52 protein-coding genes (2 of these 52 running past the window's edge) are annotated in these 56,591 nt (G+C 66.8%); 34 read left to right on the forward strand and 18 right to left on the reverse strand.

The genetic code is table 11. The annotated features are described in order from the left end of the window. The 11 genes from siaB to AXYL_RS02940 form a co-directional block, all read left to right on the forward strand. Positions 1–309 carry the 3' portion of a biofilm regulation protein kinase SiaB gene (gene siaB / locus AXYL_RS02890; protein ID WP_013391334.1) on the forward strand. It extends 231 nt beyond the left edge of the window, so only the last 309 of its 540 coding nucleotides appear in the window; its start codon lies beyond the left edge, outside the window; it ends in the stop codon at positions 307–309. A 37-nt stretch (positions 310–346) separates the two neighbouring features. Continuing rightward, positions 347–724 carry a biofilm regulation phosphoprotein SiaC gene (gene siaC / locus AXYL_RS02895; RefSeq protein ID WP_013391335.1) on the forward strand — a complete coding sequence of 126 codons (378 nt, stop codon included), beginning with the start codon at positions 347–349 and terminating at the stop codon, positions 722–724. Next, on the forward strand, positions 721–1,518 hold the full coding sequence (siaD, locus tag AXYL_RS02900) for a biofilm regulation diguanylate cyclase SiaD (protein WP_013391336.1): 798 nt from the start codon (positions 721–723) through the stop codon (positions 1,516–1,518). The genes siaC and siaD overlap by 4 nt, the downstream gene beginning before the upstream one ends. Before the next feature lie 39 nt (positions 1,519–1,557). Further along, complete coding sequence (locus tag AXYL_RS02905; RefSeq protein WP_013391337.1) at positions 1,558–4,134, forward strand: EAL domain-containing protein; 2,577 nt, start codon at positions 1,558–1,560, stop codon at positions 4,132–4,134. 1,250 nt (positions 4,135–5,384) lie between these two features. Next, positions 5,385–7,736 (forward strand): bifunctional salicylyl-CoA 5-hydroxylase/oxidoreductase, encoded by a 2,352-nt coding sequence (locus tag AXYL_RS02910; RefSeq protein WP_013391338.1) that lies wholly within the window; start codon positions 5,385–5,387, stop codon positions 7,734–7,736. Next, positions 7,733–8,524, forward strand: a complete 792-nt coding sequence (locus tag AXYL_RS02915; protein WP_013391339.1) for an SDR family NAD(P)-dependent oxidoreductase — start codon at positions 7,733–7,735, stop codon at positions 8,522–8,524. Before AXYL_RS02910 ends, AXYL_RS02915 begins: the two co-directional genes overlap by 4 nt. Before the next feature lie 44 nt (positions 8,525–8,568). Next, the gene (locus tag AXYL_RS02920; protein ID WP_013391340.1) at positions 8,569–9,426 is read left to right on the forward strand and encodes an enoyl-CoA hydratase family protein; all 858 of its coding nucleotides are present in this window, start codon (positions 8,569–8,571) and stop codon (positions 9,424–9,426) included. 2 nt (positions 9,427–9,428) lie between these two features. Further along, entirely contained in the window at positions 9,429–10,598 is a 1,170-nt protein-coding gene (locus AXYL_RS02925) for an acyl-CoA dehydrogenase family protein (RefSeq protein WP_013391341.1), read from the forward strand. Between the two features lie 62 nt (positions 10,599–10,660). After that, positions 10,661–12,301 carry an AMP-binding protein gene (locus tag AXYL_RS02930; protein WP_013391342.1) on the forward strand — a complete coding sequence of 547 codons (1,641 nt, stop codon included), beginning with the start codon at positions 10,661–10,663 and terminating at the stop codon, positions 12,299–12,301. Between the two features lie 20 nt (positions 12,302–12,321). Continuing rightward, positions 12,322–12,747, forward strand: a complete 426-nt coding sequence (locus AXYL_RS02935; RefSeq protein WP_013391343.1) for an acyl-CoA thioesterase — start codon at positions 12,322–12,324, stop codon at positions 12,745–12,747. Between the two features lie 42 nt (positions 12,748–12,789). Beyond that, entirely contained in the window at positions 12,790–13,194 is a 405-nt protein-coding gene (locus AXYL_RS02940; RefSeq protein ID WP_013391344.1) for a RidA family protein, read from the forward strand. A gap of 501 nt (positions 13,195–13,695) precedes the next feature. Here AXYL_RS02940 and AXYL_RS02945 read toward each other — a convergent pair. Further along, positions 13,696–14,682 (reverse strand): AraC family transcriptional regulator, encoded by a 987-nt coding sequence (locus AXYL_RS02945; protein WP_013391345.1) that lies wholly within the window; start codon positions 14,680–14,682, stop codon positions 13,696–13,698. 280 nt (positions 14,683–14,962) lie between these two features. Here AXYL_RS02945 and AXYL_RS02950 point away from each other — a divergent pair, with 280 nt between their 5' ends. The 6 genes from AXYL_RS02950 to AXYL_RS02975 are packed head-to-tail and all read left to right on the forward strand — an operon-like array spanning position 14,963 to position 20,722. Continuing rightward, positions 14,963–16,141: an ABC transporter substrate-binding protein gene (locus AXYL_RS02950; RefSeq protein ID WP_013391346.1), complete on the forward strand. Its 1,179-nt coding sequence runs from the start codon at positions 14,963–14,965 to the stop codon at positions 16,139–16,141. Positions 16,142–16,169: 28 nt separating this feature from the next. Further along, on the forward strand, positions 16,170–17,414 hold the full coding sequence (locus tag AXYL_RS02955) for a dienelactone hydrolase family protein (protein ID WP_013391347.1): 1,245 nt from the start codon (positions 16,170–16,172) through the stop codon (positions 17,412–17,414). Positions 17,415–17,423: 9 nt separating this feature from the next. Next, positions 17,424–18,770: an aromatic ring-hydroxylating dioxygenase subunit alpha gene (locus AXYL_RS02960; RefSeq protein ID WP_013391348.1), complete on the forward strand. Its 1,347-nt coding sequence runs from the start codon at positions 17,424–17,426 to the stop codon at positions 18,768–18,770. Next, on the forward strand, positions 18,761–19,294 hold the full coding sequence (locus AXYL_RS02965) for an aromatic-ring-hydroxylating dioxygenase subunit beta (protein ID WP_013391349.1): 534 nt from the start codon (positions 18,761–18,763) through the stop codon (positions 19,292–19,294). The genes AXYL_RS02960 and AXYL_RS02965 overlap by 10 nt, the downstream gene beginning before the upstream one ends. Continuing rightward, positions 19,291–19,902 carry a cysteine hydrolase family protein gene (locus tag AXYL_RS02970; RefSeq protein WP_013391350.1) on the forward strand — a complete coding sequence of 204 codons (612 nt, stop codon included), beginning with the start codon at positions 19,291–19,293 and terminating at the stop codon, positions 19,900–19,902. The genes AXYL_RS02965 and AXYL_RS02970 overlap by 4 nt, the downstream gene beginning before the upstream one ends. Before the next feature lie 13 nt (positions 19,903–19,915). Next, positions 19,916–20,722 (forward strand): SDR family oxidoreductase, encoded by an 807-nt coding sequence (locus AXYL_RS02975; RefSeq protein WP_013391351.1) that lies wholly within the window; start codon positions 19,916–19,918, stop codon positions 20,720–20,722. A gap of 18 nt (positions 20,723–20,740) precedes the next feature. On the opposite strand, the gene AXYL_RS02980 is transcribed toward AXYL_RS02975, so the two are convergent. Next, on the reverse strand, positions 20,741–22,498 hold the full coding sequence (locus AXYL_RS02980; RefSeq protein ID WP_013391352.1) for a DUF342 domain-containing protein: 1,758 nt from the start codon (positions 22,496–22,498) through the stop codon (positions 20,741–20,743). A gap of 259 nt (positions 22,499–22,757) precedes the next feature. Between AXYL_RS02980 and AXYL_RS02985 the strand changes: the two genes are divergently transcribed. Then, a complete protein-coding gene (locus AXYL_RS02985; protein ID WP_013391353.1) occupies positions 22,758–23,510 on the forward strand; it encodes a lytic transglycosylase domain-containing protein in 753 nt (250 codons plus the stop codon). 33 nt (positions 23,511–23,543) lie between these two features. Here AXYL_RS02985 and hemL read toward each other — a convergent pair whose 3' ends face one another. Genes hemL through AXYL_RS03000 form a run of 3 tightly spaced genes read right to left on the reverse strand, consistent with a single transcriptional unit; the run spans position 23,544 to position 26,298 of the window. Next, entirely contained in the window at positions 23,544–24,821 is a 1,278-nt protein-coding gene (gene hemL / locus AXYL_RS02990; protein ID WP_013391354.1) for a glutamate-1-semialdehyde 2,1-aminomutase, read from the reverse strand. Positions 24,822–24,826: 5 nt separating this feature from the next. Then, entirely contained in the window at positions 24,827–25,492 is a 666-nt protein-coding gene (gene thiE, locus AXYL_RS02995) for a thiamine phosphate synthase (RefSeq protein WP_013391355.1), read from the reverse strand. Further along, positions 25,489–26,298: a bifunctional hydroxymethylpyrimidine kinase/phosphomethylpyrimidine kinase gene (locus tag AXYL_RS03000; protein ID WP_413772865.1), complete on the reverse strand. Its 810-nt coding sequence runs from the start codon at positions 26,296–26,298 to the stop codon at positions 25,489–25,491. Before AXYL_RS03000 ends, thiE begins: the two co-directional genes overlap by 4 nt. A gap of 155 nt (positions 26,299–26,453) precedes the next feature. Here AXYL_RS03000 and AXYL_RS03005 point away from each other — a divergent pair, with 155 nt between their 5' ends. The 6 genes from AXYL_RS03005 (at position 26,454) to AXYL_RS03030 (ending at position 30,714) form a co-directional block, all read left to right on the forward strand. Beyond that, a complete protein-coding gene (locus AXYL_RS03005) occupies positions 26,454–26,618 on the forward strand; it encodes a rubredoxin (RefSeq protein ID WP_003814980.1) in 165 nt (54 codons plus the stop codon). Positions 26,619–26,770: 152 nt separating this feature from the next. After that, positions 26,771–27,358, forward strand: a complete 588-nt coding sequence (locus AXYL_RS03010) for a YqgE/AlgH family protein (protein WP_013391357.1) — start codon at positions 26,771–26,773, stop codon at positions 27,356–27,358. Further along, the gene (ruvX, locus tag AXYL_RS03015; protein ID WP_013391358.1) at positions 27,351–27,752 is read left to right on the forward strand and encodes a Holliday junction resolvase RuvX; all 402 of its coding nucleotides are present in this window, start codon (positions 27,351–27,353) and stop codon (positions 27,750–27,752) included. Before AXYL_RS03010 ends, ruvX begins: the two co-directional genes overlap by 8 nt. A 21-nt stretch (positions 27,753–27,773) precedes the next feature. Next, entirely contained in the window at positions 27,774–28,691 is a 918-nt protein-coding gene (locus AXYL_RS03020) for an aspartate carbamoyltransferase (protein WP_013391359.1), read from the forward strand. After that, positions 28,688–29,977: a dihydroorotase gene (locus AXYL_RS03025; RefSeq protein ID WP_013391360.1), complete on the forward strand. Its 1,290-nt coding sequence runs from the start codon at positions 28,688–28,690 to the stop codon at positions 29,975–29,977. Before AXYL_RS03020 ends, AXYL_RS03025 begins: the two co-directional genes overlap by 4 nt. Next, positions 29,974–30,714, forward strand: a complete 741-nt coding sequence (locus AXYL_RS03030; RefSeq protein ID WP_013391361.1) for a lysophospholipid acyltransferase family protein — start codon at positions 29,974–29,976, stop codon at positions 30,712–30,714. Before AXYL_RS03025 ends, AXYL_RS03030 begins: the two co-directional genes overlap by 4 nt. Positions 30,715–31,374: 660 nt before the next feature. On the opposite strand, the gene AXYL_RS03035 is transcribed toward AXYL_RS03030, so the two are convergent. The 13 genes from AXYL_RS03035 to mpl all read right to left on the reverse strand — a co-directional run bounded on the left by AXYL_RS03035 (position 31,375) and on the right by mpl (position 48,307). Beyond that, positions 31,375–32,208: a symmetrical bis(5'-nucleosyl)-tetraphosphatase gene (locus AXYL_RS03035; RefSeq protein WP_013391362.1), complete on the reverse strand. Its 834-nt coding sequence runs from the start codon at positions 32,206–32,208 to the stop codon at positions 31,375–31,377. Next, positions 32,205–33,383: an LPS export ABC transporter permease LptG gene (gene lptG / locus AXYL_RS03040; RefSeq protein WP_013391363.1), complete on the reverse strand. Its 1,179-nt coding sequence runs from the start codon at positions 33,381–33,383 to the stop codon at positions 32,205–32,207. The genes AXYL_RS03035 and lptG overlap by 4 nt, the downstream gene beginning before the upstream one ends. Before the next feature lie 79 nt (positions 33,384–33,462). Beyond that, on the reverse strand, positions 33,463–34,185 hold the full coding sequence (mtgA, locus tag AXYL_RS03045; RefSeq protein ID WP_013391364.1) for a monofunctional biosynthetic peptidoglycan transglycosylase: 723 nt from the start codon (positions 34,183–34,185) through the stop codon (positions 33,463–33,465). 5 nt (positions 34,186–34,190) lie between these two features. Beyond that, complete coding sequence (aroE, locus tag AXYL_RS03050) at positions 34,191–35,054, reverse strand: shikimate dehydrogenase (RefSeq protein ID WP_013391365.1); 864 nt, start codon at positions 35,052–35,054, stop codon at positions 34,191–34,193. After that, on the reverse strand, positions 35,051–35,950 hold the full coding sequence (locus AXYL_RS03055) for a TonB family protein (protein ID WP_013391366.1): 900 nt from the start codon (positions 35,948–35,950) through the stop codon (positions 35,051–35,053). The genes aroE and AXYL_RS03055 overlap by 4 nt, the downstream gene beginning before the upstream one ends. Positions 35,951–36,079: 129 nt before the next feature. Continuing rightward, on the reverse strand, positions 36,080–37,168 hold the full coding sequence (locus tag AXYL_RS03060) for an ABC transporter ATP-binding protein (protein ID WP_013391367.1): 1,089 nt from the start codon (positions 37,166–37,168) through the stop codon (positions 36,080–36,082). Then, positions 37,161–38,933, reverse strand: a complete 1,773-nt coding sequence (locus AXYL_RS03065) for an ABC transporter permease (protein ID WP_013391368.1) — start codon at positions 38,931–38,933, stop codon at positions 37,161–37,163. Before AXYL_RS03065 ends, AXYL_RS03060 begins: the two co-directional genes overlap by 8 nt. Positions 38,934–39,082: 149 nt before the next feature. Beyond that, positions 39,083–40,180 (reverse strand): ABC transporter substrate-binding protein, encoded by a 1,098-nt coding sequence (locus AXYL_RS03070; RefSeq protein WP_013391369.1) that lies wholly within the window; start codon positions 40,178–40,180, stop codon positions 39,083–39,085. Between the two features lie 152 nt (positions 40,181–40,332). Then, positions 40,333–42,819: an extracellular solute-binding protein gene (locus AXYL_RS03075; protein WP_013391370.1), complete on the reverse strand. Its 2,487-nt coding sequence runs from the start codon at positions 42,817–42,819 to the stop codon at positions 40,333–40,335. Continuing rightward, positions 42,806–43,477 carry a response regulator transcription factor gene (locus AXYL_RS03080; RefSeq protein ID WP_013391371.1) on the reverse strand — a complete coding sequence of 224 codons (672 nt, stop codon included), beginning with the start codon at positions 43,475–43,477 and terminating at the stop codon, positions 42,806–42,808. The genes AXYL_RS03075 and AXYL_RS03080 overlap by 14 nt, the downstream gene beginning before the upstream one ends. Before the next feature lie 849 nt (positions 43,478–44,326). Then, the gene (locus AXYL_RS03085) at positions 44,327–46,231 is read right to left on the reverse strand and encodes a ribonuclease catalytic domain-containing protein (RefSeq protein ID WP_013391372.1); all 1,905 of its coding nucleotides are present in this window, start codon (positions 46,229–46,231) and stop codon (positions 44,327–44,329) included. Positions 46,232–46,304: 73 nt separating this feature from the next. Beyond that, positions 46,305–46,907 (reverse strand): YqiA/YcfP family alpha/beta fold hydrolase, encoded by a 603-nt coding sequence (locus AXYL_RS03090; RefSeq protein WP_013391373.1) that lies wholly within the window; start codon positions 46,905–46,907, stop codon positions 46,305–46,307. Positions 46,908–46,936: 29 nt separating this feature from the next. Next, on the reverse strand, positions 46,937–48,307 hold the full coding sequence (gene mpl, locus AXYL_RS03095) for a UDP-N-acetylmuramate:L-alanyl-gamma-D-glutamyl-meso-diaminopimelate ligase (RefSeq protein WP_013391374.1): 1,371 nt from the start codon (positions 48,305–48,307) through the stop codon (positions 46,937–46,939). 92 nt (positions 48,308–48,399) lie between these two features. On the opposite strand from mpl, the gene AXYL_RS03100 reads away from it, so the two are divergent. The 10 genes from AXYL_RS03100 to AXYL_RS03145 form a co-directional block, all read left to right on the forward strand. Next, a complete protein-coding gene (locus AXYL_RS03100) occupies positions 48,400–48,933 on the forward strand; it encodes a TlpA family protein disulfide reductase (RefSeq protein ID WP_013391375.1) in 534 nt (177 codons plus the stop codon). Between the two features lie 89 nt (positions 48,934–49,022). Next, complete coding sequence (aroQ, locus tag AXYL_RS03105) at positions 49,023–49,457, forward strand: type II 3-dehydroquinate dehydratase (RefSeq protein WP_013391376.1); 435 nt, start codon at positions 49,023–49,025, stop codon at positions 49,455–49,457. 87 nt (positions 49,458–49,544) lie between these two features. Continuing rightward, positions 49,545–50,000 (forward strand): acetyl-CoA carboxylase biotin carboxyl carrier protein, encoded by a 456-nt coding sequence (gene accB / locus AXYL_RS03110; protein WP_013391377.1) that lies wholly within the window; start codon positions 49,545–49,547, stop codon positions 49,998–50,000. Positions 50,001–50,009: 9 nt separating this feature from the next. After that, entirely contained in the window at positions 50,010–51,356 is a 1,347-nt protein-coding gene (accC, locus tag AXYL_RS03115; protein WP_013391378.1) for an acetyl-CoA carboxylase biotin carboxylase subunit, read from the forward strand. Positions 51,357–51,459: 103 nt separating this feature from the next. Continuing rightward, on the forward strand, positions 51,460–52,389 hold the full coding sequence (gene prmA / locus AXYL_RS03120; protein ID WP_013391379.1) for a 50S ribosomal protein L11 methyltransferase: 930 nt from the start codon (positions 51,460–51,462) through the stop codon (positions 52,387–52,389). 22 nt (positions 52,390–52,411) lie between these two features. Further along, the gene (locus AXYL_RS03125) at positions 52,412–53,869 is read left to right on the forward strand and encodes a DUF3426 domain-containing protein (RefSeq protein ID WP_013391380.1); all 1,458 of its coding nucleotides are present in this window, start codon (positions 52,412–52,414) and stop codon (positions 53,867–53,869) included. Between the two features lie 12 nt (positions 53,870–53,881). Then, positions 53,882–54,823, forward strand: coding sequence for a carbohydrate kinase family protein (locus AXYL_RS03130; RefSeq protein ID WP_013391381.1), 942 nt, complete (start codon positions 53,882–53,884; stop codon positions 54,821–54,823). Between the two features lie 195 nt (positions 54,824–55,018). After that, positions 55,019–55,522, forward strand: a complete 504-nt coding sequence (locus AXYL_RS03135; protein WP_013391382.1) for a glycine zipper 2TM domain-containing protein — start codon at positions 55,019–55,021, stop codon at positions 55,520–55,522. Positions 55,523–55,939: 417 nt separating this feature from the next. Then, positions 55,940–56,179: an acyl carrier protein gene (locus tag AXYL_RS03140; protein ID WP_006226661.1), complete on the forward strand. Its 240-nt coding sequence runs from the start codon at positions 55,940–55,942 to the stop codon at positions 56,177–56,179. Continuing rightward, positions 56,157–56,591 carry the 5' portion of a D-alanyl-lipoteichoic acid biosynthesis protein DltD gene (locus tag AXYL_RS03145; RefSeq protein ID WP_013391383.1) on the forward strand. Its footprint extends 753 nt past the window's final position, so only the first 435 of its 1,188 coding nucleotides appear in the window; its start codon is at positions 56,157–56,159; the stop codon falls past the right edge of the window. The genes AXYL_RS03140 and AXYL_RS03145 overlap by 23 nt, the downstream gene beginning before the upstream one ends.

A 56,591-nucleotide genomic window follows, 5' to 3' on the forward strand; every position in this document is an offset into this window, starting at 1 on the left:
GCCTCGGCCACGGTGGTGATCGGCCGCCGCGATGAAAGCCGCTATGTGGTGTCCGCCGGCAACCTGGTCAAGTCCGAGGACGGCCAGTCGCTGGTCGCCCGCATCCAGGAACTGGCGGCGCTGGACAAGGCGGCCCTGAAGGCCGAGTACAAGACGCAGCTGCACAAGCCGCGCGCCCAGGGCGTCGCTTCGGGCGCGGGCCTGGGGCTGATCGATATCGCTCGCCGGGCCGGCGCGCCGCTGGAGGCCAGCCTGACACCCGCCACGGCCCCCGGGCAGGCCTTCTTCAGCCTGAGCGTGGTGATCTGAACGCCCGCCCGGCCAAGAAATATATTTGGAGCAATTGATGAATGATTTGAATATTCCCGGGACCCAGTCCACGCCCGCCATCACCGCCGACACTGCTGCCGGCGTGCTGGCGATGCGTGGCGACTCCTATCCCGAGAATTCCTTCGAGCTGTTCGGCCCCGTCATCGAATGGGTCGAAGCCTACTTGCTGAGCAGCGCCGCGCCCCTGAAGCTGGAGCTCGAGCTGCTGTACCTGAATACCAGCAGCATCAAGTCCGTCATGGACATCTTCGATCTGCTGGAGGCTGCTCATGGCAAGGGCCGCGAGGTCAGCGTGACCTGGTTCTACGACATGCGCAACGAGCGCGTCGGCGAGCTGGCCGAGGAATTCAAGGAAGACTGCACCTTTCCCTTTTCAGTCATCGGCCGCCAATGAAATCCGACGCCGCCCAGCTGGACAAGCGCATCGCCGAATTGCTGGCGGACCCGGCCTATCAAGACCATCCGTTGCATGAAGCGCTGGACGCGCTCTGGCGGCACACGGCGGAGCAGATGGCGCGCATCGAGCGCGTGACCCAGCTGTCGGACGCCTACCAGAGCATGGCGCACGAACGCGAGCTGGGCCTGTGCGACCGTTTCGACCGGCAACTGCGCCGCCTGACCCGTATCGCGCGCATCTCGGACCACTATCAAAGCATGATGCGGGATCTGAATTCAGCGCTGCTGGAAACCTCCAACCGCGATGCCTTGACCGGACTGTTGAACCGGCGCGCCTTGATGGAGATGATCAAGCAGGAGGTCCTGCGCGTCTCCCGCGGCGGCTCGACCTTTGTCGTGGCGATGTTGGACGTGGATCATTTCAAGTCGGTCAACGACCGCTATGGCCATGAAACAGGCGACCGCGCGCTGGTCGAGCTGGCCGGCGCGCTGTGCAACAACCTGCGCGAATACGATCTGTGCGGCCGCTGGGGCGGCGAGGAATTCCTGGTGCTGCTGCCCAGCACCCAGCCCGAAGCCGCCCAGCGCGTCATGGACAGGCTGGTGGGCGCGGTGCGGGCCCTGGCAATCACGGTGGGGGATGGCGTCTTGGGATTGACGGTCAGCATAGGCATGGCATACCACCAATTGGGAGAAACCTTCTCTGAAACGCTCAGCCGCGCGGACCAGGCCTTGTACCTGGCCAAGCAGGACGGACGCGATCGCGTCGAACTCGGGTTTCCGAAGCGCTGAATGAAACCGGACCCGCTGTTATCCGGCATGGAGCCCCATATGCTTGATTCCTATCCAGGCGTCACCGACGAGCGTCCTCAAGGCGGCGCGTGGCACCCGGGCACTTACCTGGCGTCCATGGATCGGGCGCTGCTGCTGTTCGATTTCAACCCTGCGGGCTCCTTGTTGAACGCTAACGCGAACTTCCTCGCCTTGGTGGGCCATGTCCGCGAAGAGGCCCTGGCGCTGCGCCACGACATGCTGTGCGACAGCATGGACGAGGGCAAGGGCATCGTCGGCGGCGAACAGGTGTGGGCCCGGTTGCTGGGCGGCAAACACTTCACCGGCACCTGCCGCTATCGCAAGAGCGACGGCGGTTTCGTCTGGATTGAAGCCACCTACATGCCCATCGCCGACGAAGCCGGCGAAGTGGTCCGCATTTCCGTCATATCCCGCAAGTCCATCGCGGACGCCGACCGCCAGGAAGAGGTCCGCCTGCTGCTGCTGGGCATCAACGAAACCGGCAACGCCGTCGCGGTATCGGGCAAGGACGGCCGCATCGTCTATGTGAACGACGGCTTCCACCGCATGCTCGGCTTCGCCCGCGGCGACGCCGTGAACCAGGAGCTGGGCGAACTGCTGGCCGGCGGCCGGCAGGACGGCGGGACGCGCGAAGAGCTGGACCGCCGCATCGCCTGCCGCGAGGGCTACCACAAGGATGTGCTGGTTTACGACCGCGCCGGCCGGCCGCTGTGGGTCTCGGTAATGGCGAACTCCGTGTTCGATGAACGCGGCGCGCTGGTCAATATCGTGGACGTGCTGACGGACATCACGCCCACCAAGGTGCATGAAGTGCTGCAGCGCCGGGTGCTGCAGGCCATGGTCAACGAGGCCTCGGTGGTCGAGGTCATGAACATGGTGTGCCGCGAGGTCGAGCACCTGGCGCCCGAGGTGGCGGCCAGCGTGCTGCGCGTGGACGACGCCGGCCTGCTGCGGCCGCTGGCGGCGCCCAGCCTGCCGCAGGCCTTTGCCGACGCCCTGGACGGCGTGGCCATCGGTCCACAGGCAGGCGCCTGCGGCACCTCGGCCTTCCTGGGCCGGCCCGTGATCGTGCCGGACATCTCCACCGATCCGCTGTGGGACGATTACCGCCACCTGCCGCTGCCCGAGGACATAAAGGCCTGCTGGTCCTCACCCATCAAATCCAGCGATGGCCGGGTGATAGGCACCTTCGGCTTCTATTTCCGCGAACGGCGCCTGCCCGACGATTTCCATCACCGACTGGTGGACGTGTGCGTCTACCTGTGCGCGCTGGCGCTGGAACGCGAAGAGGCCCGCGCCCGCATTCGCCAACTGGCGTTCTACGACGAGCTGACGGGCCTGCCCAACCGCAACCTGCTGCTGGCGCAGGCCGAACAGGCCATCGCCCGCGCCGAACCCGAGCGCAAGCGTGTCGCCGTCCTGTTCCTGGACCTGGACCGCTTCAAGCAGGTCAACGACACGCTGGGCCATCCCATCGGCGACGCGCTGCTGCGCGACGTGGCGCAGCGCCTGCGCCGCCTGGCGCGCGCGGCTGACATCGTGGGCCGCTTGTCCGGCGACGAGTTCGTGATGCTGATGCCGGACTTCGAACACGGCCGCCTGACGGCCGCGGCCGAGCATGTGCTGGTGGCCCTGGCCCAGCCCTTTTCGGTGGGCGGCATCACCCTGAACCCTTCAGTCAGCATTGGTATCAGCGTGTTCCCGGAAAACGGGCGCGACATGGACACGCTGCTGCGCCATGCCGACATGGCGATGTACCAGGCCAAGACGGCAGGGCGTAATCGCATTTCCTTCTTCAGCGCCGAAATGAACCGCCAGGCGCAAGAGCGCCTGGCGCTGGAAGCCGCCTTGCGCGACGCGCTGGAGGCCAAGGCGCTGCGGCTGCACTATCAGCCGCAGGTGGGCCTGGAGAACGGCCACCTGTACGGCGTCGAGGCGCTGGCCCGCTGGCGCCATCCGACCCTGGGCGATATTTCGCCGGCGCGCTTCGTGCCGCTGGCCGAGGAGTGCGGCCTGATCGGCGACCTGGGCGACTGGGCCGTGCGCGAAGCGTGTTCGCAGCTGGCGGTCTGGCGCACCAAGGGCCTGCAGGTGCCGTCGGTGTCGGTGAACCTGTCGGCGACGAATTTCCACAACCTGAACCTGCCGCGGATGATCGAGGCGACGCTGACTGAATTCGGCTTGGCGGCGGCGGACCTGATGCTGGAGATCACCGAAGGCGTGGTGCTGGATGCAACCGCCGGCACCTTGCGGACCATCGCGGAGCTGCATCGCCTGGGCGTGCGCCTGTCGATGGACGATTTCGGCACCGGTTACTCCAGCCTGGGGCACTTGCGCCGTCTGATCGTGGATGAACTGAAACTGGACCGCAGTTTCGTGCAAGGCCTGGAGAGCGACGATGCGGCCCGGGCGTTGACCAGTGCGGTGATTCGCATCGGCGAGAGCCTGAGCTTGCCTGTGGTGGCCGAGGGCGTCGAGAACGAAGAGCAGCGGCGGTTCCTGATCGAGCAGGGGTGTGCGGCGGGACAGGGGTTCCTGTTTTCTCCGCCGTTGCCGGCGGGGGACCTTGAGGAATGGCTGCGGGGTAGGCCTTAGGCTTTCTGGCTGCTGCTGCTGCTGCTGCTGCTGTTGCTGTTGCTTTTGTCGGGTCCGTTGGTTCTTAAGACGCCTGTCGCGTCGGCGGCCTGCGGGGCGCGGGGCAACGATTGCGGTCCGGAGCGTTCGCTCCGGACTTCCCCATCCTCATCCTCGTCACCGCCTGCGGCGGTTCCTTCGGATTCCGTCGGGCTTATCGACGCCCCGCGCCCCGCAGGCCGCCGACGCGACAGGCTCTGCTGGTTGAATCTTCACGGGCGGTGGGGCGGGTGGTGTGCTTGGCGTTCTGGCCACGGATAGTGGGTGTTGGCGTGTCTTGCGGGGCCCGCCCCAGGCCGGCCGCGCGGGCGGCCTTTTGGGGCTTACGCGGTGTCTTGCGTCGCGCGATGGCGCTGCGCGCTGGTGGTGAGTGAATTTAGATGTCTCGGTTGCTGAAATGCGTAGGCCGATACGATCCTGGGCAGGCGGGATTGTGTCGTAGCGAGTCAGGCGACAAAGACGGCATAGACGACAAAGACGACAAAGACGGCAGTCAACCAACGATCGTCATTTGAACTCCAGTGCCGGATGGGTGGCGCGCGCGAGAAGCGCGTCATACGCAGTGCCGTCCATCGCGCGCCACCCATCACCGCCCACCCCCCAAAAGCTGGATACCACTAGCAAGCCGCCCATCGCACGCGCGCAAGCGCACACAATAGAAATCAACAAAATCACGTATGTCATTCTCGGCCGCCCGCGCGGCCGAGAATGACGGGCACTGCAAGAGTCGTCCCTGACCACGGCTCCAGCAGCGCAACAAGCCCAGACACCGTTAGCTCGTCGGCGCAGGCGGGGTGGCGGCTCGCAACCTCGATGCGCCCGACGGAATCCGAAGGCAGCCGCCGCAGGCGGCCACGAGGATGAGGCAGGGGCAGTCCGGAGCGAAGGCTCCGGACCGCAATCGTGGGCGCGAGCCGCCACCCCGCCTGCGCCGACGAGCGGCCTACGGGTAGCAACTGGCCATAGCAACAACGGCCCAAAGCGACAGTGGTCTCCCACAAAACCCTAGGCCTTCAGCAACGAACTTAATCCCGTCGCACACAGAAAGACCGTCCCCATTTACCCACCCCCAAGTATCTAGATACTTTCCCCATTTGCACCCCGCCACCTTCAGGTATATATTTCAAGCCTAAACTATCCAGGTTTAAATATCTGCGGCCCCAGCTCCAGGAATTCAGAGCGGTAGTCGCTTACCACGGAGCGTTACGGCAATGAAAATAGTCTGCATCGGCGGTGGCCCCGCCGGCCTGTATTTCGGTCTGCTCATGAAGCTGCAGGACCCCGCCAACGAAGTCACCGTGATCGAGCGCAACCGCCCTTACGACACCTTCGGCTGGGGCGTGGTGTTTTCCGACGCCACCATGCAGAACCTGCGCGAGGCCGATCCGGTTTCCGCCCAGACCATCGGCGACGCCTTCAACCACTGGGATGACATCGACATCAACTTCAAGGGCCGCAGCATCCGCAGCGGCGGCCACGGCTTCATCGGCATTGGCCGCAAGAAGCTGCTGAACATCCTGCAGGCGCGTTGCGAGGATGTGGGCGTGAAGCTGGTGTTCGAGAACTTCGTGCAGGACGACCAGGCCATTGCCCGCGAATACGACGCCGACCTGGTGATCGCCTCGGACGGCATCAACAGCCAGGTCCGCACGCGTTATGCGGACACTTTCCACCCGGATATCGACCAGCGCCGCTGCCGTTTCGTGTGGCTGGGCACCAAGAAGGTGTTCGACGCCTTCACCTTCGCTTTCGTGCAGACCGAGCACGGCTGGTTCCAGGCGCACGCCTATCGCTACGAAGACGGCATGTCCACCTTCATCGTGGAAACGCCCGAGGAAACCTGGCAGGCGGCCGGGATCGAGCAGATGAGCCAGGAAGAGGGCATTGCCTACTGCGAAAAGCTGTTCGCGCCCTGGCTGGATGGCAACCCGCTGATCAGCAACGCCACGCACTTGCGCGGTTCGGCCATCTGGATCCGATTCCCGCGCGTCATCTGCAATACCTGGGTGCACTGGAACACGCTGGACACCGCCCGCGGCGAGCGCCGCGTGCCCGTGGTGTTGATGGGCGACGCCGCCCACACTGCGCACTTCTCGATTGGCTCCGGCACCAAGCTGGCGCTGGAGGATTCCATCGAACTGGCGCGCTGCCTGAGCGGCGCAGAGGGCAGCGTGGAAGCTGGCCTGAAGCACTACGAAGAAGTGCGCAGCGTCGAAGTGCTGAAGATCCAGAACGCCGCCCGCAACTCCACCGAATGGTTCGAGAATGTCGAGCGCTATGCCGACCTGGAACCCGAGCAGTTCGCCTATTCGCTGCTGACCCGTTCGCAGCGGATCTCGCACGAGAATCTGCGGCTGCGCGATCCGGCCTGGCTGGAAGGCTTCGAGCGCTGGATCGCGGAACGTGCCGGCGCCGCCGGCGCGCCGGGCCAGCGGCCCGCGATTCCCATGCTGACGCCTTACCAGGCGCGAGGCGTGCGGCTGAAGAACCGCATCATGGTGTCGCCGATGGCCATGTATTCCTGCACCAACGGTGTGCCGGGGGACTTCCATCTGGTGCACCTGGGCGCGCGCGCCATGGGCGGCGCCGGCCTGGTCATGGTCGAGATGACCTGCGTGTCGCCGGACGGCCGCATCACGCCGGGCTGCCCGGGTCTGTGGAATGACGAACAGCGTGACGCGTTTGCCCGCATCGTCGGCTTTGTGCATGGCAACAGCGATGCCCGCATTGGTCTGCAGCTGGGCCACGCCGGCCGCAAGGGTTCCACGCAGCTGGGTTGGCAGAAGATCGATCATCCGCTGGCCGAGGGCAATTGGCCGCTGATGTCGGCGTCCGCCCTGCCGTATATCGAAGGCGTGTCGCAGACGCCGCAAGCCATGACGCGCGCCGACATGGACGACGTGCGCGACAACTTCGTCGCCGCCGCGCGCCGCGCCGAGCAGGCGGGTTTCGATTGGCTGGAGCTGCACTGCGCCCACGGCTACCTGCTGTCCAGCTTCATCTCGCCGCTGACGAATCATCGCATCGACGAATACGGCGGCAGCCTGGAGAACCGCCTGCGCTTTCCGCTGGAAGTGTTCCACGCGGTCCGCGCCGTCTGGCCCGAGACCAAGCCCATGTCGGTGCGGATTTCCGCCAGCGACTGGGTCGAGGGCGGCATCACCGCCGATGACGCGGTGGCGATCGCGCGTCATTTCAAGGACGCCGGCGCCGACATGATCGACTGCTCGTCCGGCCAGGTCAGCAAGGAAGAGAAGCCGGTCTACGGCCGCATGTTCCAGACCCCGTTCGCCGATCGCGTGCGCAACGAGGCCGGCATCCCGACCATCGCGGTGGGCGCCATCTTCGAGGCCGACCACGCCAACGGCATCATCGCCTCGGGCCGCGCCGACCTCTGCGCCCTGGCGCGTCCCCATTTGGCTGACGCCTCTTGGACGCTACGCGAAGCGGCGCGGGTGGGCTACCGTGATGTTTCGTGGCCGAGCCAGTACTTCGCCGGCAAGCGCCAACTGGAAACCAACTTCGAACGCGCCGCCGCCATGGCGCAACTGGACATCAAATGAACGCAACTCCGCTCCCGCTGGCCGGACGCCACGCCTTGGTGACGGGCGGCGCCCGCGGCATCGGGCTGGCCTGCGCCCGGGCGCTCTTGCAGCGCGGCGCGCGCGTCACGCTGCTGGGCCGCGACGGCGCGGCGCTGGACGCCGCCACCGACAGCCTGGCCAGCCTGGGCCAGGTGCAGGCCGTCAGCGCCGACATCGCCAACGAAGCCTCGGTGCGGGCGGCTTTCGCCCAGGCGGAGGCCGAGTTCGGTCCGGTGCTGGTGCTGGTGAACAACGCCGGCCAGGCGGTGAGCCAACGCTTTGACCGCACTGACGCGGCGCTGTGGCAGTCCATGCTGGACGTCAATCTGACCGGCACTTTCCATTGCATCCAGGCCGCCTTGCCCGGCATGCTGCAGGAAAAATGGGGTCGGGTAATTAACGTGGCCAGTACGGCCGGCCTGATCGGCTATGGCTACGTCAGCGCCTATTGCGCCGCCAAGCACGGTGTGATCGGCTTGACCCGTTCGCTGGCGCTGGAAACCGCGCAAAAGGGCGTCACGGTCAATGCTGTTTGCCCGGGCTACACGGAAACCGACATCGTGCGCGGCGCGGTCTCGAACATCGTCGACAAGACCGGCATGACCGCGGACGAGGCCCGCGCCAAGCTGGCGGAACGCAATCCCCAGGGCCGCCTGGTGCAGCCCGAGGAAGTGGCCGAGACGGTCGCCTGGCTGGCCTTGCCGGCCTCGGCCTCGGTCAACGGCCAGGCCATTGCCGTAGACGGCGGCGAAGTGATGACCGGCTGACGCCGGCGCCCCATCCACCCACCCAATTCACGAACGGAGACACCATGAGCACCCAGCCTGAAGAGCACACCATGAAGCACCACAAGCGTCCGTTTGCCGGCTACCAGGCCAAGACGTTCCTGTGGCAGGTGTCGGCCGACGGCAAGATCGGCACGGTGACGCTGAACCGCCCCGAGCGCAAGAATCCGCTGACGTTCGACTCCTACGCCGAACTGCGCGACCTGTTCCGCGCGCTGGTGTACGCCACCGACATCAAGGTTGTGGTGGTGACGGGCGCGGGCGGCAACTTCTGCTCCGGCGGTGACGTGCACGAGATCATCGGGCCGCTGACCAAGATGAGCATGCCCGAGCTGCTGGACTTCACCCGCATGACGGGCGACCTGGTCAAGGCCATGCGCGCCTGCCCGCAGCCCATCGTGGCGGCGGTCGACGGCATCTGCGCAGGCGCCGGCGCGATGGTGGCGCTGGCCTCGGACATGCGCCTGGGCACGCCCGCCGCGCGGACTGCCTTCCTGTTCACGCGCGTGGGTCTGGCCGGCGCCGACATGGGCGCTTGCACCCTGCTGCCGCGCATGATCGGCCAGGGCCGCGCTTCCGAACTGCTTTACACGGGCCGCGCCATGACGGCGGAAGAGGGCGCCAGCTGGGGCTTCTTCAACGCCGTGCATGAACCGGGCGCGCTGGCCGACGCCGCGCAGACGCTGGCCGCGCAATTGGCCGCGGGGCCGACCTTCGCCCACGGCGTGACCAAGAAGCTGTTGCACCAGGAATGGAACATGGGCGTGGACGAGGCCATCGAGGCCGAAGCCGAGGCCCAGGCCATCTGCATGCAGACGCGTGATTTCCGCCGCGCCTACGATGCCTTCGTGGCCAAGCAAAAGCCCGTCTTCCAAGGGGATTGAGCATGCGCGACGCAAGCTGGCTGGATTGGCCGTTTTTCGACGATGCGCACCGCAAGCTGGCGCACGAGGTCGACGCCTGGTGCGAGGCCTCCCTGGGCGACGTGGATCACCACGACGCCGATGGCGCCTGCAAGAAGCTGGTGCGCGCCATGGGCGAGGCCGGCTGGCTGCGCTACGCGGTCGCGGGCGGCCCTGGCGGCGCCTGGGGCGGCGCGCTGCCGGAAGTGGATTCGCGCGCCGTTTGCATCCTGCGCGAAACCCTGGCCCGCCACGAAGGGCTGGCTGATTTCGCCTTTGCGATGCAAGGCCTGGGCAGCGGCGCCATTTCGCTGATGGGCTCGGACGAGCTGCGCCAGCGCTATCTGCCGCGCGTGGCCCGCGGCGAAGCCATCGCGGCCTTCGCGCTGTCGGAACCCGACGCGGGCTCGGACGTGGCGGCGATGGCGTGCGAAGCCAAGCTGGACGGCGACCATTACGTGCTGAACGGCGCCAAGACCTGGATTTCCAACGGCGGCATCGCCGACTTCTATTGCGTGTTCGCGCGCACCGGCGAAGCCCCCGGCGCGCGCGGCATCAGCGCCTTCGTGGTGGATGCCGATACGCCGGGCTTCGAGGTCAGCGAACGCATCGAACTGATCGCGCCGCACCCGTTGGCCACCATTACGTTCGACAACTGCCGCATTCCGGTGTCGCACCGGCTGGGCGACGCGGGCCAGGGCTTCAAGCTGGCCATGATGACGCTGGACATCTTCCGTGCCTCGGTGGCGGCGGCGGCGCTGGGCTTTGCACGCCGGGCGCTGGACGAAGGGCTGGCGCGCTCCAAGTCGCGACGCATGTTTGGCCAGACCTTGTCGGACCTGCAATTGACGCAGGCCGCGCTGGGCGACATGGCGACCGCCATAGACGCTTCGGCGCTGCTGACATACCGCGCGGCCTGGATGCGCGATGTGCTGAAGCAGCGCACCACGCGCGAAGCGGCAATGGCCAAGATGACGGCCACGGAATCGGCTCAGACCGTGATCGACCGCGCCTTGCAGATGTTTGGCGGCGCGGGCGTGGTGTCGGGGATGCCGGTGGAAAAGCTTTACAGGGAAATACGCGCGCTGCGGATTTACGAAGGCGCGACCGAAGTGCAGAAGTTGATCATTGCCCGTGAACTGCTGAAGGCGTAAGGCAGCCATCGAGCTCCGTCGTCCCGGCACAGCAAAAACACCGCAATAGCAAGGGGAATTCCATGGAAGCATCCGCCCACATCGACACTTTCGCCCGGGACAATCTGCCCCCGGGCGAACAATGGCCAGAGTTCCTGCTCGACGGCCCCGACGTGGCCTATCCGAAACGCTTCAATTGCGCGGTCGAGCTGGTGGACGCCATGGTCGAACGCGGCCATGGCGAGCGCGTCGCGCTGCGCTGGAGCCAGGACGGCAAGCCGGCCACCATGACCTACCGCGAGCTGGCCGCGCTGACCAATCGAATTGCGCGCGTGCTGGCCGAGGACATGGGCCTGGTGCCGGGTAACCGCCTGCTGCTGCGCGGGCCGAACAATCCGATGATGGCCGCGTCCTGGTTGGCGGCGATCAAGGCGGGCTTGGTCACGGTGCCGACGATGCCGCTGCTGCGCGCCAAGGAACTCAAGCAGATCATCGACAAGGCGCAGATCCAGGCGGTGCTGTGCGATGCCCGCCTGAAGGACGAGGCGGAGTTCTGCACGCAGCCCAGCCATGAGCATCATTGCCCGGGCCTGACGAAGGTCATGTACTTCAACGATAATGCGCCGGATGCGCTGGACGCGTTGGCCGCGGCCAAGCCGGACGATTTCAAGGCTTGCGATACGGCGGCCGACGATGTCTGCCTGATCGCCTTCACCAGTGGCACGACCGGCGCGCCCAAGGGCTGCATGCACTTCCACCGCGACGTGCTGGCGATGTGCGACCTGTTTCCCAAGCATGTGATCAAGCCGGGGCCGGACGATATTTTCTGCGGCACGCCGCCGTTGGCTTTCACCTTCGGCCTGGGCGGACTGCTGTGCTTCCCGCTGCGGGTGGGCGCGAGCACGGTGCTGGCTGAGAAGCTGTCGCCGGAAAGCCTGCTGCAGCTGATCCAGGATTTCCGCGCCACCATCGTGTTCACGGCGCCGACGTTCTACCGCCAGATGGCGGCGCTGGTCGGCAAGTTCGACCTGTCGTCGCTGCGGAAGAGCGTGTCGGCGGGCGAGGCGCTGCCGGACGCGACGCGCCAGCTATGGAAGCAGGCCAGCGGCATTGAGATGATCGACGGCATCGGCGGCACGGAAATGATCCATGTGTTCGTGTCGAGCCCGCCAGAGTCGGTCAGGGCGGGGGCCATCGGCCGCGTGGTGCCGGGTTATGTGGCGCAGATCGTGGATGACGAGATGAAGCCGGTGCCGAATGGCACGGTGGGCCGGCTGGCGATCAAGGGTCCGACCGGCTGCCGCTATCTGGCGGACGAGCGCCAGCTGCGTTTCGTGCAGCAGGGTTGGAACCTGCCGGGGGATACCTTCCTGCAGGACGACGATGGCTACCTCTTTTACCAGGCGCGCAATGACGACATGATCGTTTCGGCCGGCTACAACATCGCTGGACCTGAGGTCGAGGACGCGCTGTTGCGTCACGAAGCCGTGGCGGAGTGCGGCGTGGTGGGCGCGGCGGACGATGAGCGCGGCCAGGTGGTGAAGGCGTTCGTGGTGCTGAAGCCGGGCTATGAGGCCGGCAATGAGCTGGTCGCGGCGCTGCAGCAGTTCGTGAAGGCCAATATCGCGCCCTACAAGTATCCCCGTGCCATCGAGTTTGTCGAGGCGCTGCCGCGCACCGAAACCGGCAAGCTGCAGCGGTTTGCGCTGCGCAAGATGGCCTGAACCGGCAACAAGGAAATTCCATGGCAGCCCCTTTCATCAGCCAGGTCGAAGTCCGCTTCCGTCATTGCGATCCGGCGGGCATTGTTTTCTACCCTCGCTATTTCGAGATGATCAATGACTTTGTCGAGGAGTGGTTCGACAAGGGCATGGGGTTGCCGTTTCATGCGCTGCACGTGGAGCGGCACATCGGTACGCCGATGGCGTCGGTGCAGTGCGATTTCAGCGCGCCCAGCCGCTGGCACGAGCGTTTGCGCCAGGTGCTGGAAGTGCAGCGCATCGGCGGCGCGTCGTTCAAGGCGCTGGTGCGTTTCGAGGGGCCGGATGGCCAGTTGCGTTTGTCGGCGACGCTGACGATCGTGACGGTGGATTTGCGGACGATGAAGTCCATGCCGCTGCCTGCGGATCTGCGGGAACGCATGCAGGCTTATCTGGTTCCCGCGGCGTAAGCGGCGGGGACCGTTTGCTTTTCTTAAATATAGGATGACGTTATGAAGATTCTGCAACCGCCGGATTGGATGGCGCCCCGGGGCTATTCGAATGGCGTGCTCACCGAGATGCAGGTGGGCAGCAAGCTCGTTTTTGTGGGCGGGCAGGTGGGGTGGAATGGCCAGCAGCAGTTCGAGTCGGACGATCTGGCCGATCAGGTGCGGCAGACGCTGGCGAACATCGTCGCGATTCTGGCCGAGGGCGGCGCGAAGCCTGAGCATATCGTCCGGATGACGTGGTACGTGACGGATAAGGACGAGTACGTGGCGGCTTATCCGGCTATCGGCAAGCATTACCGCGAGTACATCGGCCGGCATTTTCCGGCGATGACGGCGGTGGAAGTGGCGGATCTGGTTGAGGATCGGGCCAAGGTTGAGATCGAGGTTACTGCTGTGGTGCCGGCGTAGTAATTGCCGGTTGCTCCTGGGCGCCGAGGGTTGGTTGATTGCTGACCTTCGGTGCTTTTTTTGCGGTCTTTGAGTTCTTGAGATGGCCGGTTCTTCGGCACTGTCGCGTTCGGTGGCGGTTGCTGGTTCTTGAGACGCCCGGCGCGGCGGCGGCCCGGCATGCGCGGGGCTGCGATTGCGGTCCGGAGCCTTCGCTCCGGACTTCCCCTGCCTCATCCTCGTCCAGGCCTGCAGCCTTCCCTAGGGATTCCGTCGGGCTTATCGACGCCCCGCGCACGCCGGGCCGCCGCCGCGCCGGGCTTCGTCAATTGCTGTTGGCGTCAGCTGGGGCGGGTGGCGTTCTTGGGATTCTGTTCGGCGTTGCTTTAGTGCCGAAGATCTTGCGGTGCCCGCCTCAAGAGGCCGCCCGGGCGGCCTCTTGAGGCATACGCGAGGGCATGCGTGCCATGGTTTCGTTACTGGTGGTGCGCAGTCGTCTTTGCGTGTGCGCGCATTTCTATTTCACCCCATCACCCGCCGCGTCTCGCGCGGCAATTCTCCGAAACGTTCGCGGTAGTACTCCGAGAACCGTCCCAAATGTCCGAACCCTACTCCCAGCGCCACTTCCGTGACGCTGGCGGCTGTGCTCGTCCTTAACCGGCTCCTGGCTTCGTCCAGCCGCAGCGCCCGCAGCGCGTTCATCGGCGTGGTGTCGCGGTGTTCCTGGAACAGGCGCGTCAGCGCGCTGGCGCTGGCGCCGGCGTGGCGGGCGATGTCGGCCAGGGTAAGCGGGGCGGCGAGGTGGTCGCGCATATAGGTTTCGGCGGCGCTCAGCCGCCGCGGGACGGCGGGGGCGATGCCGGCGTGCGCCTGCCAGCTGTTGGGCTGGTTGTAGAGCAGGTGCAGCACCAAGGTGTCTTCCAGGTGTTCGAGCCAGGCGGCGGGCGGGCGCGGGGCGCCGTCGTCCAGGGTGGGCAGCAGGTGGATCAGGCTTTCGACCATGCTGCGCCAGACGGCGCCGACGGGATTGTCCAGGCGCAGGGCGGGGCTGAAGTCCAGCGGGCGGGTGGCGGCCTCGCCGAAGGCGCGCAGGCCGATGGCTTCGAGTTTGCCGCGGGGAATCTTGAGCAGCAGTTGTTCGCAGCCGGCCTCCCAATGCAGCTTCAGCGGGCGGTTGGGGGCGATGACGGCGGCGCAGTCGGGGTCGGCGTCGACGCGGTCGTTGCCGCACTCGATACAGGCGCGGCCGCGCAGGGGGACCTGGACCAGCATGAAGTCCTGCAGGCGGTCGGGTTCGATGTGGACTTCGGCGCCGTAGCGCAGCGTACAGACGGTCAGTGAGCCGAAGCGGCCGCGGTTCAGTTCGGCATCGACGCGGCCGCCTTTCCAGGTCAAGCGGTGTTCTTTCAGGGCTTCGGAGACGAGGGTGCGCGTCTCGTCCTGCTGGGTGGAGCTGAAGACGCGCCGTTTGAGCAGGGGCGCTAGCGTGAGTCGGGACCAGCCGTGCATGGATGCCTCCGGGACGGGAACGCTCCCGTGTTACTGCCGAGGGTAATTTAAACGTCAAGGACTTGGAATTAAGTGATTCCCGGATAAGGCTGACGGAATCCGGATAGAGCGGCCCCCGGGCGCGGCCTAATCTAGCCGGCAGGCCCTTCGCGTGTTGGTTGGAGGGCGGCGCCGCGACGCGTAAGCTGGCGGCGTTGTTCGGCAGCATGCGTAGTCCGACGGCAGACGGGTTCTGTCAGCTTTCCGCCGGCGTGGCCGGGCGGGGATAACGGGGTGGCTCATGAATCGAAATCTATGGAGCCGGCGCGCGCTGGCTGCGCTGGTGTGCATGACGGCGGCGGCGAGCGCCACGGCGGCGGACAAGGTCAAGGTGGGCTTGCTGACCACGCTGTCGGGGCCGGGCGCGGCGCTGGGCAACGAGATCCGCGACGGCTTCAATCTGGCGCTGCAGCATACGGGCGGCAAGCTGGGCGGGTTGCCGGCGGAAGTGGTGGTGGCGGACGATCAGCAGAAGGCGGACGCCGGCCGCCAGGCGGTGGAGCGGCTGTTGAAGCGCGACCGGGTGGACGTGATGACGGGCATCGTGTTCTCGAACGTGCTGCTGCCGGTGATGCCGGCGATCCTGCAGTCGGGCACCATCTACCTGAGCACCAATACGGGTCCGGAGAACTACGCGGGCGCGGGCTGTAATCCGAATTTCTTCGCGGTGGCTTGGCAGAACGAGGATATCCCGGCCGCGATGGGCAAGTACGCCAGCGACCAGGGCTACAAGAGCGTGGCGCTGATCGCGCCGGACTATCCGGGCGGGCGGGAGTCGCTCAATGGTTTCAAGCGCTTGTACAAGGGGGGGCTTTCCGAAGAGATCTACACCCAGCTCGGGCAGCTGGACTATGGCGTGGAGATCACGCGGCTGCGCGCCAGCAAGCCGGATGCGGTGTTCTTTTTTCTGCCGGGCGGCATGGGCGTGAACTTTATCAAGCAGTTCAATGGCGCCGGGCTGTCCAAGGAGATCGCGTTGCTGGCGCCGGGTTTCTCGGGCGACGAGGACACGATCGCGGCGGTGGGTGCGCCCATCGAGGGCATGCGCAATACCTCGCAGTGGGCGCTGGAACTGGACAATCCGGCCAACCGCAAGTTCGTCGAGGACTTCAAGAAGACCTATAACCGCAGCCCCACGCTGTATGCCTCGCAGGGCTATGACGCGGCCATGTTGCTGGATAGCGCGGTACGCCAGACGGGCGGCAAGCTGGAGGCTGACGCGCTGCGTCCGGCGCTGCGGCGCGCGGATTTCAAGTCGGTGCGGGGCGATTTCAAGTTCAACCGCAACCAGTATCCGGTGCAGAACTATTACCTGCGCATCGTCGAGGCGGGGGCGGGGGGCAAGCTGTCGAATAAGCTGTCGGGCACGGTGCTGACCCAGTACCAGGACCCTTTCGCCGCAGCCTGCCAGATGAAGTAGGGCGGACATCCGCAATAAGGAGATACGTATGACCCAGAACATTACGACGCGCGAAGTGACGGTGGCCTCGCATGACGGCAAGTCCTTTGGCGCCTATCTGGCCGTGCCGGCGTCCGGGCATGGCCCGGGCCTGGTGCTGTGCCAGGAGATATTCGGCGTGAACGACTTCATGCGGCGCGCGGCGCAGCTGCTGGCCGAGGAAGGTTATGTGGTGCTGGTGCCGGACCTGTTCTGGCGCCAGCAGCCGGGCATCCAGTTGACCGACGGCCCGGCCGACATGCCGCGCGCGTTCGAGCTCTACCAGGGCTTTGACGTTGAGCTGGGCTTGCAGGACATCGCGTCCACCATCGCCGCGCTGCGCGGGCTGCCCGAGAGGCAGGGCGGGGTGGGCGTGCTGGGCTATTGCCTGGGCGGCAAGCTGGCCTATCTGGCTGCCTGCCGCACCGATGTGGATGTGGCCATCGGCTACTACGGCGTGGGCATCGAGAACAGCCTGGACGAGGCATCGGAATTGCGCGGCCGGCTGGTGCTGCACATCGCCGAGCAGGATGGCTTCTGTCCGCCGGAAGCGCGCCAGCGCATCCTGGAGGCGCTGGGCAACAAGCCGGGAGTGCAGATCTACGTCTATCCGGGCATGGATCACGCGTTTGCGCGTACGGGCGGGGACCACTACGACAAGCCGTCGGCGCTGATGGCGCATCAACGCAGCATGGCCGCCTTGCAGCGCGCCATCGGGCCGGAGTTCGACTACTCCTACCTGTGGGACAAGCATTGCGAATACGAATTCGGCACGCGCGACGTGGCGGCGACGATGGCCACCATGGTGGCCGAGCCCTATGTGAACCATATCCCCACCATGACCGGGGGCGTGGGCCACAAGGAACTGAGCCGCTTCTACCAACACCATTTCGTCAACAGCAATCCGCCGGACACGCGCCTGGTGCCGCTGTCGCGCACGGTGGGCGCCACGCAGATCGTGGACGAACTGCTGTTCTGTTTCACGCACACCACCGAGATCGATTGGCTGCTACCGGGCGTGAAGCCCACCGGCAAGTATGTGGAGATCCCGCTCATCGCCATCGTCAAATTCCGCGGCGACAAGCTCTATCACGAGCACATCTATTGGGACCAGGCCAGCGTGCTGGTGCAGGTGGGCCTGCTGGACCCCAAGGGCCTGCCCGTGGCGGGCCGCGAGACCGCCGCCAAGCTGCTGGACGAGACCCTGCCGTCGAACACGCTGATGGCGCGCTGGAAAGAAAGCGAGAACAAGTAGGAGCCCGACATGTCATACACCGAAGAGCAATTGGCCGCGATGGTGCGCGGCGACAGCGTGCATCGCGGCGTTTATACCGACCCTGCCATCTTCGATCTGGAGATGCAGCGGATCTACGGCCGCGCCTGGATCTATGTGGGCCATGAAAGCCAGGTGCCGAAGACGGGCGACTATCACACCACGCGTCTGGGCGACCAGGACGTGCTGATGGTGCGCGCCACCGACGGCCGCGTGCACGTGCTGTACAACCGCTGCCCGCACAAGGGCGCCAAGGTGGTGGCCGACGGCGAAGGCTGTGTCGGCAAGTTCTTCCGCTGCCCCTACCATGCCTGGACCTTCAAGCTGGACGGCAGCCATCTGGGCGTGCCCTTGAAGCAGGGGCTGGAGGGTACTGCCTACGATCCCGCCGATCCGTCCTTTTCGATGCGCCGGGTGGCGCGGGTGGAAAGCTATCGCGGCTTTGTGTTCGCCAGCCAGGCCAAGGAAGGGCCGGCGCTGGAGGATTTCCTGGGCGGCGTGCGTTCGTCGATCGACAACCTCTGCGACCGTTCGCCGGTGGGCGAGGTGGAAGTCGCTGGCGGCATCTTCCGCGTCATGCAGCGCTCGAACTGGAAGGTGTTCTACGAGAACCTGCACGACACCATGCACGCGCGGGTCACGCACGAATCTTCCTATGCCGCGGCCCGCGACGAGGCCAAGGAAATGGGCGAGATGCCGCTGGAGCTGCACATCATGGACGGCAACGGCGAACCTTATGAGTTCTGGGAGAAACTGGAACTGCGCGCCTACGCCAACGGCCACGGCTACATGGAAGGCATTTTCAATCCGGGCGCGGCCGAGCGCGATCCGGTGTCGCGCGCGCATTTCGAAACGCTGACCGCGGCCTATGGCGAGACGCGCGCCCGCGAGATCCTGGGCATGAACCGGCACAACACGGTGATCTACGGCAGCGGCTCGCCCCACACGGTATTCCAGCAGTTCCGCGTGATCCGGCCGATCGCCGTGGACCGCACCATGATCGAGATCCAGACCTTCCGCTGCAAGGGCGCGCCGGACGGCGTGTTCAAGCGCGCCATGCTGTACGCCAACGTCATCAATTCGCCCTCGTCCAACGTCATGCCGGATGACATCGAACTCTACAACCGCTGCCAGGAAGGCAACGCCACGCGCGGCGGCGAATGGGTCAGCATGCATCGCTACCATGGCAGCGACCGCAGCGATAGCGAAGGCCTGGTGTCGGTCAACGGCACCAGCGAACTGCCCATGCGCAACCAGTTCGACGCCTGGAAGACCTATATGGAAGCCGGCCCCGCCGCTACCGAAGCCGCCGCCACCGGAGACCGCTCATGCTGCTAGACCTGGATTTCGACGTGAGCACCGAGGGACTGTCGCCGGCCGAGGTACCGGCCGACGCCTACCATCGCATCGCGCAGTTCCTGTACCGCGAGGCGCGCCTGCTGGACGAGCGCCGCTACGATGATTGGCAGGCGCTGTGGATGCCGGACGGCATGTACTGGATGCCGCGCGTGCCGGGCCAGCAAAGCCCTTACGACCATATCTCGCTGTTCTGGGAAGACCGCATGTTGCGCGACGTGCGCATCCGCCGGCTAGAGCATCCGCGCAACTGGTCGCAGCAACCGCCCACGCGCAGCGCGCGGCTGGTGGGCGCGGTGGAGATCGAGGGGGTAGATGCCGCCGGCAACCTGGTGGTGCACTCCACCTTCCAGATGACGGAATGGCGCAAGCGCCAGCCGCGCCAACTGGCGGGCCGCTACACCCACAAGCTGGCCGCCGAGGGCGATAGCTGGCGCATCCGCATGAAGCGGGTGGACCTGGTCAATTGCGACGACGTGCATGACGTGTTCGAGGTGTTCGTGTGACGGCGGCCGACGCCGCGGTGCTGGCGCTGCACTTCCAGAATGACGTGCTGCACCCCGAGGGCAAGATCCGTGTCGGCCTGGACGCGGACAGCGGGGCGCGCCAGCGCCTGCTGGACAACGCCGCGGCGCTGCTGGCCGGGGCGCGGGCCCATGATCTGCCCATCGTGCACGTGCGCATCGCGTTCCGTCCGGATTACGCCGACCTGATGGCCAACTGCCCCATTTTCCGCAACGTGGCCGCCATCGGCGCGGTGCCGGAAGGGCAGTGGGGCAGCGCCTTCTATGAAGGCCTGCAGCCACTGGCCGGGAGCGCGCGCGAGTTCGTGGTGAAGCACACCCGCATCAGCGCCTTCTATGGCACGCCGCTGGAAGAGACGCTGCGGCTATTGGGCGCGCGCCGGCTGGTGGTGGCGGGAGTCGCCACGCATTCGGTGGTGGAAGGCACGGTGCGGCACGCCGCCGACATTGGATTCGAGGTCATGGTGGCGCAGGACGCCTGTGCTTCCGCCGACCCGGCGGTGCACGACGCGTCGCTGGCCAGCATGCGCCTGATTGCGCAAACCGGGCCGGTGGCGGAAGCTGTGCGCTGGGCCGCCGCGCCGCATTGATCGAGGATTCATCATGGATTTCACAGGCTTTCCCGGACTGGCCGGCAAGACCGCCATCGTCACCGGCAGCACCCAGGGGTTGGGCGCGGACATCGCGCGCGGGCTGGCCGCGGCAGGCGCCAACGTGGTGCTGGTCGGGCGCAATGCCGAGGCCGGGCGCGCACTTGAAAAGGAACTGGACGGCCGCGCGCTGTACTGCGAAACCGACATTGGGCAGGATAGCCAGATACAGCGCTGCATCGACGCGGCGGTGACGCGCTTCGGGCGGCTGGACATCCTGGTCAACAACGCTTGCCAGTACGCGGACCGAGGCCTGGCTTCGTCGCGCGAGGAATGGCACAGCACGCTGGACACCAACCTGGTGTCGGCCGCCATCTTCACGCAGCTGGCCGCGCCCTTGCTGCGACGCGGCGGAGTGGTGGTGAACATGGGCAGCACGGGCGGCAAGTTCGGCGCGGCCGGACGCGCGCTTTATCCGGCGTCCAAGGCGGCGCTGCTGCAGATCACCAAGAACTTCGCGGTGGAGTTGGCGCCGGCTGGCGTGCGGGTGCTGGCGGTGTCGCCTGCCTGGACCTGGTCGCCGTCGGTGGAACAGTTGTCGGGAGGTTCGCGCCCGGCCGCGGACGCGGTGGGCGCGCATTTCCATCCGCTGGGGCGGGTAGGGTCGGGCGAGGAGATCGCCGCGGCCGTGTGCTTTGCCTGCTCCGACGCGGCGTCGTGGATGACGGGCGTGGATATACCCGTGGACGGCGGTTTTTCCATCCTGGGGCCGGACCGCGGCATTTCGCCGCGCACCTGGTTCAAGGAGCTGGCGCCCTGAGGGCGCCGGCGGGCGGGGTCAGCGGATGACGATCTGCCCTTCTTCCACGGCGGCCTTGCCGCCGATCTGGTCTTCCAGGAATTCCTGTACCTTGTTGCCCACCTGAATCGTCACGCCGCTGCAGAAGCGGCGCGCGGCCTGGATGGTGGCGCTGGCCAGGGGCTGCAGATCCAGCACCAGCTGGGCTTCCTCCGCGTCCAGCGCCAGCAGGTCCTGGCTGAGCTTGACGTGGGTATTGCGGGCGCGGTCGGCCACGTCGCCCGGGGCGCGCTGGGGATTGGCCTTCAGGAACATCAGCAGTTGTTCCAGCTTGGATTTTTCCTCGTGCATCTTCTGGCGCTTGCGCGCCAGCGCCGCGCGTTTGATGTCCGCGTGCGGGTCCAGGCCAGCCTGCACCAGCGTCGGAATGCCCGAGGGCGAGCCTATGGTGCCGGCGCGCACTGCCTGCATGGCGCGGGTCTGGCCGCCGGTGATGGCGCTTTGCTGGGTGTTGGGAGGGCCGACATTGACGCCGCCGCCGGCCGCGATGCTGCTCTGGCGGACCTCGCGTTCGACGTCCACATCCTTGCCCGCGCTGATGACGGCGTTCTCGATGAACTTGGCGCGCAGCGCGCCGCCACAGACGACGCGGGCGGTGCGCGCGGCGGCGGCGGCGTCCTGCAGGGCTTCGGCCAGGCCGATGATGCCGCCCTTGACCGTCACGTTGCCGCCGGCCTCGACCAACGCGGCCTCCATGGTGCCGTTGACGACTACGTCGCCCGTCACGTGGACTTCCATGGTGGCGGCGATGTCGCCGCGCACCAGCAGCGAGCCTTCGAAATGGATGTTGCCGGTGCTGAGGTTGACGGCGTCCACCTCGACCATGGGGTTGACCTGCACGCCGTGGCTGACCAGGGTGGGCGTGCCGGCGATGGCGGCGCGCAGCAGCAGCGGATCTTCGGGATCGACGACGGCGCCGGCCAGGTCGCTGGCGAACGGCGTGTCGGGCAGTTCATCGGGCAGGATAGGTTCGCCCAGCACGGTGGCGCCGTCCACGCCGGGCAGGGGCGGCGTGCGCCGCATCAGGGGCATGCCGGGCGTTACCAGCAACAGGCTGCCCAGGTCGCGGTAGTCCACTTGGGCAAGTTCGTCGATGTCCTGGCCGCGCGGCTTGAGGCGGTCCAGCAGGCTTTCGAAGCGGGTCGGCGTGCCGCGGGTGGGCGGCGTGCCGCGGGCGATCTGCGTGGTTTCGCGGCGGCCCTGTGTAACGGCGTCGATCAGTTCCTGTTCCAGGATGCCGTGGACGATGCCGCGCTCGGCCAGCACCTGGCGCACGGCTTCCAGGGTGACAGGCTTGCCGCCCTTGGGCGGGAGCAGGGTCAGCAGGGCGGACATGCGCGCGGCGTCCAGCTCCAGCTCGAGCGAGCCGTCGATGACCTGGCCTACCGGAGCCTGCACGGTTTCCGTGGCGTGGCGGCACAGGTCGATGAAGGTCAGGACGGCCTGGCTGTCGAGCGCTTCGGCGCCCCAGCCTTGAGCGACTGCTGCGGCCGCCAGGGTGTCCCAGCTGGGCAGGTCGGCATTGGCGTGGGGACGCGGCTCGGCGTCATCGTCGGCGACAGCGACGCTGGCCTCGGCATCGAGGGCGGCTGCGCCGTCGGTCTCGGCCGCGGCGGCTGGCGAGGCGGGCGCAAAGGCGGAATCTGCGGCTCCGGGACGCGCGGGCGGCGTGTAGACCGCCGTCAGGACGTTGGTCGTGGCGTCCAGCGTCAGCAGGAGCGTGTTTTCTGCGTCCATCTTGCCTCTCCAGCCTGACTTTTCCGTCAGGTGAAATTATTTGGTAATCATAGGAAATATTAAGTCATATTCTAGCCCAAGGGCATCAGGCTACTGGAAAGTAGGTGAGGCAAATTCCGCCGCATGCCCTAGTTCTGGCCCTGTTTGCCTTGGTTTTCTCCTGGGATGGCGACCGTCCGGCCAGGACTAGGACGTCGGTACTAGCGACAAAATGGCGTAGCCGCCGCAGCATAGGAACTCGATTACGGAGCCCGATCCCATGCACCGCCATCCCCGTCCCGTCCTGCCGGCCCTGCGCGCCCTTCTGGCGCGCGCCGGCAGCATGGCGGCGCTGGCGGCCGTCGTAGGGGGCGTGCTGGCGCTGGCGCCCGCCAGTCCCGCCCAGGCGGCCGACATCTATCGCTACAAGGATCCTTACGGCGTCTGGCGGTCGATGAAGGTACCCACGGGCTACGCCAAGTATTACAAGCGGGCGCAGGCCAGGACTGTCTGGCGCGGCAACAGCGTGAAGGTCTGTCTGGAATGCGAGCCCAAGTCCGGCGACGGCGCGCGCCTGGTGACGCTGTCCTCTGCCACCCGCGCGCAGCGCTGGGGCGACCTCAAGGTGCCGCAGGCGCACGACGGGCTGATTGCGCGCGCGGCCCGCGAGTCTGGCGTGGATCAGGCGTTGATAACAGCAGTGATCGCGATCGAATCGGGGTTTCGCAGCGATGCGCGCTCGCCCAAGGGGGCGCTGGGCCTGATGCAGCTGATGCCGGCCACGGCGGCGCCGCTGTTGTCGGTGACGGACGTGGAGACGGCGCTGGTGGATCCGGCCACCAATGTGAACGCGGGTTCGCGCCATTTGCGCCGGCTGATCGACCAGTACCCAGGCCGGCTGGATCTGGCGCTGGCGGCCTATAACGCGGGGGAAGGGGCGGTACGCAAGTACGACGCCGTGCCGCCCTATGCGGAAACCCAGGCATACGTCCGGGATGTGACGGCCTTGTACGAGCATTACAAGGCCCCGTGAGGGGAGCGGCCGCGGGCCGGCTCCCCGGCGTCGCTACATCGACGCGAAGACCTTTTCGGCGATATCCAGCGTGGACTTGATCACCGCGTCGTCGTGCGTGGCCGAAACGAAGCCCGCTTCGAAGGCGGACGGCGCGAAGTGCACGCCGTGGTCCAGCATGGCGTGGAAGAAGCGATTGAACGCCGCCGTGTCGCAGGCCGAGACCTCGGCGAACGAGGTCGGCACCTGGTCGCTGAAGTAGATGCCGAACATGCCGCCCACCGAATCGGCCGAGAAGGCCAGGCCGGCGGCGCGGGCGCGTTCCTGCAGGCCCTGGGCCAGCTTGGCGGTCTGGGTCGACAGCTTGTCGTAGAAGCCGGGAGCGCCGATCAGGCGCATCGTGGCCAGGCCCGCGGCCACGGCCACCGGGTTGCCCGACAGCGTGCCCGCCTGGTAGACGCCGCCCAGCGGCGCGATGTTCTTCATGATTTCGGCGCTGCCGCCAAAGGCGCCCACCGGCATGCCGCCGCCGATCACCTTGGCCAGCGTGGTGATGTCGGGCTGGACGCCGGTCAGGCCCTGCACGCCTTGCGGACCGACGCGGAAACCCGTCATCACTTCGTCGAAGATCAGCAACGCGCCGTGCTGCGTGCAGACTTCGCGCAGGCCTTCCAGGAAGCCCGGGGCCGGCTTGATCAAGTTCATGTTGCCGGCGACCGGCTCGACGATGATGCAGGCGATGTCGGCGCCGTGCTGGGCGAAGGCTTCGCGCACGGCGTCCAGGTTGTTGTATTCCAGGGTCAGCGTGTGCGAGACGAATTCCGGCGGCACGCCGGCCGAGCTGGGGTTGCCGAAGGTCAGCAGGCCCGAGCCGGCCTTGACCAGCAGGCTGTCCGAATGGCCGTGGTAGCAGCCTTCGAACTTCACGATCTTGGCGCGCCCGGTGGCGCCGCGGGCCAGGCGGATGGCCGTCATGGTCGCTTCCGTGCCCGAGCTGACCAGGCGCACCTGTTCCAGCGAGGGCAGGCGCGAGATCAGCACTTCGGCCAGTTCGATTTCCGCTTCGGTCGGAGCGCCGAAGGACAGGCCGTTGACGGCGGCTTCCTGCACCGCGCGCACCACTTCGGGATGCGAATGGCCGAGGATGGCGGGGCCCCAGGAACCCACATAATCGATGTACTGCTTGTCTTCCGCGTCCCACACGTACGGACCCTGCGCGCGCTTGATGAAGCGCGGCGTGCCGCCCACGGAGCGGAAGGCGCGCACGGGCGAATTGACGCCGCCGGGGATGCTGCGGCAGGCGCGTTCGAAAAGCTGAGCGTTACTGGACATGGCGTTCAAGGCTTGCGGTTGGGGTTGACGGAGTAGGGCGCGGAGCATGCGGCCGCGGCGGCCCGGATGCTGGGCGCCTCGAAAAGCGCGGTGATGACGGCGATGGCGTCGGCGCCGGCCTGCGCCACCAGCGGCGCGTTGTCGGGCGTGATGCCGCCGATGGCGACGACCGCGGGCCGGGGGGCATCGCAGTTGTCTGTGAGGCGGCGGGCTTCGGTCAGGACCGAGAGCGGCGCGCGCACGGTGTCGGGCTTGACGCTGGAGGCGTACATGGCGCCGAAGGCGATATAGTCCGCGCCCGCGGCCAGCAGTTCCTGCGCGCGGCCCAGGTCGTCGTAGCTGGAACCGCCCAGGATCAGGTCGGGGCCGGCCTCGGCGCGGATGCGCGCCAGGCTTTCGTCCTCGCGGCCGACGTGCGCGCCATCGGCGCCCACCTCCAGCGCCAGGCGCCAGTCGTCATTGATCAGGAACAGCACGCCGAGCTCGCGGCATAGCGGCGCCAGTGCGCGGGCCTGCGCGGCGCGCACGGCGTCGGGCACATTCTTGCGGCGCAACTGCAGCGAACGCATGCCGCCGTCGGCGGCCTGGCGCACCGCCAGCAGCAGGCGGTCGGTATCGTCCCATTCTGGGGTGACGCCGTACAGGCCGGTGGGGAAACGCAGCGCTTTCATTGGGCGGGAATCCGGTTGGGGATGCGCCGGCCCATGCCCGGCAGGAAGCTGGCGGCGACCGCGGTATCGGCATGCGCCAGGCCTTGGCGCACGGCTTCCGGCATTTCCAGGCCGCGCGCCAGCATGGCCGCGATGGCAGTGGCAGCTACGCCGCCGGCGTCGCCGTTGCGGTCCGGGGGCGCCTGCCAGGGCAGGGTGGCGGTTTGGCCGTTGGGGCCGAGCAGCATGTTGGCGTAGTGGCCGGGCCGCTGCGGACTGCCCAGGACCAGCACCCATTCCGCGCCCGCCGCGACCAGGGCGTGCATCGGCGTCGGTGCGTCCCCGATATCGATGTCGCCGTCGGCGTGCCACTGCGCCAGGCGCAGGTGCTCGATGACCAGCAGGTCGGTCTGCGGCAGCACCAGTTCGAGGGTGGCGGCCAGCAGGTCGTCGGCTTCGTCCTCGTCGGCGGCGTCGGCCGGCGGCTGGGCGCGCTGGCCCAGATGCAGGACCAGCGGCACCTGGCTGTAGTCGGCGGCGACCTGCGCCGCGACGCTGGCAGTTTCCGCGGTGTATAGTCCGCCCACCTTGATGGCCTGTACGGACATGTCCTCGAGCAGGCAGCGCGCCTGGTCGTCCAGCAGGTCGGGTGTAACGGGATGGATTTCTTCGATGCCGGCGGTGTCCCGCACGGTCAGCGCGGTTACGGCCGCCAGACCATGGCAGCCCAGGCCGGCGCAGGTGACGGCGTCTGCCGGCAAACCGTCGGAACCCGAGGGGTCGAGCGGACCGAAGACCAAAACGAGAGGGGGAGTAACGGGGGCCACGTGGACAGCGCTAGAGTAGGGGGCGCCCGGACTCATTTGCGGTGAATCAGGGGAACCCCTATTGGGTTTCGGTAAGATTGTCCCCATTCTAATGGAAGCCCCTCACCTTTGCCCTGACGCCGGGCAAGGGCCTGGAATTGATGTAAGAGAGAACTATGCGTACTTGGATGTGTTTGATTTGCGGCTGGGTCTACGATGAAGAGGCCGGCCTGCCCGACGAAGGCATTGCCCCCGGCACCCGCTGGGAAGACGTGCCGCCGAACTGGGTCTGTCCCGAATGCGGCGCCCGCAAAGAGGACTTCGAACTGATGGAAATCTGAGGCCGTAGCGCCGACTTATTCCGCCAAGGCTCGTAAGATGGGACTACGCCCCATCCTTCGCAACCGTGGGACGGACTGCCGCCAGGCATGATGCTTGCGGGGCAAGCGTGGCCTCCCCACGGTTCTTTCAGATTACCCATGTAGGGGTTGCCATGACGGAAAAACACCACGAAGACGCCACGACAGAGGCGGCCAACTTCGCCAACCAGTTCCTGATCGCCATGCCGGGCATGGTCGAGGGCAGCTTGGCGGGCTCGGTCATTTATGTCTGCGAGCACACCGAACGTGGCGCGCTGGGCCTGGTCATCAACCGGCCCACCGACCTGACGCTGGGCACCCTGTTCGAGCGCATCGACCTGACGCTCGAGATCGGTCCGGTGAAGGACACCCTGGTCTTCTTTGGCGGTCCGGTGCAGACCGACCGCGGTTTCGTGCTGCACGCGCCGGCTGGCGATTACAGCTCCAGCATCAAGCTGGGCGACATGGCGCTGACCACCTCGCGCGATGTGCTGCAGGCCGTGGCCGACGGCAAGGGCCCGGCCCGCATGCTGGTCACGCTGGGTTACGCCGGCTGGGGCGCGGGCCAGCTCGAAAGCGAGATGGCGCAGAATGCCTGGCTCAGCGTGGGCGCCGACGACAGCATCATCTTCGACGTCCCCCCCGAGGAACGCTATCCGGCCGCGCTGAAGCTGTTGGGCATCGACCCGGTGATGCTGGCGGGCGATGCCGGCCATGCCTGAAGAGACCCTGCTGGCCTTCGATTTCGGCGAGAAGAAGATCGGCATTGCCATTGGCAATACGCTGACGCGCCAGGCGCGTCCGCTGGAAATCATTTTCAGCGAAGTCCGCGAGGCGCGCTTCGGCCGCATCGCGGCGCTGTTGCAAGAGTGGCAGCCCCACCGCGTCGTGGTGGGGCTGGCGCTGGACGCGGAGGGCGGCGAACAGCCGGCCACCGCGCGCTGCCGCCGTTTCGCCAATCAACTGCACGGCCGCTTTGGCCTGGCCGTCGAACTGGTCGACGAACGCGGCTCCAGCATGGAGGCGCAGCGCCTGCTGGGCACCCATGCCGCCGACGACGCGATGGCGGCGGCCGTCATCCTGCAACGATACCTGGACACCCTGCCTGCGTCCTGAGGCGCGCGGTCCGGCCTGCCTATGCTCAATCCGCAACTCGATCGCCGCGGCGAACTGATACACCTGCTGACCACCGAAGGGCTGCCCCGCCGGCATGTCGAGCGGCTGCTGGACGCTGCGCGCGGCTTGGCGGCGGGCGCGGCGCCCGCCTGCCGGTCGTCCGCCGTGCCGGTGTTTTTGTGCCTGCCCGATGAGGCCGCGAAGGACCGCGACGCCTTTGCCGCCGCCGCGCAGCGCCTGTCGCTGTCGGCGGTGACGCTGGAACCGCAGGCCGGCGACGCGCTGGCCGAAACCGTTGCCCGGCTGGCCCCGGGCCTGCTGGTGTTGCGCCATGGCGCCAGCGGTGCGGCGCATTGCGCGGCCGCGCACGCGGCGCCGGGCCTGCGTATCCTCAACGCGGGCGACGGCTGCCACGCCGACCCCTTGCCGGCGCTGGCGCTGGTGCAGGCCATGCTCGACGCCCGGCAGGATCTGACCAACCTGGCCGTGACGCTGGTGGGCGATATCCGCCATTCGCGCGTGGCGCGTTCCATCATCCACGCCATGACCACGCTGGGCGTGCCAGAAGTCCGCGCCGCGGCGCCGCGCACTCTGTTGCCCGACGGCCTGCCGCAGCTCGGCGTGCGCGCCTGCGCCTCGCTGCGGGAAGGCTTGCAGGACGCGGATGTCGTCATCGTGCTGCCCTTGCGCGTGGAAGGGATCAGCGGCGCGCTGCTGCCGTCGGCCCGTGAATACGCGCATGCCTACGGCTTGACGCCGGATGCGCTGGCCGCCGCCCGCTCCGATGCGCTGCTGCTGCCCGCCGGCGTGCTGACGCCGGGCATCGAAACTGACGGCGACGTGTCGGCCAGCCTGACGCCCATCGAGGCGCAGCTGGCGGATATCGAACGGCATTTGCGCCTGGCCGCCCTGGACCTGCTGACCGGAGACGCGCCATGAGGCTGCATATCGCCAATGGCCGGCTGATCGATCCCGCCAACGCGGTGGACGGGCAGCACGACCTCTACGTTGCTGACGGCCACGTCGTCGCCGTGGGCCGCGAGCCCGACGGCTTTCACGCGGATCGGGTGCTGGACGCAAGCGGGTTGGCGCTGCTGCCGGGCTTGATCGATCTGTCCGCGCGGGTATCGCAGCCCGGCGCGGCGGCGTTCGCGCCTTCCGAGCTGCGCGCGGCCCTGGCCGGTGGCGTCACCCGGCTGGTGCTGCCGCCGGATCCTGCTGCGCCGCTGGATGAACCCGGCAAGGCCGAGGCGCTGATGCGCCATGCCGAGCCGGGGCAATGCCGGATCCATCCGCTGGGCGCGATGACGGTGGGACTGGCCGGCGAAACGCTGGCGGAGATGGGCTTGCTGGCCCAGGCGGGCTGCCTGGCCTATGCGCAGGGCGAGCAGGGCATCGCCGACACGCGCGTACTCTGGGGCGCGATGCGCTACGCCAGCGGCATGGGCCACGCCCTGTGGCTGCGGCCCCAAGACCCCTGGCTGGCGCGAGGCGCGGTTGTCGCCAGCGGCGCCTATGCCGAACGTCTCGGCCTGGAAGGGCTGCCGGCGCAGGCCGAAACCGTGGCGCTACACACCATTTTCGAACTGCAGCGCGCCACCGGGGCGCGCGTGCACCTGACGCGGCTGTCCACGGCTGCCGGGCTGGAACTGTTGCGCGCCGCCAGGCGCGAGGGCCTGCCGGTCACGGCCGACGTGTCCGCCCACAGCCTGCATCTGACCGACGTGGACATCGGCTTCTTCAATACGGACTTCCGCCTGAACCCGCCGCTGCGCGGCCAGCGCGACCGCGACGCGATCCAGGCGGCGCTGGCGGACGGCACGGTCGATGCGCTGTGCTCCGATCACACCCTGGTCGATGACGCCGCCAAAGCCGTGCCGTTCCCGGTGGCCACACCCGGCGCCACGGGGCTGGAACTGCTACTGTCCCTGGCCTTGAAGTGGTCGCGCGATTGCCGCCGGCCGCTAGCCGACGCGCTGGCGCGTGTCACCTGCGGCCCCGCCGCGGTGCTGGGCAAGATATCGCCGCAGGCCGCATTGGCCGGCCAGTTGGGCGTGGGAGCGCCAGCAGACCTCTGCCTGGCCGACCTGGACGCCGAATGGCTGGTGATGCCAGACGCCCTGCAAAGCCGCAGCGGCCACACCCCGTTCGCGGGTATGATGCTGCCCGGCCGTGTACGCGCCACCGTGGTAGGTGGCAGCCTGGCCTGGGAGACTCCAGTTTGAAGCTGCTGCGCTTTGTCCTTAGGCTGTTCCTCGTGGTGCCCTGGATTCTCTTTGGCCTGTTGTGCGTGGGCCTGGTGTATCCCTTGATCGGTCCCAAGTCGCGCGCCTGGCTGAACCGCCGCTGGTCGCGCTGCCTGATGGCCTTCTGTGGCCTGCGGGTCGTCCTCAAGGGCGAGCCGCGCCTGACCGGTCCGGTGCTGCTGGTGGCCAACCACGTCTCCTGGATCGACATCTTCGTGCTGAACTCGGCGCGCGCCACGTCCTTCGTCGCCAAGAGCGAGATCCGCAGCTGGCCGGTCATCGGCTGGCTGGTGGCCGGCGCCGGCACGCTCTTCATCGAACGCGGTCAGCGCCACGCGGTGCATGCGATGGGCGAATCCATGCAGGCCCGCTTCAAGCAAGGCGATGCGGTGGGACTGTTCCCGGAAGGCACGACGACTGAAGGTTTCGAGCTGCTGCCTTTCCACGCCAGCCTGTTCGAACCGGCGCGTTCGGCTGCCATCGAGATCCAGCCCGTGGCCTTGCGATTCCTGCAGCATGGCAAGCGCAGCGGCTATGCGGCGTTCGTGGGGGAGGAGTCCTTGGTGGCGAATCTCTGGCGGGTGCTGGGTGTGACGGGGTTGGCTGTCGAAGTGGTGTTCCTGCCGCCGCTGGCGGCGCGGCATCCGGACGGGAGTCTGCCTACGCGGCTGGAGTTGTCTCATCAGGCGCGAGATGCGATTTTGAGTGTGCTGTAGCTGTAGCGATAGCGCTTCGTAGGTCGTCCGTCGTCGCGGGCGGCTTTTGGGGCTTACGCGGTTTCTTGCGTCGCGTGTTGACGCTGCGCGCTGGTGGTGAGTGCAACTGGTGGTTGGTGAATTTGGGTACGTAGGGCGCCGAAGCGCGTCGGTCGGCCAACATCGTCATTTCAACGCCGGTGCCGGATGGGTGGCGCGCGTGATGGTCAGCATGAGTAAACGGCTCGCCATCGCGCGCCACCCATCACCGCCCATCCCCGTGAGCTGGCGACCATTAGCTAACGACTGACCGCATTCGCGCAAGCGAACACAACTGAAATTCAAGAAATCACGTATGTCATGTTTGGCCGCCCGCGCGGCCAAACATGGCGGGCAAACAACGACTCGCCCCTGACCACGGCTCCAGCGGCGCGACAGGCCAAGACCCAGGTAGCACGTCGGCGTGGACGGCTGGGTGGCGAGCAACCTCGATGCGCCCGAGGGAATCTGAAGGGAAGGCCGAAGGCCTGGACGAAGATGACGACGGGGAAGTCCGGAGCGAAGGCTCCGGACCGCAATCGTGGGCGCTCGCCACCCAGCCGTCCGCGCCGACGTGTGGCCTACGGAGCACTACGGCCCACGAAGCAATCAAACCGAACCGGAAAAAAGTCCCCGAAATCGCTACTCAGACAACGGATCCTGAAACTGCGAACACTTCACCTGCACCAGCTTCCGATCCTGCAACCGCAAAGCCGTCAGCGACCCGCCCCACACGCACCCCGTATCCAGGCAAATTACATCCGGCCGCTGCAGCAACCCCAGCGTCGACCAATGCCCGAACACGGTCGTGATGTTCCGCGTGGCGCGGTTGGGCACGTCGAACCAGGGCACCAGGCCGGTCGGCCAGGCGCCCGGCGTCACCTTGGTGGCGAATTCCATATGGCCATTGGGCGTGCACAGGCGGATCCGCGTCAGCGCATTGATGATGACCCGCATGCGCTTGCCGCCTTTGTGGTCTTCCTTCCAGGTGGCCGGTTCGTTGCCGTACATCTTCTGCAGCGCCTTTTGCCAGTTCGGCCCGCGCAGGGCGTCCTGGACTTCGCCCGCCAGGGCTAGCGTCTTGGCGACGTCCCATTTGGCCAGCGTGCCGGCGTGGACCAGCAGATGGTTCTGTTCAAAATGGGCCAGCGGGCGAAAGCGCAGCCAGTTGATCAGGTCGACCGCGTCCGGCGCGCGCAGGACGTCCTCGAGCGTGTCCGATTTGGAAGGCTTGCGTACTCCCGCCGCCGTGGCCAGCAGGTGCAGGTCATGGTTACCCAGCACCGTGGTCGCGCGGTCGCCCAGGTCGATGATGCGGCGCAGGGTTTCCAGCGACTGGGGGCCGCGGTTGACCAGGTCACCGGCGAACCAGAGACGCGACTGAGGATCGCCGACCAGTTCGGGGTGGGACAGCAAGCGATCCAGCGGCGAGCAGCAGCCCTGCACGTCGCCGATCATCCAGATACTGCCGTTCATGCGGGACTTTTGCTCCAAGGCCAACGTTGTTGCGCGATCCGCGTGATGGTGTGGCGATACTCCATGTAGCCCATCGCGCCCAGCGCCACGATCATGGCGCCGATATTCGGACCCAGGGCGGTCAGCCAGGCCGGCCATTTGCCCAGCATGCCGACGTTCAGGGCCAACTGGTTCAGCATGAAAAAGCCCACGCCCAGCAGGATGCCGATGAAGACCTTGGCGCCTACGCCGCCGCGGCGCGTCTGCATCAAGCCGATGGGAGCGGCAATGGTGATCATGACCAGCAGGGTGAACGGATATGCCAGTTTGCGCCACAAGGCGACGACCTGTCGACCATATTGCAGCTGGTTGTTGCGCAAATAATCCACATAGTCCAGCAGCGTGGCGATGGACATGCGTTCAGGCGTCAGCACCCGGGCCAGCAGGCGCTCGGCGCTGAGCGTGGTGTCGATATTGCGCTCGGGCAGCTTGACCACGGTGGCGGGCGGGTGCTTGGGCGGACGCGCGTTGGCCAGCGCTTCGGCAGCCTCGTCGTCCAGGCGCGTTTCGGTGACGTCCTTGAGCAGCAGGTCGCCCTGGGTGAACAGGCCGGTCGGTGCGGTGGACAGCGCGGACAGCGTCTGGTCCTTCTTGAATTCATAGAGGGTCACGGCGCTGACCTGACCGTCGCCCTTGAGTTCGCCGATGTTGATGATGCGGGTGCCGCCGTCGGCGGTGGGTTCCTTGAACCAGTAGCCGCTGTTCAGGCGGTCGCCGCCGGCCTTGCCGCGGAACAGCAGGTTGGCTTCGCCGGACTTGATTTCGGCCCAGGGCGTGACGTACTCGGACAACAGGCCCGCCCCTATCATCAGCGGGATCGTAACGATCCAGAGCATGCGCAGCAGCTTCATGCCGCTGACGCCGGACACGCGCAGGATGACCAGTTCGTTGCGCTGGGCCAGTCCCGCCAGCGCCAGGATGGCGCCGATCAGCAGGCCGATGGGCAGAAGGTCATAGAGACGGGTGGGAATCGCCAGGGCCTGCATGTACAGCAGGGCCATCATGGAGAACTTGTCGCCCACGTTGTCCAGATCGTCCACCAGCGCGAAGAACGTGAAAAGGCCCAGCAGGGCCATAAGGACCACTGCGCAAGAGCGATAGATCTCGCGGGCCAGGTAGCGACGTGCGGTGCGCATGAAAGAAAGGGGAAACGCCTAAACCCGAAAGCTTAACAAATCCCGCCGCTGAAGGTGGGGCCGGAGCGCTGGATCCGTGTCAGGGAATCTCGACCATCTGCATCCGCCGCGTCAGGACGCCGACCCGGGAGTTCAGATACCGGGTGTTGCGGTGGGCGTCGTAGAAGCGCGGGTTGGGCAGCATGGCCGCCAGCCGGGCCGACTGGCTGGCCCCCAGGTTGGCGGCGGTGGTGTTGAAATAATGCTTGGCGGCGGCCTGGGCGCCGAACACGCCCTCGCCCCATTCCGCCACGTTCAGATACAGCTCCAGGATCCGCTCCTTGCTCATGACATGTTCGATCATGTAGGTCAGGACGAGTTCCTGGCCCTTGCGGATGTAGCTGCGGGAACTGGACAGGAACAAGTTCTTGGCCAGTTGCTGGGTGATGGTGGAGCCGCCGCGCATCTTGCTGCGGCCGGCGTCCTGCTGTTTCTGATTGTATTCCCAGGCCTTGCGGATGGCATCCCATTCGACGCCGTCGTGCTCGGTGAAGTTGGAGTCCTCGGACGCCACGACCGCCCGCTTGAGGTTGCGGTTGATCTTGTCGTAGGGCACCCATTCGTACTTCAGCTCGAAATCGGGGTTGCCGTCGCTCAGGCGGGACCGTTCCTCGCGCATGATCGCGCTGCTGCCAGGGGGGCGGTAGTTGTACCAGACCACCTGGGCGAACAGCCAGAACTGATAGAGCAGCACCAGGCATACCAGCGCCATCAGCGCGCCGCTGATGATCCGGAACCAGGAGCGGCCCTTGCGCGTCGCCATGCCGCTTATTGCCCGGCCTGGAGCGCCTCGCGCAGCGCGACCAGCACCGGGGCGGGGTCGGGACGCACGCCATGCCAGATGTAGAAGCTTTCGGCTGCCTGGCCTACCAGCATGCCGAGGCCATCGGCCGTCAGGGCGGCGCCGTCGGCTTCGGCCTGCTTCATGAAGGCGGTGGGCCGGGCGCCGTACATCATGTCGTAGGCGGCTGCGCCGGCCGCGTAGAGGCCGGGGGGCAGGTCGGGGGCGGCGTTCTGCAGGCCGCTGGCGGTGGCGTTGATGACCAGGTTCCAGCCGCCGGCCTGGGCGGCGTCCGCCAGGCTGCCGCCCGTGACCGCCGTCTGCGGCGACACGCCGCTGTCGCGCCAGGAGGCGGCCAGTTCTTCCGCCTTGGAGGCGGTGCGGTTGACGATGTGGATGCGGCCGCAGCCGGCCTCGGCCAGGGGCTGCAGTACGCCTCGGGCCGCGCCGCCGGCGCCGACCAGCAGCACGGATGCTCCCGTGAGGCGCACGCCCAGGCGTAGCAGGTCGGACACCAGGCCCACGCCATCGGTATTGCAGCCGTGCCAGGCGCCGTCGCGCCAGGACAGGGTGTTGACCGCGCCGGCCAGGCGGGCGCGGCTGGACAGGCGGCCGGCGGCCAGGGCGTAGGCGTCCAGCTTGAAGGGCACCGTCACATTCAGGCCCAGCCCGCCCTCGGCCACGAAGGCGGCGACCGCATCGGCAAAGCCGTCCACCGGCGCCAGCAGGCGGTCATAGCGCAGCGGCTTGCCGGTCTGTTCGGCAAACATGGCGTGGATCTGAGGCGAGCGGCTGTGCGCGATGGGGTTGCCGATGACGGCGTATCGGGCAAGAGGGGGCGCCTCGGTCATGGGGCTTGGGTTTCCAGGGTGTCGTTGACGAAATGCCAGGTGCGGGTGATGACCAGCACGTCCGTGTCGCGCGCGATATCGGGCGGGAACGGGGGGAAGGGCGCGGCCAGCTGGACGATGCGGCGGGCCGCCTGATTCAGGACGGCGTGCGGCGAGGGTTGGTCGATCTCGACATCGGCGATGCTGCCGTCGGCGCGGACGGACACCGTGATGCGCAGCGAGCCATAGATGCGGCCGCGCGCCTCGTCCGGGTAGTGCTGGGTGCCGACCGCCTCGATGCGGGTGCGCCAGGCGTCCAGGTAGGCGGCATAGCGCGAGGCCTCGGCGGAGGGGGCCACGAATTGCTTGCGCGGTTCGGCGCTGTACTGCTGGACCCGCGCCGCCAGCGCGGCCACCTGGGCGCTCTGGATGAGGCTGGCCTGGTCCTCGGCGTCGCGGCCCAGGTCGGCGCCGTCGGGCCAGGGGTTGACGGCCTGGCGCTCGGCGCCGGCTTTGTCAGCGGCGCGCAGCTGGGTCATCAGGCGGGTCTGTTCGGCTTCCAGCTGCACCTGGCGGCGGCGCATGGCTTCAAGCACGATGGTCTCGGCCGATTCGCCCGTGCGTGGCAGCGGGGTAGTGGACATGCCGCGCTCGGCGTTGCCGCCGCCGCTCATCTGGTTCTGGGCCTGCGCGCGCGGAGTGTCCGGGGGCGTCTCGCTGCGGGCATTGAGCAGCACGACTTCCAGGCTGGTGACCGGCGGGCGCGAGAGCGCGGGCGCGCCAAAGCGCCACGCCAGGGCGCCGGCGTGCACCAACAGCGATATTGCGATGCCGATGCGCAGGTAATGCTGGGCGGGTGCGCCCAGCCACCGCAGGTAACGGCTCAGCGGGGAAGGGGAATCAGCGAGGCGTTGCACCAGCGCATTGTAGAGCGAGTCCAGGTCCGTCGGGCGTCAGGGGCGGTTCACACTGACAGCCTACGCCGCGTGCGCGGTAGCCCTGGGCCCCGGGCTTGTAACCGCCCGGGGTGGGCGCCAGGCGGCTCCTCAGGCGGCGCTGCGGGGAAAGACCCAGACCTTGCTGGCGGGCAGGGCCAGCCGGCAGGGGCCGGGTTCGCGACCTTCGGGGCCATAGGCGCGCAGGGCCAGGGTGTGGGCTGGGTCGGCGTCGGGAGTACGGAACAGGTACTCCCAGCGGTCGCCCAGATACATGCTGGTCAGCAGCGGCATGTCCAGGTGGTTGCCGTCAGGGTCGTCCGCCAGGCGCACCTGCTCCACCCGGATGACGGCGGTGGCGTCCTGGCCCTGGGCCAGGCCCGGGCTGGCCTTGCCCCACACAGAGAAGCCGCGGCCCTCGATGCGGGCCTGGCCGTCGCGCACTTCGGTCACCTTGCCGTCCAGACGATTGTTGCTGCCCATGAATTCAGCGGTGAACAGCGTGGAGGGGGACCCGTACATCTCTTGCGGCGTGCCCTGCTGTTCGATCTTGCCGTTGTTCAACAGCAGGATGCGGTCCGAAATCGCCATGGCTTCGCTCTGGTCATGCGTCACCATCAGCGCCGACAGGCCCAGGCGGATGATCAGCTCGCGCAGGAAGGCGCGGGCCTCTTCGCGCAGCTTGGCGTCCAGGTTGGACAGCGGCTCATCCAGCAGGATCACGGGCGGGCTGTACACCAGCGCCCGGCCGATGGCCACGCGCTGCTGCTGGCCGCCGGACAGGGCGTGCGGATGGCGCTGGCCCAGCTTGCCCAGGCCCAGTTGGTCCAGCACCGCCTGCACCCGTTCGCGCACCTCGGCGCCGGGCACTTTGCGCAGCTTCAGCGGGTAAGCCACGTTCTCGAACACGGTCTTGTGCGGCCACAGCGCATAGGACTGGAACACCAGGCCCAGGTTGCGCTCCTCGGCGGGAATCTCCTTCTTCGCCGCGCCGTCGTACACGACGCGGTCGCCGATGGTGATGCGGCCGCGCTTGGGGCCTTCCAGGCCGGCCACGGCGCGCAGCAGGGTGGTCTTGCCGCTGCCCGAGGGGCCCAGCAGCGACACCACTTCGCCCTGGCGTAGCTGCATCGACACGCCCTTGAGCACCGGGTTGTCGCCGTAATCCAGGTGCAGGTCTTCTACAGAAAGCTCAATCATGAAGTTTGACTCCGAATCGCAGGGCGATGCCCAGGCCGATCACGACCAGAACGATATTGATGAAGGAAAGCGCGGCCACGATGTCGATGGCGCCCGAGGCCCACAGCGACACCAGCATGGAGCCGATGGTCTCGGTGCCGGGCGACAGTAGGTAGACGCCGGTGGAGTACTCGCGCTCGAAGATCAGGAACATCAGCAGCCAGGAACCGATCAGGCCGTACTTGGCCAGCGGCACCGTGACGTGGCGGGTGACCTGGCCGCGGCGCGCGCCGGCGCTGCGGGCGGCCTCTTCCAGTTCGGGGCCTACCTGCAGCAGGGTCGAGGAGATCAGCCGCAGGCCATACGCCATCCATACCACCGTGTAGGCCAGCCACACGCTGAAGATGGTGCTGCGCATGGCGCGCAGCCATTCGATGAAGTTCTCGCGCAGCCATTCCGCGAAGGGCAGGGCCGACAGCCAGCCGCCTTCGTCCAGGGCATTGTCCAGCCACATCGGCACGAACAGGAATACCCACAGGAACGCCAGGCCGGCCAAGAGGCCAGGCACGGCGCGCGGCACCAGCACGCTGTAGTCCATGAAGCGCGTGATGTTGTCGGGCTTGCGGTGCATGGCCAGCCCCACGAACATGTAGCACATCACGGCCAGCGCGCCGCCGAACACGCCGATGGCCACCGAGTTGACGATGGCGCGCATCAGGTTGGGCTGCGCGAACACGGTGCGGAACGCGTCCAGCGACAGCACGTCGAACAGCGACACGCCCATGCCCCAGTTGGACACGAAGGCGCGCAGCAGCACGCCCAGCAGCGGCACCACGATGGTCACCAGCAGCCAGAACGCCACCACCGCGCCAGCCACCCAGCGCCACTTGCCCAGCGGCAGGGCGCGGGCCCGCGAGGCCTTGCCCTTGACGGTGACGAAGCGGTTGGCGGTGCGCATCAGGCGGCGCTGCAGCATCACCAGCGGGATCGTCATGCAGATCAGCACCACGGCCACGGCGGCCATCAGGTGATAGGACGGGATGCCCAGCTTGTTGGTGAGCTTGTACAGGTAGGTGGCCAGCACCAGGTTGCCTTCGGGGTCGCCCAGCACCAGCACCAGGCCGAACACTTCCAGGCCCAGGAAGAACAGCAGCACGGTCGCGTAGAGCATGGCCGGACGCACCATGGGCAGGCTGACCGACACCATCACGCGCAGCGGCGAGGCGCCGGCCACGCGGGCGGCTTCTTCAACATCGGAGCCCATGCTGCGCAGCGCCGACGAGATGTACAGGTAGGCGTGCGGTACGTGGGTCAGGCCGGCGATGACGACGATGCTGGTCAGCGAATAGACGTTCCAGGGCACGAAGCCCAGCAGGTTCTGCGCCCAGATCGAGAAAAAGCCCACGGGGCCCGCGGCCACCACATAGCCGAAGCCCAGCACCATGGGCGACACGAAAACCGGCACCAGGATCAGCGGCTCGATCCAGCGCCGGCCGGGGAGATCCGTGCGTATCATCAGGAAGGCCAGCATGCCGCCCAACGGGATGGCGATGACGGCCAGGCCGAAGGCCAGGATGAAGCCGCTTTTCAGGGCCTTGTAGAAATCGGGGTCCGCGAAGATGAAGCGGAACGCGTCCAGGCTGAAGGTCTTGGACGGGGCAAAGAAGGGCGCGGACAGAAAGCTCTGGATGATGATGAACGACAGCGGCACATAAATCGCCAAAGCCGTGATCAGCACCACCACGCCGCGGGGCAGGGACTGCCATTTCGAGCGCAATGACTGCATGGGGAATCCTGTGTTCTTGAATGGCGCGAAGGTCGCGCGGCCGGGTCGGAGGCGACCGCCCCGGCGGCGGTCAGGCGGACGGCGGCGCGCCGCCGTCCCCTACGCGCAAGGCGATCCGGAACCGTTGCATCGTTCCGGGCCGCGCGGCATTACTTGCCTGCCGCGGCGCGCCAATCCTTGATGAACTGCAGGCGCTTGTTCTGCTCCAGGTAGTCCAGCAGGGTTTCGTTGACCGGAATCGGCTTGAGCGAGGCGCCCAGCTTCTTGGTCATGCCGTCCACGTCGTTGTCGCCTTCGATGTCGTCGCGCACCGAGGCCAGATCGGCCTGGTTCGCCAGGATCGTCTGGCCCTTCTGCGACAGCAGGTAGTCCATCCACAGCTTGGCGGCGTTGCGGTTCTTGGCCTTCTTGCTGATGAACGCGACGCGCGACAGGACCAGCGCGTAATCGGTGGGATAGGCCACGCCCAGCGACGGGTCGTTCTTGGCGCGGGTTTCGGCGTACGAGCCCAGAATGTTGTAGCCGATCAGGTTTTCGCCGGACGACACGCGCTCCATCATGGTGCCGGTGGACGATTGCACGATCAGGCCGCCTGCGGCGATGCCCTTGAGCGTCTCGAAGTACTTGGGATCGTTGACCTTGTCCTGCACCGCCAGCATGAAGCCCACGGCCGACTTCTCGATGTCGTAGGTGGTGACCTTGTTCTTGAACTTGTCCGGCTGGCTCGCGATCAGCTTGGCCAGCGCGCCGTGCGTGGTCGGCACTTCGGCGGCGGGGATCAGGCGCTTGTTGTAGATGAACACGGCCGGCTCGTAGGTGGTGCCGTAGGCCGAATCCTTCCACACTGCCCAGGCCGGCAGCTTGCCGACTTCCGGCGACTTGTACTGCAGGGCGTAGTCGCTGGCCAGCTTCAGCGCCGAGTCCATCGACGAGCTCCAGACGATGTCGCCGCTGGTGCCGCCCGCGGCCTGCTCGCTGATGTAGCGGTTGTAGAGCTCGGTGCTGTTCATGTCGTTGTATTCGACCTTGATGCCCGGATACAGCGCTTCGAAGCCCTTGATGACGGGGCCGGCAGCCTTGGTGTCGGTGGTCGAATAGATGACGACCTTGCCTTCCTTCTTGGCGCCGTCCAGGATCTTCTGGTAGTCGGCCGGATAGCCGGCCGGCACTTGCTGTGCAAAGGCGCTGCCGGCGGCGAGGGCGAATGCAGCGGCGCAGGCGGCCGCCAGTTGGGACTTGGCAAGCATGGGTGTGTCTCCGATGAGTTATTGGTACGAGCGGGATCCGTGTCCAGCTTGCGGGCATCTTAGGAGCCGGCGTCTGTCGCCGTCCTGTCATGGCGACAGGTCGCGCCTAGGGGAAATCCCTTGCTGGCAAGGACGCCGCGCGTCCGCGACCGTCACGGCCGCGCCGGCGTATCCGTCACCAACCGGATCCAGTTCTGCACGAAGCGCGAATGGCGGCGCTGGTCCAGTCCGACCAGCAGGGCGGGGCTCAGCACCACCGGCTGCACGATGCCTTGCGAACGCGCCAGCACCGCTTCGGAGGTCCAGCGGCCAGGCGTGTCCTCCATGATGGAGCCCAGCGCCGCATGGCTGGACGCCACCTGCTGGCCGGCCGGCGAAAGCAGCCAGTCCACCAGTGCGCGGCCCAGTTCCGGGCTGGGCGCCTTGCGCGCGATCAGCACCGAACGCGCCAGCACCAGCACGTAGTCCTGCGGAAAGACCACGCCGATGGCTGCGCCCGCCGCCTGCCGCGACAGCGCGTAGGAGCCGAGGATGTTGTAGCCGATGTCGATCTGATCGTGCTCGATCGCGTCCAGGATCTCGGCGCTGGTGGCCGACAGGCGCACGCCGGCCTGGCCCATGGCATTGGCCAGTCCCCAGAAGTTCGACGACACCAGCTCGTCCTGTTCGGCCAGCAGATAGCCCACGCTGCTGGCCGCGATGTCATAGGTGCCGATGCGGCCGCGCAGCTTGGCGGAGTCGCGTTCCAGCAGGCGCAGCAGATCCTGGCGCGAACGCGGCACGGTGGCTTCGGTATAGCGCTTGGGGTTGTAGACGATGACGGCCGGCTCGAAGGTGAAGCCATATACCTCGTGGCGCCAGATGGCCCAGGACGGCAGCTTGGCGGCATAGGGCGACGAGTAGCTCAGCGCATAGCCGTCGTTAGCCAGCCGGATCTGCAGGTCCGAGGCCGAGCTCATCAGCACGTCCACGTCCTTCAACTGCCCGGCGATGGCGGCCTCGTAGAGTTCGCGGCTGCCCATCTCGCGGTACACCACGGTCACGTCCGGCCGTTGCGACTGGAAGCCCTGGATCAGCGGTGCAACCACCGGCGTATCCGTCGGGCCGGCGATGGTCAGGACGCGGGACGTGGGTTGCGGCGCGGGATAGCGGGTGACGATTTGCGGGATGTCGGCGGCGCGCGCGTCGTTGGAGGATGAGGCCAGCAGCAGGCCCGCCAGGCACAGCGCGCCCAGGCAGGCGGCGGCCGCGCGCCCCGGCGCGGAGCGCGCCAGCGGCAGGATCACGCGTGCCGTCAGGCCGCCGCCCGGGCGGTCCTGCAGCCACAGCGAGCCGCCGTGGGCGACGGCGACCGAGCGCACGATGGACAGCCCCAGCCCGGATCCGGGCAGCGTTTCGCCGGCCCGGCCGCGGGTGAAGCGCTGCTGCACGGCTTCTTTCTCGTCGTCGGCCACGCCCGGGCCGCGGTCGGACACGGTCAGCGCCACGCGGAAGCCCGCCACGGGCGTGGCCTGGATGTCCACGGGGCCGTCGGGTGCATAGCGCAGGGCGTTGTCCACCAGGTTGCGCAGCATCTCGCGCAAGGCGACCCGGTCGCCGGCGATGCGGGCGCGGCGGACCTCGGGCGCGATCTCGATGCGCAGGCGCTGTGCCTCCAGCGGGCCGATGCGGCGCCGCGTTTCGTTGACGGTCTCGGCCACGCCCACCAGGGTGCGCGAGCCCTTGCCCAGGCGATGCGTGATGGTGGCGTCCATCAGCAACTGGTTGATCAACTGGCTGGCATGCGTGGCGTTCAGGTGGATGCGTTCGAGGCGCGCATGCAGCCGCTGCGGATCGGTTTCGTCCAGCGCCACTTCCGCCTGCGCGCGCAGCGAGGCCAGCGGCGTGCGCACCTGGTGCGCGGCATCCGCCACCAGTGTGTTGAGCGTGCCCATGACGCCGGACAGGCGCTGCATGAAGGCGTTCAAGGCCTCGACCAGCCGCCGCACCTCGCGCGGCACGGGCGTCACCAGCGGCGCCAGATCGTCCGGCGCGCGGCTGCGCAATTCCCGTTCCACCACGCCCAGCGGCGCGAAGGCGCGCTGCACGCCGAACCACAGCAGACCCAGCGCCACCAGCGACACCACCACCAGCGGCAGCGCGGTGCGTCCCAGGATCTCGTCGGCCAGCGCCTCGCGCGATCCCAGCGTCTCGGCCACCCGCACCGTGACCCAGCCCGCATGCTGGCTGGCCGACACCAGCCGGCCCACCGTGGCAACGCGTACGGATTCGTCGTGATAGCGCAGGTAGGCGAATACCGGCGTGGCCGACTGCGCCAGCGGCAGGCCGGGCGCCAGGTCGTCGTAGCCGGTGATGAGGCGGCCGTTGGAAGTGCGGGCCTCGTAGAACACGCGTTCGCCGCCGGACAGCATGGCCAGCGAGGACACCGGCGGTTCGACGGTGACGTTGTTGTCCTCGATCTGCACGGAACCGGCAATGGTCAGCGCCGAGGCCGCCAGCAGGCGGTCGAAAGCCTGTTCCGCCGCGCGCTGCGCGTAGCCGCGCAGGAAGAACACCAGCCCGATCAGCGCGCAGGCCAGCAGCAGCACGCCCAGCGCGAAGACGCGGCGGCGGATGGAGAAATTTTCAGGGTTGTTCATGGCTGCGGGCCTGATAGCCGACGCCGCGCACAGTGACGATATCGATCGAGGCGCCCGCCAGCTTCTTGCGCAGCCGCGATATCAGCAGCTCCAGCGCATTGAGCGTGCCGTCGTCCAGGTCGAACAGCTGGTTCATCAACCGCTCCTTGGCGACGGTCTGGCCCAGCTTGCCGAGCAGGATCTCCAGCAGGCGGAATTCACGCCGTCCCAACTCCAGCGGCGCGCCGGCCACGCTGACGTTGCGGTTGGCGAGGTCCAGGCTGAGGTTGCCATAGACGGTGAGGCTGCTGGTCTGGCCGGCGGGGCGGCGCATCAGTGCGCGCAGCCGGGCTTCGAGTTCCCGCAGATCGAAGGGCTTGACCAGATAGTCGTCGGCGCCCAGGTCGAGCATGTCGATCTTGTCTTCGATTTCAGAGCGCGCGGTCATGACCAGCACGGGCGCCTCCAGCCCCGCGGCGCGCAGTTCGCGGATGACGGTAAATCCGTCCTTGCCGGGCAGGTTGATGTCCAGGACGAGCGCGTCCCAGGTTTCGTCCAACCCCCAACGCAACGCCGCCACGCCGTCGCGCACCCATTGCACGCTGTGGCCGGCGAAACGCAGCTTGCTTTCCACGGCATCGCCGAGATCGAGATTGTCCTCGACCAGCAAAATGCGCATGTGTTGTCTCCGTGTCTTTTGTGGCTTTCGGGGGAGTGTAAAGGGGTGTGAGGGTTCTGTGGGTCTTGATGCGGGCGCCGACGCGACAGGCTAGGCTGGTTGAATCTTTACGGGCGCTGGGGCGGGTGGTGTGCTTGGCGTTCTTGCCACGGATAGTGGGTGTTGGCGTGTCTTGCGGGGCCCGCCCCAGGCCGGCCGCGCGGGCGGCCTTTTGGGGCTTACGCGGTGTCTTGCGTCGCGTGATGGCGCTGCGCGCTGGTGGCGGGCGTTCTCGTGGTGATGCTTATGGCAATCGAGAATCGGGACTGAGTTTGGTAGGGCGCTTTTTTGGGGTGATGGCCAAGTGCGCGGGTCGGCCAGTAATCGTCACTCAACGCGGATGCCGGATGGGTGGCGCGCGTCCGGGTCTGCATGCGTAAGCGGCTGCCCGTCGCGCGCCACCCATCACCGCCCATCACCCCAGAGCTGGGGACCAATAGCAAACTATTCGTCGCATTCGCGCAAGCGAACACAATAGAAATTCAAGAAATCACGTATGTCATTCTCGGCCGCCCGCGCGGCCGAGAATGACGGGCAATGCAAGAGTCGTCCCTGACCACGGCTCCAGCAGCGCATCAGTCCAAGATTCAAGCAGCCCGTCGGCGCGGGCGCCTGAGGGGCGGGCAACCTCGATGCGCCCGAGGGAATCTGAAGGGAAGGCCGAAGGCCTGGACGAAGATGACGAAGGGGCAGTCCGGAGCGAACGCTCCGGACCGCAATCGTGGGCGCCCACCCCTCAGGCGCCCGCGCCGATGGGCGGCCTACGAAGAACTCGCAACGCACAGCCCCAAGACGCCGAGCAGAAGAAACCTACTCCTGCCCACCCACAGCAGGACTAATCTCCCCGATATACCGGCAATCCAGCTCCAGAGACAACTCATCCATCCCCAGAATATCGATCTCCACTGCAGTCCCGCGCTCCAGCTCCGGCATCCCCCCAACCCGAGTCACCAGCGGCGCATTCGCGAACCGCACCAGGTCATCGCGCAGCACGTGCGCCACGGTACGCGTCACGTTGTGCTGCTTCAGCCAGCGCAGGCACCAGTAGCGCTCCATCGCGCTCTGGAACTCCGCCCAGGCCGCGTATTGCGCGTCGAAGGCGCCGATGATGGCGAACAGGTCCGCGTCGCGCGGCTTGAACGGGGCGACCAGGCGGGCGGACACGCCGTGCTCGACTGCTGCGATCAGTTGCCACTGGTTGACCAGGTCCACGTAGCGGCGCAGCGGCGAGGTGCTCCAGGCGTATTGCGGCACCCCGATGGCCTCGTGCGGCAAGGCCTGGGTGCTCATGCGCACGCGGCCCGCCTGTTGCGAGCGGTAGATGCCCGGCACGCCATGCTGGTGCAGCAGGCCGCCCCAGAGGTTGTTCGCCAGGATCATGTATTCCGCCACCATGCGGTCCAACGGCGCGTTGCGCTGGCGCGGCACCAGGCGCACCGGCGTGTCGGGATCGTCGGGGTTGCCATCCAGGTAGAAGCTGTACTCCACCCGGGAATTGTTCTCCGGCTTGCCGCGCACGTTTTCGCGTTGCGCCGACAGGGCCTGCGCCAGCTTCCACAGCGGGCGCAGCCAATGGCCATAGGGCAGGTCGGCCGACGGATCGGACAGGCTGGCTTCCGTGACCTGAGCGTCCAGCATGTTGTGGCGCAGGTTCTCGCGCACCACGATACGTTCCAGGCGGGTTTCCGATTCGATGATTTCGCCGGTTTCCGGATCGGCCACGACGTACAGGGACAGCGCCGGCACTTCGCGGCCGGCGTCCAGCGAGAACGCCTGGATGATGCTGTCCGGCTGCATCGGGATCTTGTCGCCCGGCATGTAGACGGTGGACAGGCGGGCGCGCGCCAGCTTGTCGAAATCGCTGTCGCGGGTCACGGTGATGCCCGGCGCCGCCACGTGCACGCCGACGCGCAGACGGCCGTCGGGCAAGGTGGAGACGGACAGGGCGTCGTCGATTTCGGTGGTGGTGACGTCGTCCACCGAATAGATTTCGGCGTCGGACAGCGGCAGCTCGCGGTCGATGGGCGGCAGTTCCAGGTCCGGGAACGCCAATCCGCGCGGGAAATTCACCGCCAGGAAACGGCGCTTGTGCAGCGCCAGCGCGTGTGGCCAGGCGCCCAGTTCCAGCAGCAGGCGGTCGGGGCTCTTGCCCAGCTTGGCGCAGGCGGCGTCCAGCGCCTTCCATTGCTGCGAATTCTTGTCGGGGCGGATCAGGAGCGATTCCGCGGCCTGGGCGATGGGCTCGGGCAGGCGCCCCGCGGCCATTTCATCCACCCATTCCTGCTGCTGCTCGGCCTGGCGCTGTTTCTTTTCCAGCGCGGCCAGGGCGGCGGCCAGAATGTCGGGTGGCGCGGGGCGGTAGCTCCCCTTGCCGCGGCGGTGGAAATAGGCCGGCGCGCCGTGCAGGCGCATCAAGAGGGCGGCCTGTTCCACGGGCGTGGGGGCGTGGCCGAAGTAGTCGGCGGCCAGGGCGGGAGAGTCGAATTCTTCCTGCGGCGCGCATTCCCACAGGAATTGCAGGTCCAGCGTTTCGGCGGTCGCGGCCGCCTGGCTCATCAGCGCGGCCGGTTCGGGCGCCGCGAAGGTGAACAAGGTATTGGCGCGCTTGATCTTGCTGCGCTTGCCGGATTCCGATTCCACCTGCAGGCTGGCATCGGTCTCGGACAGGATATTGCCGGCCTTGAAGCTGCCGTCGTCTTCGTAAAACACATACATGGTGGGGATCGTCCTGGGCGGCGCGCACGCGCCGCCTTGCGCAGCTTTATAGAGTGTTGATGTTTGATACTGATTATTGGGGGCGAACCTGCTTGTCGCCAAGGGCGAATTCAAGCACTTCGGGCATCCATTCCACAAAATCGGACAGGCCGTGGTCGCTGCCTTGCACGATGCGCTGGCGGCAGCCCGCGTAGCGGTCACGCATTTCGCGCCAATCCAGCACCTCGTCGCCGGTGGCTGCCAATAGGAAGTAGCGGTCGGGCTGGGTGACGCGTGGGGCGTGGATGGCGGCCAGTTCGTCCACGTACTCGGGCAGGAAGACGAACGGCGCGTCGGAATGATACATGCGGTGCTCGCCGATCTGGGTGGCGAGGTCGCGGGCGGCCTCGACCGCCGGATTCAGCAACACCGCCTTGCAGCCCAGCTGTTCGGCCAGCCAGGTGGCATAGAAGCCGCCCAGCGAAGAGCCGATCACGGTCAGCACCCGGGGCGAGTCCGCCCCTTCCAACTGGCGCCGGGCGATGCCCATGGCCAGAGCGATGGCTTCGCGCGGGCTGGCGGGCAGTTGCGGGCAGGCCCAGGCCGCCGACAGGCCGCGCTCGGCCATGGCGTCGGCCATCATCCGGGCCTTGAGTGAGGTCGGCGAGGAACGGAAACCGTGCAGATAGAGAATCATGGCTCGCCTTTGCGGTGTCGTTGCCGGAATCAGGCGCGCGCCTGCAGCGCGTCCAGCAGCTTGCCGTGCACGCCGCCGAAACCGCCGTTGCTCATGACCAGAACCTGGTCGCCCGGCCGGGCGGCGCCCGCGACGGCGGCAACCAGCGCGCCGATGTCATCGTAGCTGGAAGCGCGGTCGCCCAGGGGCGCCAGCACTTCGGCCGGATTCCAGCCCAGGGCGTGCTTGCCGGCATGGGCGCCGAAGCAGAACACCAGGTCGGCGTCGGCCAGGGCCTCGGGCAGGCGGGCAGCCATGGTGCCCAGCTTCATGGTGTTGGAGCGCGGCTCCAGCACCGCCAGGATGCGGGCCGCGCCGACCTGGCGGCGCAGGCCTTCCAGGGTGGTGGCGATGGCCGTGGGGTGGTGCGCGAAGTCGTCGTAGACCTTGATGCCGTCGACCGTGCCGCGCAATTCCATGCGGCGTTTCACGCCCGCAAAGCGGGTCAGGGCATCGATGCCTTGCGCCGCCGGCACGCCCACATGTTCGGCGGCGGCCAGCGCCGCCAGCGCGTTCATGCGGTTGTGCTCGCCGCTCAGGTTCCAGCGCACGGTGCCAGCGGTCACGCCGCCGCGCAGCACGCTGAACGCGCCCTCGGCGTCCGGCGCCGTCGCCTGCCAGGCGCCATCGGCGCCGAACGTGACGGTTTCGGACCAGCATCCGCGCGCAATCACGCGGTCCAGCGCGGCGCAGTGCGCCGGGCGCACGATGCGGCCCGAGCCGGGTATGGTGCGGACCAGGTGGTGGAACTGGGTTTCGATCGCGGCCAGATCGGGGAAGATGTCGGCGTGATCGTATTCAAGATTATTCAGGATGGCCGTGCGCGGGCGGTAATGGACGAACTTAGAACGCTTGTCGAAGAAAGCCGTGTCATATTCGTCCGCCTCGATCACGAAGGGACGGCGCGACGGGTCGAAGCGCGCCGACACATGCAGGTCCTGCGCCACGCCGCCGATCAAAAAGTTGGGCGCCATGCCCGCGGCTTCCAGTACCCAGGCCAGCATCGAGCTGGTGGTGGTCTTGCCGTGGGTACCGGCCACCGCCAGCACGTGCTGGCCGGGCAGGATGTTGTCGCCCAGCCATTGCGGGCCGGACACGTAGCGCGCGCCGGATTCCAGGATGGCCTCCATCAGCGGATTGCCGCGGCTGACCACGTTGCCGATCACGTACAGATCGGGCTTGAGCGCCAGTTGTTCGGCGCCGAAACCTTCGATCAGCTCGATTCCTTGCTCGGACAGTTGCGTGCTCATGGGCGGGTACACGCCCGCGTCGCAACCGGTGACCTTGTGGCCGGCGGCGCGCGCGATCAGCGCCAAGCCGCCCATGAACGTACCGCAGATGCCAAGAATATGCAGGTGCATTGAAAACTCTCCTGTCCTGCATTGTATATATAGAGAGGCACCGGACTGCGGCGGGCGCGGCGCGAAACGGCGGCAGCGGTTATGATCGCGCCATGAATCGACGCCTACTTCTTTCCGCTGGCGTGGCCATAGCCGCCACGGTTGCGGGCGGCTATACCCTGATGGGCCGCAAGACCTCGACGCCCTCGGCCCCGGCCGACGCCGGCGATCCCGTCGCCGGCCTGATGCAGATGCCGCTCCCCGACCTGAACGGGGCGTCCCATACCCTGGCAGGCTGGAAAGGCCAGCCCATCGTGGTCAATTTCTGGGCAACCTGGTGCGCGCCATGCGTCCGAGAAATGCCCGAACTCGACGCCTTGCAGAAAAAATACCCGCATGTGCGATTTGTCGGCATTGGTGTCGATTCGGCCGCGAACATGCAAAAATTTGTCGAGAAAGTACAGGTTTCCTATCCCCTCTGGGTAATAGGCGCAGGTGCCATCGATACTCTGCGCAAGCTGGGAAATCCCAGCGGAGGCCTGCCTTTTACTATTGTTTTCAATGCAGATGGCGGTATTAACCGGAAGATATTGGGTGAAATCCAACCCGATGATCTGGACCGCACCCTGTCTGGTTTAAAGGCGTAAGTCTGTTGGACAAATAGTAGGAATTGGCGTAAAAAGCTGGTTTATCGGCTGTTTTGCCAACAATTGGCAAACCACTCATTGGCAAGCGCATGGCGCAAAACATACTGGTATTGCATGGCCCGAACCTGAACCTGCTCGGCACCCGGGAACCTCATATCTACGGCAGCCTCACGCTGCAACAGATCAACGAGGGCCTGGAGTTGCTCGCAGGAGAATTGGGCGCCACGCTGACAGCGTGGCAAGGCAATCACGAAGGCGCACTGGTTGACCGCATTCAGGCGGCCCGGCAAGACGGCACGGACTTCATCATCATCAACGCGGCGGCTTATACGCACACCAGCGTCGCAATTCGCGATGCGCTGGCTGGGGTCGCGATCCCATTTATTGAAGTACATTTGTCCAATCTGTATAAGCGAGAGCCCTTCAGGCATCACTCTTATCTGTCCGACTTGGCGGTAGGCCTCATCAGCGGCCTGGGCGCGGACGGCTACGAGGCGGCTCTGCGTTACGCAGTGCGGCACTGATCTCGCACCAAACCACAGCATTTACATCTTATACGGCGCGGACCCGACGCTGGGACGTCGCCGACACTATCTCGGGAAGCAGCTTCTATGGACCTCCGAAAACTCAAAACCCTGATCGACCTGGTGGCTGAATCGGGCATCGCCGAGCTGGAAATCACCGAAGGCGAAGGCAAGGTGAGGATCGTCAAGTTCTCGCAGACCTTGCAGCCGGTCGCCTACCACCACCCCGAAGCCGGCGTGCCGGCCGCGCCGGCGGCCCAGGCCGTGGCTCCGGCCGCACCCGCCGCGGAAGCCGCGCCGGTGATTCAGGGCCATGTCGTCAAGGCCCCCATGGTCGGCACGTTCTACCGCGCGCCGAACCCGGGTGCGGCGCCGTTCATCGACGTCGGCGCCACCGTCAAGGAAGGCGACCCGCTGTGCATCATTGAAGCCATGAAGCTGCTCAATGAGATCGAAGCCGACAAGTCCGGCGTCATCAAAGAAATCCTGGTCGAAAACGGCGAGCCCGTCGAGTACGGTCAACCCCTGTTCGTCATTGGCTGATAGCTGAAAATGTTCGAAAAAATCCTGATCGCCAATCGGGGCGAAATCGCCCTGCGCATTCAGCGCGCTTGCCGCGAGCTGGGCATCAAGACCGTGGTCGTGCACTCCGAGGCTGACCGCGAAGCCAAGTACGTGCGCCTGGCCGATGAATCTGTGTGCATCGGGCCCGCGCCGTCGCGTGAAAGCTACCTGAACATGCCGGCCATCATTTCGGCGGCCGAAGTCACGGATTCCGAGGCAATCCACCCGGGTTACGGGTTCTTGTCCGAAAATGCCGACTTCGCCGATCGCGTCGAAAAGAGCGGCTTCGTCTTCATCGGTCCGCGTCCGGACACCATTCGCCTGATGGGCGACAAGGTCAGCGCCAAGCGCGCCATGATCGAAGCCGGCGTGCCGGTGGTGCCGGGTTCGGAAGGCGCGTTGCCCGACGATCCGCAGGAAATCATCCGCATTGCGCGCGAAGTCGGCTATCCGGTCATCATCAAGGCGGCAGGCGGCGGCGGTGGCCGCGGCATGCGCGTGGTGTACACCGAGGCCGCGCTGCTGAACGCCGTCACCATGACGCGCTCGGAAGCGGGCGCCGCGTTCAACAACCCGGAAGTCTATATGGAGAAGTTCCTCGAGAACCCGCGCCATATCGAAATCCAGGTGCTGGCCGATGGCGGCCGCAACGCCGTCTGGCTGGGCGAGCGCGACTGCTCCATGCAGCGCCGCCACCAGAAAGTCATCGAAGAGGCGCCCGCGCCTGGCGTCGCGCGCCGGCTGATCGAGCGCATCGGCGACCGTTGCGCCGACGCCTGCCGCAAGATGGGCTACCGCGGCGCGGGCACGTTCGAGTTCCTGTATGAAAACGGCGAGTTCTATTTCATCGAAATGAACACCCGCATCCAGGTCGAACACCCGGTCACCGAACTGATCACCGGTATCGATCTGGTCCAGCAGCAGATCCTGATCGCCGCCGGCGAAAAGTTCACGCTGCGCCAGCGCGACATCGAATTCAAGGGCCACGCGATCGAATGCCGCATCAACGCGGAAGATCCGTTCCGCTTCGTGCCCAGCCCCGGCCGTATCACCAACTGGCATACGCCGGGCGGTCCGGGCGTGCGTATCGATTCGCATGCGTTCAACGGCTATTTCGTGCCGCCGAACTACGATTCGATGATCGCCAAGGTCATCACCTACGGCGATACGCGCGACCAGGCGCTGGCCCGTATGCGCACCGCGTTGTCGGAAATGGTGGTGGAAGGCATTTCCACCAACATCCCGCTGCATCGCGAAATGCTGCAGGACGCCCGCTTCATTGAAGGCGGCACCAGCATCCATTACCTGGAACACAAGTTGGCTCAGCGTCCCTGACCGCGATCCGGGAGCTTTCCGCTCCCGGTCCGCTCCTGTTTTGTTTTACGGTCAACGGGCCGCGGCGCAAGCCGCGGCCCGTTGACCAGATGGAAGAATCATCATGCGTGAACTCGTGCTCCATTGCCTGGAGGCGCAGGCCGAAGCCCTCTCGGACGCTCTGCTGGAAGCAGGCGTGCTGTCGGTATCCGTCGAAGATGCCGACCTGGGCACCGACGACGAGCGTCCTTTGTTCGGCGAACCGGGCACCGAGCCCGACGTGCAGGCCTGGGACCGCAACCGCGTTGTCGCGCTGCTGCCCGACGGGGCCGATCCCGCGCAGATCATGGAAGAGGCCGCCGCGGCCGGTGAACTGGACCCCGCCGTGTTCAAGGGCTGGAGCCTGCGCGACGTGCCCGACGCCGACTGGGTGCGACTGACGCAGTCGCAGTTCGGCCCCATCCATATCGCCGAACGCCTGTGGATCGTGCCCAGCTGGCATCGTGACAATCCCGATGTGCCGGCGTTCGAGCCGGATGCCGCCACCCAGGAGGGCGCGATCCACATCGAGCTGGATCCGGGCCTGGCATTCGGCACCGGCAGCCATCCCACGACCCATCTGTGCCTGGCCTGGCTGGAAGCCGAATTGCCGGCCGGCGCCACGCTGCTGGATTACGGCTGCGGCTCGGGCATCCTGGCGATCGCCGCGCGCAAGTTGGGCGCGGGTCCGACCCAGGCGGTGGATATCGACGCCCAGGCGGTGCAGAGCACGATTTTCAATGCCGAGGTCAACCACGTCGACCTGCAAGCCATGCTGCCCGACGCGCTGGCCGAAGGCACCTTCGAAGTGGTGGTGGCCAACATCCTGTCCAACCCTCTGAAGGTGTTGGCGCCTATGTTGGCCGGACGCGTCGCCGCGGGCGGCCATCTGGTGCTGTCCGGCGTGCTGGAGCGGCAGGCTGAGGAAGTGGCCGCCGCCTACGCGCCCTGGATCGCGATGTCGGTCTGGCGGGCGCGCGACGGCTGGGTGTGCCTGCACGGCCAGAAGGCCTGAGCGCCGCCGGCAGGATAGTGCCATGGCCTTGACCACCCGCTGCCCGCAGTGCGGCACCACCTTCAAGGTGGTGCCCGACCAGTTGCGGGTCCGTAATGGCCTGGTGCGCTGCGGCGCCTGCTCGACCGTGTTCGACGGGCGCGCCTGCCTGCTGCCGGCCGCGGGCGCGACGCCGCAATCCGTGCCGCCCGCTGCGCCGGCGATGCCGTTGACGCCGGCCGCCAGCCAGGCCGCGCCGGTCCTGGCGACGCCCGCAGCTCCCGTCGCGCCGCAAGCGCCCGCAGCAACGCAAGCTTCGCTTGCGCCCGCAGCTCCTATTGCGCCGCAGCCACCCGCCGCACCGCCGTTCCAGACCGCGCGGCCGGCTCCGCCTCCCGCGCCAGCGGTAGATTTTTCACAGACCGCGCCGTGGGACGATGAACCGGAACCCGCGCGCGCGCCCGTGGCGCCGCCTTACCGAGCGCCAGAGGGGCCACCCGCCGTGCTGCGCGGCCGCGACGACATCCGGCGGCGTGCGGAGCCTGCGCACGACGCGCACGAACGCGAGCAGGACGAAGACGACGATCTGGCCGATGATCCGGTCGATGACTGGGCCGAAGGCCCCGTGCAACACCGGACCGCTCATCGTCCGGCCGACGAGGTTATTGCGCAGGACGAAAATCCGCCGCGCTGGACCGTCCCCGCGACGACGCAGCCCGCCTATCGCCCCGATGCCGTCTCGCGCGGCGCGCACGCGGAGCCGGCCTTCACCATCGGCCGTGCTCGCGCCGACGTGCGCGACGAAGAGCGCGACGACGAATACGACAACGAGTACGCCGACGAGCACCGGGACCACGAGCGCGACGACTACAGCGACCATCACGGCCCGGACCGCGACGAATCCGGCGAACCGGTGCTGGGCGACACGCGCACGCGCTATTCCAGCGCCACCGACGTGGGCCGCGCGCCGCCTGAATTCCTCGACCAGGACCGCGAGGAGCGTCATGGTCTGTTGCGCAAGCTGTGGGGCTACGCTTGCCTGATCGGACTGATCGCGCTGGGCCTGCAACTGGTGTACGTGTATCGCACCGATATCGCCAATTCCGTGCCCCTTCTGCGGCCGGTGCTGGAGACCGCGTGCCAGCCGCTGGGCTGCACCGTGGGCTATGCGCGCCGCCTGGAACTCATCCACATTACCTCCTCGTCGCTGCAGCCGCCGACCGGCGCAGCGGCGATCGATGATGGACGCAGCCGCCTGGTGCTGACGGTGGTGATGCGCAACCGTCATGACAAGCCGCAGCACTGGCCCGCTCTGGTGCTGGATTTGAATGATCTGTCGGATACGGTGGTGGTGCGCCGCGCGCTCAAGCCCGAAGATTATCTGACGCCCGAGCAGTTGCGCGGTCCTTTCGCGCCCCAGGCCGAATTGAAGATTTCCGTGCCGATTGAAGTGACTGGCGTCCAGGTCAATGGCTTTCAACTCAATAAATTCTTTCCTTAAGGGATGACTAGCATGGCAACCCCAGTCCTGGTTTGCGGTTCGATGGCGTTCGACACCATCGCGGTGTTTGAAGGGCGTTTCAAGGAGCACATTCTTGCCGACCGTATCCAGTCGCTGAGCGTGTCGTTCCTGGTGCCCAGCATGCGCAAGGAATACGGCGGCTGCTCGGGCAATATCGCCTACAGCATGAATCTGCTGGGCGGCAAACCCGTGCCCGTGGCGACCGTGGGCGAAGATGCGGGCGAGTACATGGAGCGCATGGCCGGGCTGGGCATCGACGTCAGCCGCGTCAAGGTGATTCCGGACACGTTTACCGCGCAGTGCTTCATCACCACCGACCTGGACGACAACCAGATCACGGCTTTCCACCCCGGCGCCATGGCGCACGCGGCGGAAAATGACTTGAGCGACGCCGACGCAGCCTGGGCCATCGTCGCGCCCGATGCCAAGGAAGGCATGTTCGCCCACGCCGAGCGCCTGCATAAGCGCGGCATCCCGTTCATCTTCGACCTGGGCCAGGCCATGCCGCTGTTCGACGGCGCGGACCTGGAGCGCATGCTCAAGCTGGCGCAGGCGCTGACGGTGAACGACTACGAAGCCGGCGTGGTGGAACAGCGCACGGGCCGCAGCATGGAAGACATCGCCCGCTCGCTGCAGGCCGTGGTGGTGACGCGCGGCGCGGAAGGCGCCACGCTCTTGACCGAGGGCAAGACCATCCAGATCGCGCCGGTGCGCGCGGCCCAGGTGGTGGACCCGACCGGCTGCGGCGACGCGCAGCGTGGCGGCCTGCTTTACGGCTTGACCAGCGGCTGGAACTGGGAAGACAGCTGCCGCCTGGGCAACGTCATGGGCGCCATCAAGATCGCTTCGCGCGGACCGCAAAACCATGCTCCTTCGCGCGCCGAGATCGACGCCGTGCTGCACGCGACCTACGGCATCCACCTGCCTGTTTGAACTCATCGGGAACCCGGTAGTTGGGCCGCGGTCGAACCGTGGGAGAGGGGTGAAGGCGGCGAGTTCTAGCGCCTTTCCCAGCCGGGTTTTTCAGCTTCTGGCGGTGCGTTTCAGTGTGTTGCAGCATCGCTGGCCCCGATTCGGGGCCAGGGTATGATGAGTACATCGTCGGCAACGGCCGATCGAGGAGTCCAAATGAATCAAAGCAAAACTTTTTCCCTGGTGACGCCGCGCGCGGGGCGCTGGCTGGCGATCGCCGCCGTCGTGACCTCGATGGCGGTCCTGGGCGGCTGCGCCAACCGCAGCGCGTCCAGCGGCGTCTACAGCTATGACCAGGCGCAGCGCGAACAGATCGTCCGTACCGGCACGGTCACCGGCGTGCGTCCCATCGTGATCCAGAACGACAAGTCCAGCGGCGTCGGCATGGTGGCCGGCGGTGCGTTGGGCGGCGTGGCGGGCAACGCCATCGGCGGCGGCACCGGCCGCACCATCGCCACCGTGGGCGGCGTCATCCTGGGCGCGCTGGCGGGCAACGCCATCGAGAACCAGACCGGCAAGAACTCCGGCTACGAAATCACCGTGCGTCTGGACAACGGCGAAACCCGCGTCGTCGCGCAGGAAGCGGACGTGCCCATCAGCGTGGGCCAGCGCGTGCAGGTGATCAGCGGCTCCGGCCCGACCCGCGTCACGCCGATGTAAGTACTGGTCCAGCGCCGCTCGCGGCGCGATCAGACCAAGCCCCCGTCAGGGGGCTTTTTTATTGTCGACGCCTATGCGCCTATAACGGGGGCAGGGCTGGGTCAGCCCTGCAAGCGTAAGAATCTGTCGCTAAGCCGCAACGCGGTACCTGGGGAATTACCCGCGAACGTTACGTTTGCCAGCCTTTTCTCGCCATTTCCTCCATAAGTTCAATGGCGATTTGACGAGCGTGGTGCCATGATTGCGCCTGCGATCGACGTCGCATTGCGAAAATCATGTAACTGAGTGCATCTGAAACGTCGTTCGTTGGGGGGCTGAATGTTCAGCCCGGTTTCAGCCGTTTCTTTGTAATCTCTTCGTCCTGAATCCCGGGGCGGGGGATGTTTGGCCAACCAGGCCCGTAACGCCGCACTATCTATGCATACCGAGCAAGAACTCCACACCAAGATCGGCGAGATCGTCGAGTCGATCGTCATGAAGAAAGTCACCCCCGATACGCAGTTGATTGCCACTGGCCTGGTCGATTCGCTCGCCGCCGTGGACATCACGCTGGCGGTCGAGTCGGAGTACGGCTGCAGCATCCCGGCTCCCGAGATCGCGGAGCACCTACAGTCGGTTCGCACGCTTGCCGGCTATGTCGCTGCCCATACTTCGTAATACCCGGCTGTTGTCTCACGTCGCGGCTGCCGCGACGGCGGTGGCTCTGGCGGTGGGTACGTATTGCGGCGCGGACGATTTGCTCAGCCGCGTCGTCAATCCCATGTCGGCGCCTTCGGCTTCCGCAGCTGCCAAGAGCAACTACCTGCCCAACCTGGGCCCGGACTGGGGCACCCAGCACGTCAACCTGAACCGCCTGGGCAACGCCCTGAGCGACGGCACGCTGGTCGTGCTGGGCTCGTCCGAGTTGTCCAGCCATGACCTGCGTTTCGTGCCTTACCGCTTCTTTCCCGAAGAGCTGAAGGTGCCGACGCTGGCCTATGGCCACGCCATGTTCCAGTCCTACGGCATCGTCAGCGTGCTGGAGTCGGTGGCGGATTCGCTCACGCCCAATACGCGGCTGGTGATCATG

It is taken from the genome of Achromobacter xylosoxidans A8 (assembly GCF_000165835.1).
Classification (GTDB): Bacteria; Pseudomonadota; Gammaproteobacteria; order Burkholderiales; family Burkholderiaceae_B; genus Achromobacter; species Achromobacter xylosoxidans_B.

Coding starts and splice junctions, on each gene's coding strand:
- siaC (WP_013391335.1), top strand. CDS start 347: ATGAATGATTTGAATATTCCCGGGACCCAGTCCACGCCCGCCATCACC.
- siaD (WP_013391336.1), top strand. CDS start 721: ATGAAATCCGACGCCGCCCAGCTGGACAAGCGCATCGCCGAATTGCTG.
- AXYL_RS02905 (WP_013391337.1), top strand. CDS start 1,558: ATGCTTGATTCCTATCCAGGCGTCACCGACGAGCGTCCTCAAGGCGGC.
- AXYL_RS02910 (WP_013391338.1), top strand. CDS start 5,385: ATGAAAATAGTCTGCATCGGCGGTGGCCCCGCCGGCCTGTATTTCGGT.
- AXYL_RS02915 (WP_013391339.1), top strand. CDS start 7,733: ATGAACGCAACTCCGCTCCCGCTGGCCGGACGCCACGCCTTGGTGACG.
- AXYL_RS02920 (WP_013391340.1), top strand. CDS start 8,569: ATGAGCACCCAGCCTGAAGAGCACACCATGAAGCACCACAAGCGTCCG.
- AXYL_RS02925 (WP_013391341.1), top strand. CDS start 9,429: ATGCGCGACGCAAGCTGGCTGGATTGGCCGTTTTTCGACGATGCGCAC.
- AXYL_RS02930 (WP_013391342.1), top strand. CDS start 10,661: ATGGAAGCATCCGCCCACATCGACACTTTCGCCCGGGACAATCTGCCC.
- AXYL_RS02935 (WP_013391343.1), top strand. CDS start 12,322: ATGGCAGCCCCTTTCATCAGCCAGGTCGAAGTCCGCTTCCGTCATTGC.
- AXYL_RS02940 (WP_013391344.1), top strand. CDS start 12,790: ATGAAGATTCTGCAACCGCCGGATTGGATGGCGCCCCGGGGCTATTCG.
- AXYL_RS02945 (WP_013391345.1), bottom strand. CDS start 14,682: ATGCACGGCTGGTCCCGACTCACGCTAGCGCCCCTGCTCAAACGGCGC.
- AXYL_RS02950 (WP_013391346.1), top strand. CDS start 14,963: ATGAATCGAAATCTATGGAGCCGGCGCGCGCTGGCTGCGCTGGTGTGC.
- AXYL_RS02955 (WP_013391347.1), top strand. CDS start 16,170: ATGACCCAGAACATTACGACGCGCGAAGTGACGGTGGCCTCGCATGAC.
- AXYL_RS02960 (WP_013391348.1), top strand. CDS start 17,424: ATGTCATACACCGAAGAGCAATTGGCCGCGATGGTGCGCGGCGACAGC.
- AXYL_RS02965 (WP_013391349.1), top strand. CDS start 18,761: ATGCTGCTAGACCTGGATTTCGACGTGAGCACCGAGGGACTGTCGCCG.
- AXYL_RS02975 (WP_013391351.1), top strand. CDS start 19,916: ATGGATTTCACAGGCTTTCCCGGACTGGCCGGCAAGACCGCCATCGTC.
- AXYL_RS02980 (WP_013391352.1), bottom strand. CDS start 22,498: ATGGACGCAGAAAACACGCTCCTGCTGACGCTGGACGCCACGACCAAC.
- AXYL_RS02985 (WP_013391353.1), top strand. CDS start 22,758: ATGCACCGCCATCCCCGTCCCGTCCTGCCGGCCCTGCGCGCCCTTCTG.
- hemL (WP_013391354.1), bottom strand. CDS start 24,821: ATGTCCAGTAACGCTCAGCTTTTCGAACGCGCCTGCCGCAGCATCCCC.
- thiE (WP_013391355.1), bottom strand. CDS start 25,492: ATGAAAGCGCTGCGTTTCCCCACCGGCCTGTACGGCGTCACCCCAGAA.
- AXYL_RS03005 (WP_003814980.1), top strand. CDS start 26,454: ATGCGTACTTGGATGTGTTTGATTTGCGGCTGGGTCTACGATGAAGAG.
- AXYL_RS03010 (WP_013391357.1), top strand. CDS start 26,771: ATGACGGAAAAACACCACGAAGACGCCACGACAGAGGCGGCCAACTTC.
- ruvX (WP_013391358.1), top strand. CDS start 27,351: ATGCCTGAAGAGACCCTGCTGGCCTTCGATTTCGGCGAGAAGAAGATC.
- AXYL_RS03020 (WP_013391359.1), top strand. CDS start 27,774: ATGCTCAATCCGCAACTCGATCGCCGCGGCGAACTGATACACCTGCTG.
- AXYL_RS03025 (WP_013391360.1), top strand. CDS start 28,688: ATGAGGCTGCATATCGCCAATGGCCGGCTGATCGATCCCGCCAACGCG.
- AXYL_RS03035 (WP_013391362.1), bottom strand. CDS start 32,208: ATGAACGGCAGTATCTGGATGATCGGCGACGTGCAGGGCTGCTGCTCG.
- lptG (WP_013391363.1), bottom strand. CDS start 33,383: ATGCGCACCGCACGTCGCTACCTGGCCCGCGAGATCTATCGCTCTTGC.
- mtgA (WP_013391364.1), bottom strand. CDS start 34,185: ATGGCGACGCGCAAGGGCCGCTCCTGGTTCCGGATCATCAGCGGCGCG.
- aroE (WP_013391365.1), bottom strand. CDS start 35,054: ATGACCGAGGCGCCCCCTCTTGCCCGATACGCCGTCATCGGCAACCCC.
- AXYL_RS03060 (WP_013391367.1), bottom strand. CDS start 37,168: ATGATTGAGCTTTCTGTAGAAGACCTGCACCTGGATTACGGCGACAAC.
- AXYL_RS03065 (WP_013391368.1), bottom strand. CDS start 38,933: ATGCAGTCATTGCGCTCGAAATGGCAGTCCCTGCCCCGCGGCGTGGTG.
- AXYL_RS03070 (WP_013391369.1), bottom strand. CDS start 40,180: ATGCTTGCCAAGTCCCAACTGGCGGCCGCCTGCGCCGCTGCATTCGCC.
- AXYL_RS03075 (WP_013391370.1), bottom strand. CDS start 42,819: ATGAACAACCCTGAAAATTTCTCCATCCGCCGCCGCGTCTTCGCGCTG.
- AXYL_RS03080 (WP_013391371.1), bottom strand. CDS start 43,477: ATGCGCATTTTGCTGGTCGAGGACAATCTCGATCTCGGCGATGCCGTG.
- AXYL_RS03085 (WP_013391372.1), bottom strand. CDS start 46,231: ATGTATGTGTTTTACGAAGACGACGGCAGCTTCAAGGCCGGCAATATC.
- AXYL_RS03090 (WP_013391373.1), bottom strand. CDS start 46,907: ATGATTCTCTATCTGCACGGTTTCCGTTCCTCGCCGACCTCACTCAAG.
- mpl (WP_013391374.1), bottom strand. CDS start 48,307: ATGCACCTGCATATTCTTGGCATCTGCGGTACGTTCATGGGCGGCTTG.
- AXYL_RS03100 (WP_013391375.1), top strand. CDS start 48,400: ATGAATCGACGCCTACTTCTTTCCGCTGGCGTGGCCATAGCCGCCACG.
- aroQ (WP_013391376.1), top strand. CDS start 49,023: ATGGCGCAAAACATACTGGTATTGCATGGCCCGAACCTGAACCTGCTC.
- accB (WP_013391377.1), top strand. CDS start 49,545: ATGGACCTCCGAAAACTCAAAACCCTGATCGACCTGGTGGCTGAATCG.
- accC (WP_013391378.1), top strand. CDS start 50,010: ATGTTCGAAAAAATCCTGATCGCCAATCGGGGCGAAATCGCCCTGCGC.
- prmA (WP_013391379.1), top strand. CDS start 51,460: ATGCGTGAACTCGTGCTCCATTGCCTGGAGGCGCAGGCCGAAGCCCTC.
- AXYL_RS03125 (WP_013391380.1), top strand. CDS start 52,412: ATGGCCTTGACCACCCGCTGCCCGCAGTGCGGCACCACCTTCAAGGTG.
- AXYL_RS03130 (WP_013391381.1), top strand. CDS start 53,882: ATGGCAACCCCAGTCCTGGTTTGCGGTTCGATGGCGTTCGACACCATC.
- AXYL_RS03135 (WP_013391382.1), top strand. CDS start 55,019: ATGAATCAAAGCAAAACTTTTTCCCTGGTGACGCCGCGCGCGGGGCGC.
- AXYL_RS03140 (WP_006226661.1), top strand. CDS start 55,940: ATGCATACCGAGCAAGAACTCCACACCAAGATCGGCGAGATCGTCGAG.